At 66.4% G+C, this 53,463-nt stretch carries 55 protein-coding genes and 1 pseudogene (2 of these 56 only partly in view); 20 read left to right on the plus strand and 36 right to left on the minus strand.

Annotated features, from left to right (window positions below; translation table 11 throughout):
* From KB879_RS09230 to KB879_RS09270, 9 genes are all read right to left on the minus strand, one after another.
* Positions 1 to 247, minus strand: partial view of a TorF family putative porin gene (locus KB879_RS09230; RefSeq protein WP_211981052.1) — the 5' end (the start) only. 581 nt of this gene lie to the left of the window's left edge; 247 of the gene's 828 nt are visible here — the first part of the coding sequence; the start codon lies at positions 245 to 247; its stop codon lies beyond the left edge, outside the window.
* A gap of 132 nt (positions 248 to 379) precedes the next feature.
* Complete coding sequence (gene kdpE, locus KB879_RS09235; RefSeq protein ID WP_211981062.1) at positions 380 to 1,075, minus strand: two-component system response regulator KdpE; 696 nt, start codon at positions 1,073 to 1,075, stop codon at positions 380 to 382.
* The gene (locus KB879_RS09240; RefSeq protein ID WP_013952531.1) at positions 1,065 to 3,914 is read right to left on the minus strand and encodes a sensor histidine kinase KdpD; all 2,850 of its coding nucleotides are present in this window, start codon (positions 3,912 to 3,914) and stop codon (positions 1,065 to 1,067) included. Before KB879_RS09240 ends, kdpE begins: the two co-directional genes overlap by 11 nt.
* Before the next feature lie 69 nt (positions 3,915 to 3,983).
* The gene (kdpC, locus tag KB879_RS09245; protein WP_211981064.1) at positions 3,984 to 4,607 is read right to left on the minus strand and encodes a potassium-transporting ATPase subunit KdpC; all 624 of its coding nucleotides are present in this window, start codon (positions 4,605 to 4,607) and stop codon (positions 3,984 to 3,986) included.
* 25 nt (positions 4,608 to 4,632) lie between these two features.
* Entirely contained in the window at positions 4,633 to 6,858 is a 2,226-nt protein-coding gene (gene kdpB / locus KB879_RS09250) for a potassium-transporting ATPase subunit KdpB (protein ID WP_211981066.1), read from the minus strand.
* Positions 6,859 to 6,961: 103 nt separating this feature from the next.
* Positions 6,962 to 8,782, minus strand: a complete 1,821-nt coding sequence (gene kdpA, locus KB879_RS09255; protein WP_013952534.1) for a potassium-transporting ATPase subunit KdpA — start codon at positions 8,780 to 8,782, stop codon at positions 6,962 to 6,964.
* Positions 8,782 to 8,871, minus strand: coding sequence for a K(+)-transporting ATPase subunit F (gene kdpF / locus KB879_RS09260; protein WP_018309472.1), 90 nt, complete (start codon positions 8,869 to 8,871; stop codon positions 8,782 to 8,784). The genes kdpA and kdpF overlap by 1 nt, the downstream gene beginning before the upstream one ends.
* The gene (locus KB879_RS09265) at positions 8,871 to 9,149 is read right to left on the minus strand and encodes a hypothetical protein (protein WP_041228582.1); all 279 of its coding nucleotides are present in this window, start codon (positions 9,147 to 9,149) and stop codon (positions 8,871 to 8,873) included. Before KB879_RS09265 ends, kdpF begins: the two co-directional genes overlap by 1 nt.
* 129 nt (positions 9,150 to 9,278) lie before the next feature.
* The gene (locus tag KB879_RS09270) at positions 9,279 to 10,511 is read right to left on the minus strand and encodes an MFS transporter (protein ID WP_013952535.1); all 1,233 of its coding nucleotides are present in this window, start codon (positions 10,509 to 10,511) and stop codon (positions 9,279 to 9,281) included.
* Between the two features lie 287 nt (positions 10,512 to 10,798).
* Here KB879_RS09270 and KB879_RS09275 point away from each other — a divergent pair, with 287 nt between their 5' ends.
* Complete coding sequence (locus KB879_RS09275; RefSeq protein ID WP_211981068.1) at positions 10,799 to 11,452, plus strand: TetR/AcrR family transcriptional regulator; 654 nt, start codon at positions 10,799 to 10,801, stop codon at positions 11,450 to 11,452.
* Positions 11,453 to 11,471: 19 nt separating this feature from the next.
* On the opposite strand, the gene KB879_RS09280 is transcribed toward KB879_RS09275, so the two are convergent.
* Together KB879_RS09280 and KB879_RS09285 are read right to left on the minus strand one after the other, a co-directional pair.
* Positions 11,472 to 12,629, minus strand: a complete 1,158-nt coding sequence (locus KB879_RS09280) for a thiolase family protein (RefSeq protein WP_153955700.1) — start codon at positions 12,627 to 12,629, stop codon at positions 11,472 to 11,474.
* Between the two features lie 18 nt (positions 12,630 to 12,647).
* Entirely contained in the window at positions 12,648 to 13,097 is a 450-nt protein-coding gene (locus KB879_RS09285; protein WP_013952538.1) for a Zn-ribbon domain-containing OB-fold protein, read from the minus strand.
* 194 nt (positions 13,098 to 13,291) lie between these two features.
* On the opposite strand from KB879_RS09285, the gene KB879_RS09290 reads away from it, so the two are divergent.
* The 5 genes from KB879_RS09290 to KB879_RS09310 are packed head-to-tail and all read left to right on the plus strand — an operon-like array spanning position 13,292 to position 18,447.
* On the plus strand, positions 13,292 to 14,833 hold the full coding sequence (locus KB879_RS09290; RefSeq protein ID WP_211981070.1) for a class I adenylate-forming enzyme family protein: 1,542 nt from the start codon (positions 13,292 to 13,294) through the stop codon (positions 14,831 to 14,833).
* A complete protein-coding gene (locus KB879_RS09295) occupies positions 14,830 to 15,621 on the plus strand; it encodes an SDR family NAD(P)-dependent oxidoreductase (protein WP_013952540.1) in 792 nt (263 codons plus the stop codon). The genes KB879_RS09290 and KB879_RS09295 overlap by 4 nt, the downstream gene beginning before the upstream one ends.
* Positions 15,622 to 15,628: 7 nt before the next feature.
* On the plus strand, positions 15,629 to 16,402 hold the full coding sequence (locus tag KB879_RS09300) for a crotonase/enoyl-CoA hydratase family protein (protein ID WP_211981072.1): 774 nt from the start codon (positions 15,629 to 15,631) through the stop codon (positions 16,400 to 16,402).
* Entirely contained in the window at positions 16,399 to 17,403 is a 1,005-nt protein-coding gene (locus tag KB879_RS09305; protein ID WP_148271650.1) for a nitronate monooxygenase family protein, read from the plus strand. Before KB879_RS09300 ends, KB879_RS09305 begins: the two co-directional genes overlap by 4 nt.
* Before the next feature lie 51 nt (positions 17,404 to 17,454).
* Positions 17,455 to 18,447 (plus strand): tripartite tricarboxylate transporter substrate binding protein, encoded by a 993-nt coding sequence (locus KB879_RS09310; RefSeq protein ID WP_013952543.1) that lies wholly within the window; start codon positions 17,455 to 17,457, stop codon positions 18,445 to 18,447.
* A gap of 156 nt (positions 18,448 to 18,603) precedes the next feature.
* On the opposite strand, the gene KB879_RS09315 is transcribed toward KB879_RS09310, so the two are convergent.
* Positions 18,604 to 19,017 carry a MerR family DNA-binding protein gene (locus tag KB879_RS09315; RefSeq protein ID WP_013952544.1) on the minus strand — a complete coding sequence of 138 codons (414 nt, stop codon included), beginning with the start codon at positions 19,015 to 19,017 and terminating at the stop codon, positions 18,604 to 18,606.
* Between the two features lie 151 nt (positions 19,018 to 19,168).
* On the opposite strand from KB879_RS09315, the gene KB879_RS39270 reads away from it, so the two are divergent.
* The 4 genes and pseudogenes from KB879_RS39270 to KB879_RS09330 form a co-directional block, all read left to right on the plus strand.
* A complete protein-coding gene (locus KB879_RS39270; protein ID WP_080569613.1) occupies positions 19,169 to 19,384 on the plus strand; it encodes a GDCCVxC domain-containing (seleno)protein in 216 nt (71 codons plus the stop codon).
* 152 nt (positions 19,385 to 19,536) lie between these two features.
* On the plus strand, positions 19,537 to 19,761 hold the full coding sequence (locus KB879_RS09320) for a DUF2188 domain-containing protein (RefSeq protein ID WP_041228584.1): 225 nt from the start codon (positions 19,537 to 19,539) through the stop codon (positions 19,759 to 19,761).
* A 147-nt stretch (positions 19,762 to 19,908) separates the two neighbouring features.
* Positions 19,909 to 21,162, plus strand: a complete 1,254-nt coding sequence (locus tag KB879_RS09325; RefSeq protein WP_211982153.1) for an IS256 family transposase — start codon at positions 19,909 to 19,911, stop codon at positions 21,160 to 21,162.
* A 757-nt stretch (positions 21,163 to 21,919) separates the two neighbouring features.
* Positions 21,920 to 22,243, plus strand: a pseudogene (locus KB879_RS09330) (SDR family oxidoreductase); the annotation flags it as partial.
* A gap of 22 nt (positions 22,244 to 22,265) precedes the next feature.
* Here the strand turns inward: KB879_RS09330 and KB879_RS09335 are convergent.
* From KB879_RS09335 to KB879_RS09345, 3 genes are read right to left on the minus strand one after another with little or no spacing between them, the layout of a single operon-like run.
* Positions 22,266 to 23,198, minus strand: coding sequence for an NADP-dependent oxidoreductase (locus KB879_RS09335; RefSeq protein WP_211981074.1), 933 nt, complete (start codon positions 23,196 to 23,198; stop codon positions 22,266 to 22,268).
* The gene (locus KB879_RS09340; protein ID WP_013952550.1) at positions 23,198 to 23,626 is read right to left on the minus strand and encodes a nuclear transport factor 2 family protein; all 429 of its coding nucleotides are present in this window, start codon (positions 23,624 to 23,626) and stop codon (positions 23,198 to 23,200) included. Before KB879_RS09340 ends, KB879_RS09335 begins: the two co-directional genes overlap by 1 nt.
* 57 nt (positions 23,627 to 23,683) lie before the next feature.
* Positions 23,684 to 24,112, minus strand: coding sequence for a DoxX family protein (locus KB879_RS09345; RefSeq protein ID WP_013952551.1), 429 nt, complete (start codon positions 24,110 to 24,112; stop codon positions 23,684 to 23,686).
* Between the two features lie 123 nt (positions 24,113 to 24,235).
* On the opposite strand from KB879_RS09345, the gene KB879_RS09350 reads away from it, so the two are divergent.
* Positions 24,236 to 25,138, plus strand: a complete 903-nt coding sequence (locus tag KB879_RS09350) for a LysR family transcriptional regulator (RefSeq protein ID WP_013952552.1) — start codon at positions 24,236 to 24,238, stop codon at positions 25,136 to 25,138.
* A gap of 9 nt (positions 25,139 to 25,147) precedes the next feature.
* Here the strand turns inward: KB879_RS09350 and KB879_RS09355 are convergent, their stop codons facing one another.
* The 4 genes from KB879_RS09355 to KB879_RS09370 all read right to left on the minus strand — a co-directional run bounded on the left by KB879_RS09355 (position 25,148) and on the right by KB879_RS09370 (position 30,172).
* A complete protein-coding gene (locus KB879_RS09355) occupies positions 25,148 to 26,275 on the minus strand; it encodes a CaiB/BaiF CoA-transferase family protein (RefSeq protein ID WP_211981076.1) in 1,128 nt (375 codons plus the stop codon).
* Between the two features lie 79 nt (positions 26,276 to 26,354).
* Entirely contained in the window at positions 26,355 to 27,347 is a 993-nt protein-coding gene (locus KB879_RS09360) for a tripartite tricarboxylate transporter substrate binding protein (RefSeq protein ID WP_013952554.1), read from the minus strand.
* Between the two features lie 63 nt (positions 27,348 to 27,410).
* Positions 27,411 to 28,595, minus strand: coding sequence for an acyl-CoA dehydrogenase family protein (locus KB879_RS09365; RefSeq protein WP_211981078.1), 1,185 nt, complete (start codon positions 28,593 to 28,595; stop codon positions 27,411 to 27,413).
* 23 nt (positions 28,596 to 28,618) lie between these two features.
* On the minus strand, positions 28,619 to 30,172 hold the full coding sequence (locus KB879_RS09370) for an AMP-binding protein (RefSeq protein WP_153955692.1): 1,554 nt from the start codon (positions 30,170 to 30,172) through the stop codon (positions 28,619 to 28,621).
* A 133-nt stretch (positions 30,173 to 30,305) separates the two neighbouring features.
* Here KB879_RS09370 and KB879_RS09375 point away from each other — a divergent pair, with 133 nt between their 5' ends.
* On the plus strand, positions 30,306 to 31,199 hold the full coding sequence (locus KB879_RS09375) for a LysR family transcriptional regulator (RefSeq protein ID WP_013952557.1): 894 nt from the start codon (positions 30,306 to 30,308) through the stop codon (positions 31,197 to 31,199).
* 26 nt (positions 31,200 to 31,225) lie between these two features.
* Here the strand turns inward: KB879_RS09375 and KB879_RS09380 are convergent, their stop codons facing one another.
* From KB879_RS09380 to KB879_RS09395, 4 genes are all read right to left on the minus strand, one after another.
* Complete coding sequence (locus tag KB879_RS09380; RefSeq protein WP_013952558.1) at positions 31,226 to 32,230, minus strand: tripartite tricarboxylate transporter substrate binding protein; 1,005 nt, start codon at positions 32,228 to 32,230, stop codon at positions 31,226 to 31,228.
* 65 nt (positions 32,231 to 32,295) lie between these two features.
* Positions 32,296 to 33,462: an acyl-CoA dehydrogenase family protein gene (locus KB879_RS09385; RefSeq protein ID WP_013952559.1), complete on the minus strand. Its 1,167-nt coding sequence runs from the start codon at positions 33,460 to 33,462 to the stop codon at positions 32,296 to 32,298.
* Between the two features lie 20 nt (positions 33,463 to 33,482).
* Positions 33,483 to 34,673, minus strand: a complete 1,191-nt coding sequence (locus KB879_RS09390) for a CaiB/BaiF CoA-transferase family protein (protein ID WP_013952560.1) — start codon at positions 34,671 to 34,673, stop codon at positions 33,483 to 33,485.
* A 13-nt stretch (positions 34,674 to 34,686) separates the two neighbouring features.
* Positions 34,687 to 35,457, minus strand: coding sequence for an enoyl-CoA hydratase/isomerase family protein (locus tag KB879_RS09395; RefSeq protein WP_153955688.1), 771 nt, complete (start codon positions 35,455 to 35,457; stop codon positions 34,687 to 34,689).
* A 108-nt stretch (positions 35,458 to 35,565) separates the two neighbouring features.
* Here KB879_RS09395 and KB879_RS09400 point away from each other — a divergent pair, with 108 nt between their 5' ends.
* Positions 35,566 to 36,402, plus strand: a complete 837-nt coding sequence (locus KB879_RS09400) for an IclR family transcriptional regulator (RefSeq protein ID WP_013952562.1) — start codon at positions 35,566 to 35,568, stop codon at positions 36,400 to 36,402.
* Positions 36,403 to 36,408: 6 nt separating this feature from the next.
* Here KB879_RS09400 and KB879_RS09405 read toward each other — a convergent pair whose 3' ends face one another.
* The 3 genes from KB879_RS09405 to flhC form a co-directional block, all read right to left on the minus strand.
* On the minus strand, positions 36,409 to 37,287 hold the full coding sequence (locus tag KB879_RS09405; RefSeq protein WP_013952563.1) for a lipid A biosynthesis lauroyl acyltransferase: 879 nt from the start codon (positions 37,285 to 37,287) through the stop codon (positions 36,409 to 36,411).
* A gap of 372 nt (positions 37,288 to 37,659) precedes the next feature.
* Positions 37,660 to 38,040: a hypothetical protein gene (locus tag KB879_RS09410; RefSeq protein ID WP_211981080.1), complete on the minus strand. Its 381-nt coding sequence runs from the start codon at positions 38,038 to 38,040 to the stop codon at positions 37,660 to 37,662.
* 130 nt (positions 38,041 to 38,170) lie between these two features.
* Positions 38,171 to 38,782, minus strand: coding sequence for a flagellar transcriptional regulator FlhC (flhC, locus tag KB879_RS09415; RefSeq protein ID WP_211981088.1), 612 nt, complete (start codon positions 38,780 to 38,782; stop codon positions 38,171 to 38,173).
* A 362-nt stretch (positions 38,783 to 39,144) separates the two neighbouring features.
* Between flhC and KB879_RS09420 the strand changes: the two genes are divergently transcribed.
* A complete protein-coding gene (locus KB879_RS09420) occupies positions 39,145 to 39,354 on the plus strand; it encodes a transposase (RefSeq protein WP_041228585.1) in 210 nt (69 codons plus the stop codon).
* 45 nt (positions 39,355 to 39,399) lie between these two features.
* Here the strand turns inward: KB879_RS09420 and KB879_RS09425 are convergent, their stop codons facing one another.
* Positions 39,400 to 39,891, minus strand: coding sequence for a flavodoxin family protein (locus KB879_RS09425; protein ID WP_013952567.1), 492 nt, complete (start codon positions 39,889 to 39,891; stop codon positions 39,400 to 39,402).
* A gap of 117 nt (positions 39,892 to 40,008) precedes the next feature.
* Here KB879_RS09425 and KB879_RS09430 point away from each other — a divergent pair, with 117 nt between their 5' ends.
* From KB879_RS09430 to KB879_RS09440, 3 genes are all read left to right on the plus strand, one after another.
* On the plus strand, positions 40,009 to 40,614 hold the full coding sequence (locus tag KB879_RS09430; protein ID WP_013952568.1) for a TetR/AcrR family transcriptional regulator: 606 nt from the start codon (positions 40,009 to 40,011) through the stop codon (positions 40,612 to 40,614).
* A gap of 119 nt (positions 40,615 to 40,733) precedes the next feature.
* Entirely contained in the window at positions 40,734 to 41,702 is a 969-nt protein-coding gene (locus tag KB879_RS09435) for a tripartite tricarboxylate transporter substrate binding protein (RefSeq protein WP_211981089.1), read from the plus strand.
* Positions 41,703 to 41,713: 11 nt separating this feature from the next.
* A complete protein-coding gene (locus KB879_RS09440) occupies positions 41,714 to 42,904 on the plus strand; it encodes a Xaa-Pro peptidase family protein (RefSeq protein WP_013952570.1) in 1,191 nt (396 codons plus the stop codon).
* 16 nt (positions 42,905 to 42,920) lie between these two features.
* Here the strand turns inward: KB879_RS09440 and KB879_RS09445 are convergent, their stop codons facing one another.
* The 4 genes from KB879_RS09445 to KB879_RS09460 are packed head-to-tail and all read right to left on the minus strand — an operon-like array spanning position 42,921 to position 47,612.
* Positions 42,921 to 43,934 (minus strand): tripartite tricarboxylate transporter substrate binding protein, encoded by a 1,014-nt coding sequence (locus KB879_RS09445; RefSeq protein WP_211981091.1) that lies wholly within the window; start codon positions 43,932 to 43,934, stop codon positions 42,921 to 42,923.
* A 59-nt stretch (positions 43,935 to 43,993) separates the two neighbouring features.
* On the minus strand, positions 43,994 to 44,974 hold the full coding sequence (locus KB879_RS09450) for a tripartite tricarboxylate transporter substrate binding protein (protein ID WP_013952572.1): 981 nt from the start codon (positions 44,972 to 44,974) through the stop codon (positions 43,994 to 43,996).
* Positions 44,971 to 46,287 carry a DUF1254 domain-containing protein gene (locus tag KB879_RS09455; RefSeq protein ID WP_211981092.1) on the minus strand — a complete coding sequence of 439 codons (1,317 nt, stop codon included), beginning with the start codon at positions 46,285 to 46,287 and terminating at the stop codon, positions 44,971 to 44,973. The genes KB879_RS09450 and KB879_RS09455 overlap by 4 nt, the downstream gene beginning before the upstream one ends.
* Before the next feature lie 11 nt (positions 46,288 to 46,298).
* The gene (locus tag KB879_RS09460; RefSeq protein ID WP_013952574.1) at positions 46,299 to 47,612 is read right to left on the minus strand and encodes a DUF1254 domain-containing protein; all 1,314 of its coding nucleotides are present in this window, start codon (positions 47,610 to 47,612) and stop codon (positions 46,299 to 46,301) included.
* Between the two features lie 141 nt (positions 47,613 to 47,753).
* On the opposite strand from KB879_RS09460, the gene KB879_RS09465 reads away from it, so the two are divergent.
* Together KB879_RS09465 and KB879_RS09470 are read left to right on the plus strand one after the other, a co-directional pair.
* On the plus strand, positions 47,754 to 48,491 hold the full coding sequence (locus tag KB879_RS09465) for a GntR family transcriptional regulator (protein ID WP_041228832.1): 738 nt from the start codon (positions 47,754 to 47,756) through the stop codon (positions 48,489 to 48,491).
* 113 nt (positions 48,492 to 48,604) lie between these two features.
* Positions 48,605 to 48,964 carry a DUF2880 domain-containing protein gene (locus KB879_RS09470; protein ID WP_013952576.1) on the plus strand — a complete coding sequence of 120 codons (360 nt, stop codon included), beginning with the start codon at positions 48,605 to 48,607 and terminating at the stop codon, positions 48,962 to 48,964.
* Positions 48,965 to 48,969: 5 nt separating this feature from the next.
* On the opposite strand, the gene KB879_RS09475 is transcribed toward KB879_RS09470, so the two are convergent.
* Genes KB879_RS09475 through KB879_RS09485 form a run of 3 tightly spaced genes read right to left on the minus strand, consistent with a single transcriptional unit; the run spans position 48,970 to position 50,182 of the window.
* Positions 48,970 to 49,386, minus strand: a complete 417-nt coding sequence (locus KB879_RS09475; protein ID WP_211981094.1) for a GFA family protein — start codon at positions 49,384 to 49,386, stop codon at positions 48,970 to 48,972.
* 14 nt (positions 49,387 to 49,400) lie between these two features.
* Positions 49,401 to 49,865 (minus strand): SRPBCC family protein, encoded by a 465-nt coding sequence (locus KB879_RS09480; RefSeq protein ID WP_211981096.1) that lies wholly within the window; start codon positions 49,863 to 49,865, stop codon positions 49,401 to 49,403.
* A complete protein-coding gene (locus KB879_RS09485; protein WP_013952579.1) occupies positions 49,862 to 50,182 on the minus strand; it encodes a helix-turn-helix transcriptional regulator in 321 nt (106 codons plus the stop codon). The genes KB879_RS09480 and KB879_RS09485 overlap by 4 nt, the downstream gene beginning before the upstream one ends.
* A 182-nt stretch (positions 50,183 to 50,364) precedes the next feature.
* Between KB879_RS09485 and KB879_RS09490 the strand changes: the two genes are divergently transcribed.
* A complete protein-coding gene (locus KB879_RS09490; protein WP_211981098.1) occupies positions 50,365 to 50,847 on the plus strand; it encodes a DUF1579 domain-containing protein in 483 nt (160 codons plus the stop codon).
* Here the strand turns inward: KB879_RS09490 and KB879_RS09495 are convergent.
* The gene (locus tag KB879_RS09495; RefSeq protein ID WP_211981099.1) at positions 50,844 to 53,105 is read right to left on the minus strand and encodes a VTT domain-containing protein; all 2,262 of its coding nucleotides are present in this window, start codon (positions 53,103 to 53,105) and stop codon (positions 50,844 to 50,846) included. The genes KB879_RS09490 and KB879_RS09495 overlap by 4 nt on opposite strands.
* Before the next feature lie 206 nt (positions 53,106 to 53,311).
* Positions 53,312 to 53,463, minus strand: partial view of a hypothetical protein gene (locus KB879_RS09500; RefSeq protein ID WP_228772612.1) — the 3' end only. 187 nt of this gene lie beyond the right edge of the window; only the last 152 of its 339 coding nucleotides appear in the window; its start codon lies off the right edge, out of view; its stop codon occupies positions 53,312 to 53,314.

A 53,463-nucleotide genomic window follows, 5' to 3' on the forward strand; every position in this document is an offset into this window, starting at 1 on the left:
AGCCCCCCTGGATCGCGGGCCGCAGGTTGGTCTGGCTGATGCCGCGGTAACGGTAGTCCGAGACCAGCGACACGTTGGCAGTGAACGTATGCGGCGATGCCGGCCCGGCTGCGGCAGTGGCCGGAGCCGCTGCAGGCGCCTCGGCGTCAGGCTGGGATTGCGCCATGGCCGGCATGGCAGCGAAGATGAGGATGGAAGATGCGGAACAGGCGAGCAGCGCGGCCGCGGTATGGCGCAGGTCAGTCATTGTTGTTGTGACGAAAGTTGAAGGAATCCCCGTTGCAGGGAGCCTCGCCACGATATGGCCTGACGCGTAAAAACGGTATCAAAAGCCGCAGCGCCCGCGTACAAATCCAATCAATGCGCTTGGTTTTCAGCGTTATCCGGCAAAGCGGTAGCCCAGCCCGATTTCCGTCAGCAGGTAAGCGGGCCGCGCCGGGTCTGCTTCGAGCTTGTGCCGCAGATGTCCCATATAGACGCGCAGGTACTGGCTGCTTTCGGCCTGAGAGGGGCCCCACACCTCCCGCAGCAATTCCCGGTGCGTCATCACCTTGCCGCGGTGCGCGATCAGGACCGCCAGGAGACGATACTCGATCGGCGTCAGATGCACGGCCTGTCCCGAGCGGGTGACGACGCGGCTGGCCAGGTCAACCTGCACGTCGCCGAACAGGATCTGGTGGGAGCCCTGGGCGTTGGCCCTGGCATGCCGGCGCAGCAGCACGCGCAGGCGCGCGACCAGTTCGCCGACGCCAAAGGGCTTGGTCAGGTAGTCATCCGCGCCGGCATCCAGCGCACCGATCTTGTCGGCCTCTCCACTGCGTGCCGACAGGACCAGCACCGGTACGTCAGTCCACGTACGGATCTCGCTGATCAATTGCACCCCGTCTCCGTCCGGCAAGCCCAGGTCGAGAATGACGAGGTCCGGTTGCCGGGTGCCCGCCTCGATCAGTCCGCGCTTGAGCGATTCTGCCTCGTGCACCATGCAGCCTTCGGACTCCAGCGTCGAGCGGACAAAGCGCCGGATATGCGGCTCATCCTCAACCAGCAAGACTGTCGGGGAAAAATCAAATGGCATCAGTCTGCTCCGGCTCCACCGCTGGCGGATTTCCACGCGGCAACGCTACCAGGAAGCGCGCGCCTGCCTGGCCGCCGGGCCGGTCTGGCCGTTGCGCGGGTTCCACCCAGATGCGCCCCCCATGGGCTTGCACGATTGCCTCGCATACGGCGAGGCCCAGGCCGACGCCCGCGGTCGCGGATTCGCGCTCACCGCGCGTGAATTTCTCGAAGATCTGCCGTTCCTTGCCCTTGGGCACGCCCGGGCCATCATCCTCTACCGCAATTCTGATCTCGCCGTCGACAGCCGCGGCCGAAAGCCGGATCTCTGTGCCGGCAGGCGTGTATTTGGCGGCATTTTCCAGCAGGTTGCACAGCACGCGCTCGATCAGCACGGCGTCGCATTCGACCAGGGGTACCCTGGACAAGTCGGCGACAACCACGCGGTGGTGCTCGAGCGCCTCGCGCATGGCAGCCAGGCTGGCGCCAACGAGTTCCTCCACCGATTGCCATTCCTTGCTCATCCGGACTTCCCGGCCCTGAAGCTTGGCCATGTCCAGCAGATTCACCACCATGGTCCGCATGCGTTTGGCCTGTTCCAGCATGGCGGCCACGGTCTCGGCCAGTGACGGCGCCAGCCCGAGATCGCTACGCTGCATGGTTTCCGCCATGCCGATCAGGCTTGTCAGCGGGGTTCGCAGGTCATGGGAGACAGCGGCCAGCAATGAGCTGCGCAGGCGCTCTGACTCCATCGACAGCAAGGCCTGCTGCGCCACTTCGACGTAATGCAAGCGCTCGATGGCGATCGCGATCAGCGTGCAGAACACATCGACCTGGCGCCGTAGCGCAGGTTGCGCAAAGGCGCGCGACACCGCAGGCTCGACCGCCAGCACGCCACGGGTTTGCATCGGCGCCTTCAATGGCAGATACAGCACGGTGCTGCCTGGCAAGGTATGCGTGCCGGTGCCGGCCGGCTGGCCGTGATCGAATACCCACTCTGCCAGTACACGGTCGATCGAGTCGGTTCGCGCCCCGGTGTCATGCTGCTCGACATCAGACACGGGCGGCAGCAAGCGGCCCTCCGGGGAAACCAGGAAGAAGGCTGAATTGGCATCGAAGGCAGCACGCAGGAAACGGCTGGCGATCGAAATAATCTGGTCCGGCATCAGCGCCGCGGAGAGTTCCCGGGCCAGTTCGTACAGCGTGCGAGCATCGTTCTCGCGCTGCACCGCCACCTGCGCCTGTTCGCGCAAACCGGCCGTCAGTTGCCCGATGACCAGCCCCACGGATAGCAGCACCAGGAACGTGAGCAAATACTGCACATCGCTGACGGCGAACGACAGCCGCGGCGGTACGAAGAAGAAGTCGAAAGCGGCAACGGCCAACACCGAAGCCAGCGCCGCCGGTCCGCGGCCATGACGAAGCGCGACGCCGACCACCGCCGCCAGAAACAGCATGGCAATGTTGACGACGTCGAACCATGGAAACGCCAGGGCCGACAGCGCCGTGGCACCGGCACACCATACCACTGCCCACAAATGGTCTCTGCGCGTGGCCCCGTCGCCTGGCGCGGGGGCGTCTGGCTCCTCAGTGCCATGGCGCGGGCGAAGATCGACCCGCGTCGTGTCTGCCGCCACGCGGATGATGTCGATTTCCGGACACCCGATCGCCAGCGCATCGGCAAAACTGCGGCGGCCGAACAGCCACGCCGGCGAGTTCACAAATGGCGTCAAGGCCAGGCCGAGAAGGGCGCGGGCCCGTTCAGCAAGGGAGGCGCCCCCGCGGCGCCAGTCTGCCGGCGCCCGGCCGATGACTACCTTGGTCAGGTTGTGGCGGCGCACGTACCCCACGATTGCCTGGACCATGTCGTTGCCCGCCAGGGTCTCAGTGCGTGCGCCCAACTCCTCTGCGAGACGCATGGCCGTCTGCAGGCGCGTCTTTGCGAAATCGGATGGGGGTGCCAGCCTGGGTGTGGCGATGGTCACCACATGCCAGTCGCAGTCGAGCTGGCCGGCAAGCCGGCGCGCACTTCTGACGACCTGCTCGGCATCGTCACCACTGCCAATGCAAGCCAGCACGGCCTCCCGGGTCCGCCACACGCCTTGCACGGCTTCGGACTGACGCCATGCCCGGACATCGGAGTCCACACGGTCGGCGGTCCGGCGCAGCGCCAGCTCGCGCAGGGCGATCAGGTTGCCTTTCCGAAAAAAATTGCGAGCCGCATGTCGCGCCTGCTCCGGCAGATAGACCTTGCCTTCCTTCAACCGGCGCAGCAGCTCGTCGGCCGGCAGGTCCACCAGCACGACTTCGTCGGCGCTGTCGAAGACAACGTCCGGCACGGTTTCCCAGACGCGGATGCCGGTGATGCCGCCCACCGCCTCGTTCAGGCTGTCCAGATGCTGCACATTGACCGTGGTCCAGACGTCGATCCCGGCGGCCTGCAGTTCCTGGATATCCTGCCACCGCTTGGGATGGCGGCTGCCCGGTGCGTTGGAATGGGCCAGTTCGTCAACCAGGATCAGGGCCGGTCGCCGGACCAGCGCCGCGTCCAGGTCGAACTCCTGCAGAACCCGCTCGCGGTACGGCACGTCCTTCATTGGCAAGCGCTCGATACCGGCGATCAGCGCTTCGGTCTCCGCGCGGCCGTGGGTCTCCACGATGCCGATGACGACATCGGTGCCCTGCGCGGACGCCGCCCGCGCTGCGGTGAGCATGGCGAAGGTCTTGCCGACCCCGGCGGAAGCGCCAAAGTAGACCCTGAGCTTGCCGCGCGAGGCGCGAGCGCCTTCCTCCTGCACCATCTGGAGCAGGGCATCGGGGTCGGGGCGCGCGCCGGCTTCGCGTAGTTCGACATCAGGCATCGGTCGGCTCACCCTCTATCCTGGCATTGGCTAACCAGTTCTGCTTCGCATCCGCGTCCCGGCACTGGGTTACTTCCGTGCAATGGCATCCAATCCAAGGTTCAACTTCAGGACGTTGATTCCCGGGTCGCCCAGGACCGACATTAGCGGCGTTTCCGTATTCGCCGCAATCAATTGCTTCACCTGCTCGATCGGAAACCCCCTGACGCGCGCGACGCGCGCCGCCTGGTACGCTGCGGCCGCAGGGCTGATGTGCGGGTCGAGCCCGCTGCCGGATGCCGTGACCAGGTCCACCGGCACGGGGGCCTGGTTGTCCGGATCGGCGGCGTGCAGCGCGTCGATGCGCGCGCGTGCGGCGTCGGTCAGCGCCGGATTGGTGGGGCCCAGGTTGGATCCCACCGAAGCCGCGGCGTTATACGACATTGGCGCCGTGGCCGACAGGCGGCCCCAGAAGTACTTCGGGTCGGAGAACGGCTGGCCGATCAGTTCCGAGCCAACTGTCTTGCCATCCTTCTCAATGAGCGAGCCGCCGGCCTGATGCGGGAACACAGCTTTTGAGATTGCCGTGATCACGCCGGGATACAGCAGCCCGGTCACCAGCGAAAGACCAACGAACACCACCATCATTGGCCGCAACAAGCCACCTTGCACGGGGGCCGGCGACGGCTGGCGGGACTGCACTTGCGTATTCATGAATGCTCCGATTCGTAGGAGAAAATCAGACCCAGCCAAAGAGGGCCAGGATCATGTCGATCAGTTTGATGCCAACAAACGGGACCAGGATGCCGCCCAGACCGTAGACCAGCAGGTTGCGGCGCAGCAGCACCGCCGCGCCCAGCGGCCGGTAGACCACGCCCTTGAGTGCAAGCGGGATCAGCACGACGATGATGAGCGCGTTGAAGATCACTGCCGACATGATGGCCGACGCCGGCGTGGCGAGCCCCATCACATTGAGCAGGTTGAGCTGCGGATAGGTGGTGGCAAACGCCGCCGGGATGATCGCGAAGTACTTGGCGATGTCGTTGGCCACGCTGAAGGTCGTCAGCGAGCCGCGCGTCATCAGCATCTGCTTGCCGATCTCGACGATCTCGATCAGCTTGGTCGGGTTGCTGTCCAGGTCCACCATGTTGCCGGCTTCCTTGGCCGCCTGCGTGCCGCTGTTCATCGCCACGGCCACGTCGGCCTGGGCGAGTGCCGGGGCGTCGTTGGTGCCGTCGCCGGTCATCGCGACCAGCCGGCCATCGGCCTGGTACTGGCGGATCAGCTTGAGCTTGGCTTCCGGCGTGGCTTCGGCCAGGAAGTCGTCAACGCCGGCTTCCGCCGCAATCGAAGCCGCAGTCAGCCGGTTGTCGCCGGTGATCATCACGGTCTTGATGCCCATCTTGCGCAGTTCGCCGAAGCGATCGCGAATGCCGGTCTTGACAATGTCTTTCAGTTCGATCACGCCAAGAACGCGCACCGAATCGCCGTTGGCGTCGGCTACCACCAGCGGCGTGCTGCCGACGCGGGCGACCTCATCCACGGCTTGCAAGACCGCATCGGGGAACTTGCCGGCGCGTTCCGTGACGTAGCGGCGCACGGCATCGGCCGCACCCTTGCGCACGTGACGCTCGCCGCCGCCATCGCTCAGGTCAACACCGCTCATGCGGGTCTGGGCGCTGAACGGCACGAATTCCGGCTTCTGGCTTGCCATCACCGGCGCCGTCAGCCCCGGCAGATGGCGTGCCAGCGTGATAATGCTGCGGCCTTCCGGCGTCTCGTCGGCCAGCGACGACAGCCATGCCGCTTCCGCGAGTTGCAGCTGCGACACGCCCGGGGCCGGGATGAAGCGCGATGCCTGGCGGTTGCCGTGGGTAATGGTGCCGGTCTTGTCGAGCAGCAGCACGTCCACGTCACCGGCGGCTTCGACAGCACGGCCCGAGGTGGCAATCACGTTGGCTTCCATCATGCGGCTCATGCCCGCCACGCCAATGGCTGACAGCAGCCCGCCGATCGTGGTGGGAATCAGGCAAACCAGCAGGGCCACCAGTACCGTGATCGTGACCGGCACGCCAGCCTTCGTCACCAGGACGCTGTAGAGCGAGAACGGCTGCAGCGTGGCCGTGGCCAGCAACAGCACGATGGTCAGCCCGACCAGCAGGATCGTCAGGGCAAGTTCGTTCGGTGTCTTTTGCCGCTTGGCGCCTTCAACCATCGTGATCATGCGGTCGATGAAACTCTCGCCCGGGTTGGTTGTGATGCGGGCCACGATCCAGTCGGACAGCACGCGCGTACCGCCGGTCACCGACGAGAAGTCGCCGCCCGACTCGCGGATCACCGGCGCTGATTCGCCGGTGATGGCGCTTTCGTCGACCGAGGCCACGCCGTCGATCACTTCGCCGTCGCCGGGGATCATCTCGCCGGCCTGCACCAGCACCACGTCACCGCGGCGCAGCGCCGTCGCGGGGCGCGCTTCGGTGGCACCTCCACGCTTGCCGTCCTTCAGCACACGTGCGGTGACCGTGGTCTTCAGACCGCGCAGCGCCTCCGCCTGTTGCTTGCTCCGGCCTTCGGCAAGTGCCTCGGCGAAGTTCGCGAACAGCACCGTGAACCACAGCCACACCGACACCGCCAGAATGAAGCCCGCGGATTCTCCACCCGGGGTTGCTGCCGGCGCGGCCATTGCCTTCAGGAAAAGGATAGTGGTCAGGATGCTGCCCACGTAGACCACGAACATCACCGGGTTGCGCAGCTGGTCGCGCGGCGACAACTTCCTGAAGGCCGCGACCAGCGCGGGCTTCACCAGCTCCGGCGCGAACATGCTGCGCGCCGGCGGGCGATGATGGTGGGAACCGTGTTGCCGGTCGGACACCGGCGCGCTCTTCGCCTGAAGCGTGTTGGAGGATGACGCTTCAGCTGTGTTGGCGCCGCGCTTGGCCACTTGGGCCATCGAATCTTGTTGCATGGTTTCTCCGCAATCCGCTAGAGCCATCCGGCACCTGCATCTGTGAGGCAGTGCAGGGGCCGGACGTGTAGGAATGCCCGATATTTCGTCGTCAGTCGTCGCTTTACTTCGCCGCGGTTGCCGTCACCGCGCCCTGGAGCTGCTCGGCGACCGGCCCCAGCGCCAGCGCCGGGACATAGGTCAGCGCCCCGACCAGCAGCACCGTGCCCACTAACAGGACGACAAACAGCGGGCCATGCGTCGGCATCGTGCCGCCGGTCACCGGCACGCGTTTCTTGGCTGCCAGCGAGCCCGCCAGCGCAAGGACCGGGATGATGATCCAGAACCGGCCAAACCACATGGCCGCCGCCAGCAGCGTGTTGTAGAACGGCGTGTTGGCAGACAAGCCCGCAAAGGCGCTGCCATTGTTGTTGGCCGCCGACGAGAGCGCGTACAGGATCTCCGAGAAGCCGTGCGTGCCGGGATTGAACACCCCGGCGCGTCCCACCTCGGTCATCACCGCCACGGACGTGCCGAGCAGCACCAGCAGTGGCGTGACCAGGATCGCCACGGCCGTCATCTTCATTTCGTAGACTTCGATCTTCTTGCCGAGGTACTCCGGCGTGCGCCCAATCATCAGTCCGGCGATGAACACCGCGAGCACGGCGTAGACCAGCATGCCGTACAGCCCCGAGCCGACGCCGCCGAACACCACCTCGCCCAGCTGCATCAGCAGCATCGGCACCAGGCCACCGATGGCGGTGAAGGAGTCATGCATGGCATTGACCGCGCCGCACGACGCCGCGGTCGTGATGGTGGCGAACAGTGCCGAAGCGGCGATTCCGAAGCGCGTTTCCTTGCCTTCCATATTGCCGCCGGCCTGCAACAGCGACGCGGCGTGATCCACGGGCAATCCGGCCAGGGCCGGGCTGGCCATCTGCTCGGACATCGCCGCCACGCAGGCCAACGCGACAAAGATGACCGTCATGGAGGCCAGCACCGCGACACCCTGTCGCCTGTCCCCGACCATTTCGCCAAAGGTGAAGCACAGCGCCGCCGGTATCAGGAAGATCGCCAGCATCTCTAGGAGGTTGGCCAGGGCATTCGGGTTCTCGAACGGATGCGCCGAGTTGGCATTGAAGAAGCCGCCGCCGTTGGTGCCCAGCATTTTGATGGCTTCCTGCGAGGCAACCGGTCCCATCGCCAGCGTCTGCTTGTCGGTCTTCAGGTCTTCCGTCGCCGGCTTGCCTTGTGCATCGAGCACCGGTTGCCCGGCCGCATCGACCTTCGGCTGGCTGTACTCAACCGGCGTGACGAGGCTGACTTCCTTGTAGGCATCGAAGTTCTGGATCACACCCTGGCTGACCAGCGCCAGCGCGATCACGGTCGCGATCGGCGCCAGCACGTACAACGTGACCCGCGTCATGTCGACCCAGAAATTGCCAATGGTGGCGGCGCTCTGGCGCGCAAATCCGCGCATCAGCGCGAACACCACCGCGATGCCGGTCGCCGCGGACAGGAAGTTCTGCACGGTGAGCGCGAGCATCTGCGTCAGATAGCCCATGGTCGACTCGCCGGCATAGCCTTGCCAGTTGGTGTTGGCGACAAAGCTGATCGCCGTGTTGAAGGCTGAGTCCGGCGCAACCGCACCAAAGCCCTGCGGATTGAGCGGAAGCATGCCCTGCAGGCGCTGCAGCGCATAGACTGCCACCACGCCAAGCAGGTTGAACGCCAGCACCGCGACGGCGTACTGCTTCCATCCCATCCCGGTATCGGCACGCACGCCGCCCAGGCGATACAGCAGCCGTTCCAGCGGTCGGCCCCAGACGGTCAGCGAATAGTCGCCGTCTTCCACAGCGCGCCGGATATAGCGTCCGAGAAAAGGGGCGCACGCCAGGAGGATGGCGAGATAGAGGACCAGCAGGCCCAAGAATTGGGAGGACATCAGAATTTCTCCGGCCGGAACAACGCAATGAGGAGGTAAACAAAAATGGCAATGGCCAGCACGCCGCTCAACAGATCCGTCCAGCCCATCACAGCCTCCTGTCCGACGCGCTGTTCTTTGCCAGCATCTGGTCATGCGGGCTGCCGGGCTCGCTGCCTGCCGGAGATTTCGGCGCAAGCACGGCGCAAAGCCCCAGCAGGGCCGCGCTCAGCACGGCGAAGCCAATCAATACGATCAAAAAGATCCCGTCCATAACAAAGCACCCTTGAATGGTTTCGGCTTGCAGATTAGCGACGGGGTCGTAAAAACAGGGTAGAAAGGTGGCCGGTGCGTATAAAGAACGCATAAAGATTCCGGCGATCAGCATGCGCACGCGAACCAAGGAGCACTTTTTCTGGCCGCTGGCGATCGTGATGGGTGCTGCTGGTGGCTGAGGTGCTGCGCCGGCGCGACGCTTCTCTATCGAATCTTTACGCGATGGCGCCGGCTCAGCATGTTAATCGAGAGGCTTGACCCGCCTGAACGCACCAAGGAGTGCGAGGTCGTAGGCAATCTTGAGCACGCCGCAGGCGACCAGCGGCGTCCCGACCCAGCCCATGGCCAGCAGCGCGCCCGCCAGGGTCGGGCCGAATGCGGCAGCCAGGCTCCTGGGCACGGCGGTCAGGCTTGCCGCCGCCGGCCGCTCGGGCGGCGTCACCACGGCCATGACATAGGCGGTCCGGGTCGGTACATCCATCTGCGACAGCGCGCTGCGTACGAGCAACAGCGCCAGCGTCGCCGGCAGGGAGGGGGCGAACGCGGCCGCGATCAGGCAGAGGCTGGATGGGATATGGGTGAACACCATCGTATTCAGCAAACCGAACCTGCGAGCCAGCGGCGCAGCCACGAGTTGGGAGCCGGCGCTTAGCAGCCCGGCCCAGAAGAAGAATTGCCCGGCGGCACCAATGGAAAGGCTGAAGCGCTGCATCAACCAGAGCGCTAGCAGAGAGTTCACCACCAGGCCGCCGGCAAATGCGTCGACGCTGAAGAGCAGGGCAAGGCGGGTAACGATCCGGCGAGACGGTCCCAGCGGGACTCTCGTCGTTGCCAGGTGCGCTGGCGGCTCCGGCATGCGGGCATAGAGGATCCAGAGTGCGGCACCGGTCAGGGCATAGACAATGAACATGGCGCGCAGCGCGCTGAGGACAGGAACCCCAAGCTGCGCCGCGAGCCAGTCCGGCAGCGCCGCCGCCAGCGCGCCAATGGCGGCGCAGAGGGCCCCGGTCAGGCTGTAGCGGGCGAACAGCGCAGTGCGGGCATCGGGGGAGGCCGAATCGGCAAGACCGGCATGCTCAAGCGGCAGGAAGACGCTGACGTCGCCGGAACTGGGGTTGAGCGTGCCTACGAATGCGACCAGCAACAGCGGCCAGAGAGAGGACAGCCCGGCGAAGCCTATGCCCGTCGCGGCCATCAGCGCGGCCGCCGACACCAGCAGCCTGCGCTGCGGATAGCGATGGCCGATGACGCCCACCAGGACCGTCGCCAGTGCCGAGCCGATCAGGGTGGCGCTGCTGACCAGTCCCACTGCCAGTTGCGCGAAACCGAGGGCCAGCAGGTACGCCGGCAACAGCACGGCGATAAAGCCGTCACAGAACCCGCGCAGCGCGCGCCCGACGAGAAGCGGCAAAGCGCCGGGATGAACGCGTGCGGGCAGGACCAGGCGTGCAAGCCAGCCTCTGCTGACAGTCATGGCCGGGTCTTCACGTGTGCGCATCGCAATGGCGTCCGTATCCCGGTCTTCTCATTGAGCCAGGGGAAGTCCGTGACGACCACGCCGTAAAAAAACAGCATGCGCCGGACTCGAAGGCACCGGCTTTGGCAAGGCACACGGCAAGGGCAGGCATGGCGGCATGTTAGATGCCCGTACGCTGCGCTTCAATAGCGTAGAGATCGCTACAGGTGGGGGAGGAACCAGGGGCACGCCTGAAGTATCATCCTGGCTGACAAGCAAGTTTCAAACGATCGCCTATCAGTCACATGGACAGCCCCTCCGGAATCGAAGCGCCTCCCGCCAGGCAACGCCGCAAGCAAAGCGACCGCAGGGAAGAAGCGGAACGCCGCATTCTCCAGAGCGCCATGGAACTGGTGAGCGAGAAAGGCGTGACGGGGACGACCCTGGGCGAGGTCGGCGAACGGGCGGGTTACAGCCGGGGCCTGCCGGCCCACCACTATGGCAACAAGGAAGGCCTGTTGACGGCGCTGGTGGGACGGATCGGAAGGAATTTCCGTGCGGCGCGAAACGCCGCAGGTCCGTGGCGGCCGGGCCTCGATGCCATTCTCGGCGTGGTCGGGCTCTACATCGACCGGGCCGCGAGCCACGACTGCGCCACCCGCGCGCTGTACATCATGTTCACCGAAGCCTTTGTCTCGGGCGGGGCGCTCGCTGTCGCGCTGGATCAGTTCAACTGCGCGTCGCTGGCGTACTTCGAGGGGCATCTGCGCATCGGCATCCGCAAGCAGGAGATCCGGGCCGATGTCGACCCCGTGGCGGAGTCCATCGTCATACTTGGCGCGCTGCGCGGCATCTCGGCGCAGTTCCTGCTGGGATCGCCGCATGCCAATCCCGCCCAGGTGCGGGATGCCCTGGTGGGCACGATGGCGCGCGCGCTGCGTCCTGACCCGACGGCATGACGCAGCGCTGCAGCGTGCTTCAGGGGCGCGCCAGCACGTGCGCGTAGCAGACGGCGCCCAGGCCGACCATGTGGGCCAGCCCGTAACGGGCAGAAGCTTGCTGCCGGTCGCCGGCCTCGTGCCGCAGTTGCCGCACGATCTCGCCTACTTGCCCGATCCCGGTGGGCCCGATCGGGTGGCCCATGGCGATCAGCCCGCCGGACGGGCTCACGGCGCAACGGCCGCCAATGTCGAACGCACCTTCCTTGAGTAGCGGCATGGCATGGCCTTCATCGCACACGCCAATCGCTTCCAGGTACTCCAGTTCCTCTACCGTAAAAGCGTCGTGCAGTTCGACCACATCGAGCTGCCGTGGCGAAACGCCGGCATCGGCCAGGGCCCGGTGCACCGTTTCCTGCGTCAGCAGCGTGTCATAGCGCGCAGGATCGTCGTACACGCGCTGGCTTCCCGCGGCCGAGGCCAGCACCCGGATGGCCCGGCCCGGATCCACGCCGTAGCGTCTGAGTGCCGCTTCCGAAGCCACGATGACGGCGGCCGAACCTTCTCCGACCGGCGTGCACTGCAGCGCGGTAAAGCTGCCGGCAATGGGCTTGCCCGCCAGGATCTCATCCAGCGTGCGTGCTTTCTGCCGCTGTGCGAACGGATTGCTGGCGCCGTTGCGGTGATTCTTCACCGCCACCAGGGCAATGTCCTCGACCGCCACGCGGTTGCGGTGCGCGTAGGCATCGGCCAGCAGCGCAAAATGCGTGAATGGCACGATGGCGTCGTCGGCCAGGCTGGCAATGCCAGTCTGGTGTTCCGCGCGTTCGGGGCGCCCCTGCGTGCGCGGCTTGTCGACGCCAAGCGCGAGGGACATGTCAGTGAGACCCGTCGCCACTTCCAGGCAGGCCTGGCGAAATGCCGCCGAACCGGAGGCAGAGGCGTTCTCGATATGGACGATGGGGATGCCGGTGGCGCCGAGGTGCCGCAGCATGGGCCGGCCGGCGGCCATCGGCAGCAAGGCCGTGGCGACATAGGCGGACTGGACGCCTTCCCACGGTACGCCGGCATCGGCCAGCGCGGCGCGGGCGGCGGTGAGCCCGAGTTGAACGTAAGGTGTTTCGCTCAGCGGCTGGTAGCGATGAAAGCCGATGCCGATGACATAGACCGGGCGAAGGGTGGTGAGTGCAACGCTCATGGGATCCGTTCCTCCGGTTCAGGCGACGCGAACAAAGCGAAGATCCAGCGCGCGCGCTTGCGTGCTGCCTTCCTGCTGCCCGTCCAACACCTCGGCGAGCACTGCGACGACGGCATCGCCCGGCACCAGCCTCGTTCCCCCAGTCCCCTGGCCAGCTTCGCTCCCGAGCGCAAGCGTGCGCACCAGGGGGCCGTCTTCCAGCCTCACCGCGGTGACCGTGAAAGGCGCCTGCCGCGCTGGCGAGGCGTGGAGATGCACCACCGCGCTGGATTCCACCCGACCGCGTCCGCTCAGGGCCACGGGCGTCAGCGCGTCGCCGGTGGCGCCGCAGCGCTCGCAGCCATAGCTTTGCCACGGGTAAAAGACATGGCCGCAGCGGCATGTTCCGCCGAGCAGGGCGGGGTGTTCCGGCAGCGCCGGCGTGCCCTGCGCGCGGTAGAGCGCAGGTTTCAGTAAGGGCAGGGTCATGGCGAATGCGCCACTCGGGGTGGCGCGAGTAGTTGGATAACCCTGCCCAGTTTAGTGAGCGCCCTTCGCGGCGGAATCCGGGAATACACTTACTTGCTGATGAACAAGCAAATACATATTCTTGTCCGACAACAAGCAAGTTGTGGTTCGGGCAGCAGCAACAACCCCGCCCGACATCGCCGAGGTAAGGAGACATGGACCAAGCAATGCTGATTGGAATCGAACGATGGGCGGCGGAAAAACCCGACGATGTCGCCCTGGTCGAAGGAGAGCGCAGCCTGACCTGGGCGGCGTTTAACGAGGTAGCCAACCGCGTCGCGCATGGATTGCGGGAACGCGGGGTCGGTGCCGGCGACATCGTCGTGCTGCGCACCCAGGTGCGGCTCGAATGGGCCATCGTTGCCGGTGCGCTAGCCAAGCTGGGCAGCACGATGCTCGGGCTGAACTGGCGGCTGACACCGGAAGAATGCCGCCACGTGCTGGCTGACAGCAGGGCAACGGTGTTCCTTTGCGACGATGCCGATCCGTCCGCGTTGAAGCCCGTGCTGGATGCGTTGCCCATCAAGCTTGCCATCTCGATCGACGCGCCCGCCGACGGATTCCTGCCATACAGCGTCTTGCTCGAAAGTAGCGATGTACCACTCCATGCGCAGGCCGAGCCCCCGCTGATCATCTACACCTCAGGCACCACCGGGCTGCCCAAGGGGGTGACGATGCATCGCGGCACCGATCCCCAGACGATGCGCGAGTACCGCGAGTCCGTGGAGGCCTACCGCGGCGGCGCCGGCGAGAGCGTCAGCCTGATCAACATGCCGGCCCACCACGGTTCCGGCCCGTCCCAGTTCTGGGCGTGCGTGCGTCGTGGCGGCAAGACCGTACTGCAGCGGCGCTTCCTGCCGGAAGAGACGCTGCAACTGATTGCCCGCCACAAGGTCACTACCTGGACCGGCGTGCCCACCATGTACAAGCGCCTGGCGGCGCTGCCTGCCGAAGTGCTGGCCCGCTACGATGTCTCGTCGATCCGTGGCCTCAGCATCGGGGCCGCTCCCGTGCCCTACGGGCTGAAGGAATGGATTCTCGGCTACTTCGGCGCCGATACCCTGCAGGAAGGCTACGGCGCCAGCGAGGTCGGCATGATTTCCCGGCTGCCGCCAGAGATGCAGCGCATCAAGCCGGGTTCCAGCGGCAAGCCGCACCGGCATGTCATCGTGCAGGTCCGGGACGCGCAAGGACATTGCCTGCCGGCAGGCCAGCGCGGCGAACTGTGGATCCGCACGCCGGTGACCATCCGCAACTACCTGAATGCGCCGCCGCTCGGCCCCGACACGGTTGACGCCGAGGGCTTCTTCCGCGTCGGCGATGTCGGCTATCTCGATGAGGACGGGTACATCTTCATCACCGACCGCGCCAAGGACATGATCATTTCCGGCGGCGTGAACATCTATCCGGCCGAGATCGAGGCGGCGCTGCTGAGGCATCCCTCCATCCTGGACGCCGCGGTGATCGGGATCCCCGACGACGAGTTCGGCGAGCAGGTGCTTGCCTTCTGCGAACTCAAGCCCGGCCATCGCGTCGGCGAGCATGAGGTGCTGGCCCACTGCGCGGAGCATCTCGCTTCGTACAAGCGGCCGCGCCGTATCGAATTCATGCAGGAATTGCCGCGCAACACCATGGGCAAGCTCCTGAAGCGCGAACTGCGGGATCCCTATTGGAAAGGACAGGAGCGGCGCGTATGAACGACCTACTCAGTCTCGAAGGCAAGGTGGCGCTGGTGACAGGCGCCGGACAGGGTGTGGGCGAGCAGATCGCCCGGCACTTCGCCGGGCACGGCGCTGCCGCGGTGATCGTCAACGATTACTTTGCCGAACGCGCGCAAGCCGTCGCGCAATCGATCCGGGACGCCGGCGGCAACGCGTTTGCGGTGCAGGCGGATGTGTCCGATGCCGACAGTGTCAGGCGCATGGTTGCGCAGGCACGCGAACTTGCCGGCCCCATCGACGTGCTGGTCAACAATGCCGGCAACCATGGCGCGACGCCGTCGCCAGACGTGCGCAAGCCGTTCTGGGAGCATGGGCGAGAGGCCTGGAACAGCGCGATCGAGGTCAATTTCTACGGGGTGATCCACTGCGCCAGCGCCTGCATCCCCGACATGATCGAGCGCAAGCGCGGCCGCATTATCACCATCATCTCCGATGCCGGACGCGTGGGCGAACCGGGCCTTGAGATCTATTCCGGCGCCAAGGCAGGGGCTGCCGGCTTCATGCGCGCGATTGCCCGCACGCTCGGGCGCTATCAGGTCACGGCCAACACCGTGGCGATCGCGGCCACGGCGACTCCTGCGATCGAAAAGCGCCTGGCCGACGATCCTGACAGGCTGAAGAAGATGATGGAGAAGTACGTCATCCGCCGGCCGGGGCGCCCCGAGGACGTGGCGAACATGGTGCTCTTCCTGGCTTCGGATGCCAGTGCCTGGATCACCGGTCAGACCTATCCGGTCAACGGCGGCTTCTCCTTTGCCCAGTGAGGTGCGCATGAACGACGATACTCCCAAGGTGCTGACAGAGCGGCGCGGTCCGCTGCTCATCGTCACCATCAACCGCCCGCAGGTCAAGAATGCGTGCGATGCCGAAACCGCGGTGCAGATGAATGCCGCGATGGACCTGCTCGATGACGAAGAGAGCCTGTTCATCGGCATCCTCACTGGCAGCGATGGCAATTTTTCCACCGGCGCGGACCTGAAGGCCGTGGCACGCGGCGAGCGCGCCACCACCGACGACCGCGGCGGCTTCGGGCTGTTCCGCCGCCCGCCGCGCAAGCCGTTGATCGCGGCGGTGGAAGGCTATGCGGTGGGCGGCGGGCTGGAGCTTTGCCTGTCCTGCGACCTGATCGTGGCCGCGCGCAATGCCCTCATGGGCCTGCCGGAAGTGCGCCACAGCGTGGTGGCGGTAGGCGGCGGCCTGTTCCGGCTGCCGCGCCGCATTCCCTACCATATCGCGATGGAGTTGGCGCTGTCTGGCCAGATCCGCGACGCCGCCTTCTTCCATCAGCACGGACTCGCCAACCGTCTGGTGGAGCCGGGCACCGCGCTGCAGGAAGCCATCACGCTCGCCGAGGGCTTGCTGGTCAACGCGCCGCTCGCCATGGCCGCGAGCAAGGAAATCATGCGCCTCAGCGCCGACTGGACCGACGAGGAGGCCTGGCAGAAGCAGGCCCCGATCGCCGCGCGTGCCCTGGATTCCGAAGACCGGCGGGAAGGCCTGGCCGCTTTCGCGGAAAAGCGCAAGCCGCAATGGCGGGGCCGATGAGGTCCGCCATTGCAACCGGCGGGCTGGAGCTGCCGTGGCCGCGCTTGCGCCTGCCGCTGATCGCCGCGCCCATGCTGCGCATCAGCGGACCGGCGCTGGTGACCGCTGCCTGCCGCAACGGCGTGGTCGGTGCCTTCCCGACCGCCAACGCGCGCACGGTGGAGGAACTCGATCAGTGGCTGACGACCATCCGCGCCGACCTCGATGAGCGAGAAGCGGGCAAAGCCGAGCCGGCGCCGTTCTGCCCCAACCTGATCATCCGCCAGCCGCGGCTGCAGGACGATCTGGCCTGCCTGGTGCGCCATCGGGTGGAAATGGTCATCACCAGCGTGGGGTCTCCAGCCGCGGTGGTCGGGCCGTTGCACGACGTCGGGTGCATGGTGCTGGCAGACGTAGCCTCGGTCGCGCACGCCGAGAAGGCGCTGCAGGCCGGCGCCGACGGACTGGTGCTGCTCAGTGCCGGCGCGGGCGGCCAGACCGGATGGGCCAACGGGATGGCCTTCGCGCGTGCGGTCCGGGCTTTCTACGACGGGCCGCTGGTGCTGGCCGGTGGCATCTCGGACGGCCACGCGTTGTGGGCTGCCCGGGTGCTGGGCTGCGACCTTGGCTATATGGGCACCAAGTTCATCGCCACCGCGGAAAGCATGGCAGATGCACGCCACAAGGAGATGGTGGTGGCAAGTCGCCTCGACGACGTGCTGCGCACGCGCGCGTTCACAGGGCTCGATACCAACATGCTGCGACCTTCCATCGAGGCCGCGGGCCTCGACGCTGACGGGCTGGACGAGTCGGTCACGTTTGAAGAAGCCAAGGCCCGCTTCGGCGGGGGAAAGGCGCACGACAAGCCCAAACGCTGGAGCGATATCTGGAGCGCCGGACATACCGTTTCAGGGGTATCCGACGTTGGCAGCGTGGCTGCCTTGATCGCCACCACATGCAGGGAATACGAAGCCGCACGCTTGCGCACGCAAGCCCTGTTATCGGATCAGCCGCCGGCATAGCCCCGGTCAACCGCATAGCGAGCGCCGCCAGAGCGCCAACCAGGAGACAAAATGTTCAAGTCAAGCCATGCCGGCCGCCTCGTTGCGGGTCTGATCACGTTCGCCTGCACCGTGGTGCCTGCCATCGCAGCCGAATCCACATCGGGCTACCCGGCCAGGCCCATCAAGCTGATCGTGCCTTATCCGCCGGGCGGCGGCCCCGATGCGATCGCGCGCCCGCTCGCCCAGAAGCTGGGCGCCGCGCTTGGACAGTCCATCGTGGTCGAGAACCGGCCGGGGGCCTCGGGCATCATCGGCACGGACGCGGTGGCCAAGGCCGCGCCAGACGGCTACACGCTGCTCTACTCCATCTCCGGCCCGATCGTGCTCAATCCGCTGACCTACAAGAGCCTGCCGTACGATGCCAAGAAAGACGTGGTGGTGGTCTCTCAGGTGGTCAAGCGATCCCTGATCCTGCTGGTCAACGCGAAGGTGCCCGCGAAGACGCTGCAGGAGTTCGTGGCCTATGCAAAGCAGAACCCCGGGTCGCTCGCGTTTGCGTCCTTCGGTACCGGTTCCTCGGCGCATATCGCAGGCGAGTATCTGAACAAGAAGGCCGGTATCGACCTGGTCCACGTTCCCTACAAGGGCAGCTTCATGAACGATCTCGCCAGCGGGCAGGTGGTGGCCGGCTTCGGTGAACCCGGCTCCGCCAAGCCCCTGATCGATGCCGGCAAGATCCGCGGCCTGGCCATTGCCGGAAAGGACCGTTCCAGCCTGCTGCCTAAAGTCCCTACCTTCACCGAGCAGGGCATGCCGGCGCTGGAGTCGATGGTGGGTTGGCATGCAGTCTATGCCCCGGCGGGCACGCCCCCGGATATCCTGCAGCGCCTGAACGCGGAAATCGTCAAGATCGTGAAGACCCCGCAGATGGCTGCGCTGTTGCGGGAGCAGGGAGGGGAGCCTGCCGGCACGGGGCTGGCGGAAGCGGGCCGCGTGCTGGAAGAAGAGCGCACGCGCTGGCAGCAGGCGGTACAGGGGATTGGGGGTGTTACGGTGAACTGAAGACAGCCTGTGGGCGCCCGGCCTGACGAGGCTTCGTCCGGCTCGCCGCCCACAGGTGCGCCAGCCTCAACGCGGCTTGTCCGCGCCGGACCACTTGTCACGCTGTTTGCCGTTGGCCGGCCCACCTTTCCGTTGCATGTCGTATCAGGTCCGATCCTAAGCCTCTCTACCGATGTTGGCGGACAAAGAGTCAATCAAGGGACAAGAAGCCTCATTGCCATTGGCGTGGCATTGCCCAATGAGATTCTTCAGTTCCGCTCGCAATCGTCGCAAATCCTTCAATCTTTCCTCCACAAGACTGAGCTTTTGCTCGGCCAGTGCGCGGGCTGTGCTGCACGTCCCGCCATCGTTCTGTCGCAGCAGTACCCGGACTTCATCCAGGGTGAACCCGAGCGACTGGGCCTGGCGAATGAAATGAAGCCGCTGCAAGCTCTGTTGCGAATACTGTCGAATGGCGCCATAGGCACGCTCCGGCACCGGCAGCAGGCCGCACCGATGGTAGTAACGTACCGTCTCCACGCCAACACCAGCCGCCTTGGCCAGCTTCCCGATTGTTAGTGTGTGGTCCATCGCTTGACTCCGTACCTTGGTACGGACCTAGGCTACGCCTAAACGGCACATACGGGAAGGACGGATTGCGTTGCGATGGGCAACGCCGGAGATCGGGTTGCCAGGCACGGTGACCGTCTACTGCCCATCGGCCGTGAGGCAAAGAGAAATGATGAGCGCCGTCAAGCTGCAGTCAATCATCACCTGCCCCAAGTGCGCGCATGCAAAAGAAGAAACCATGCCCATTGATGCCTGCCAGTGGTGCTATGAGTGCGAGCGCTGCCACGCGGTGCTAAGGCCCAAGGCCGGTGATTGCTGCGTCTTCTGCTCGTATGGCACCGAAAGGTGCCCGCCCATGCAGCAGCAGTCTTGCTCGTGTGTTCGTTGACGCAGGTACAGCGATGCATGACGTACCCTCGATGCGGTTCCTCCCGGATGATCCCGGCTCTTACCCAGCCACGCATGTCCGCGGGAGCATGTTCTTGCTCGACAGTACGCGACGCCCGCTGTATGTCGCGGGAAACTTAGAGAGGGGTCATTATGCAATCGCGGATCATTCGCGTTCTACCCGCAGAAGATGGTTGGGCATTGGAATTCGGCGGCCTCAATATAAAAACCCAGAGATTTCCGACCATGGAAGCGGCAATCGCTGCGGGGTGGGAGGTGGCCATGCGAGAGAACGCCGAATTGCACATACATCGTCACGACGGGGATGTGCACTTGCGCAACGCGTGCGGCGACAAGCAACAGGAGCCGCAGCGGTGAGACCGTACTAGCGGTGAAGCGTGAAAGGGCTGTCAGCTGATCGAACTGGCTGCCTATCTGACGATCTAGCGAGCCTGTCAGATTTCTTGTGTGTTGAGGTCATGAGACGATATCGAAAGAAACGCCCTTATGACCGAAACAACAAGCATGACCAAGAAGAGCAAGAAATCGAGCGCACCGAAGCTGTTTCCGGATGAGTTGATCGATCAACTACTGGCTCAGGTACAGAACAAGGACGCCGAGTCGATTCTCGGTGAATCAGGCTTGGCCGGCCTGCTCAAGAAGCAGTTGGCCGAGCGTATGCTTGCCGCCGAACTGACGCACCATCTGGCCAGCGAGGCCAAGCAAGGCAAGAGCGGCAATCACCGCAACGGCAGCAGTGCAAAGACCGTCCTCACGCCCAACGGCGAGCTGGAACTGGACATTCCGCGCGACCGGCAAGCCACCTTCGAGCCGCAACTGGTCGCCAAGTACCAACGCCGGCTGTCCGGCTTCGACGACCACGTAATCAGCATGTATGCACGCGGGATGAGCGTGCGTGAGATTCAGGGCCATTTGCAGGAACTGTATGGCCTGCAGGTCTCGCCCGACCTGATTTCCACCATCACCGACGAAGTGCTGGCCGAGGTCGAACAATGGCAGCAGCGCCCGCTGGAGGCGATGTACCCCATTGTCTACTTCGACGCGCTGCGCCTGAAGATCCGCGACGAAGGCACCGTCAGGAACAAGGCGGTGTACCTCGCGCTGGGTATCCGCGCCGATGGGCGCAAGGAAGTCCTCGGCCTGTGGATCGAGCAGACCGAAGGCGCCAAGTTCTGGCTCAAGGTCTTCAACGAGCTGAAGAACCGCGGCCTGGAGGACATCCTGATCGCCGTGGTCGATGGCCTGCGCGGCTTCCCCCAGGCCATCGAGGCCGTCTACCCGGGCGCGCAAATCCAGACCTGTATCGTCCACCTGATCCGCAACTCGCTCAACCTGGCGAGCTGGAAGGATCGCAAGGGTCTGGCGGCCGCACTCAAGCCGATTTACCAGGCTGCCACGGCCGATGCCGCTGCCACTGCGCTGGATGCCTTTGCCGGCAGCGATTGGGGCCGCAAATTCCCGACGGTGGCCGACATGTGGCGGCGGCAATGGGAGCAGGTCATCCCGTTCTTCGCCTATCCGCCGGAAGTGCGCAGAATCATCTACACCACTAATGCCATCGAGAGCATGCACATGCAGTTGCGCAAGATCGTCAAGAACCGGGGCCACTTCCCCAGCGACGAAGCCGCCAGCAAGCTGCTGTACCTGGCCTTGCGCAACATCGAGAAAGATTGGAAGATGCCGCCCATCACCTGGAAACAAGCGGCCAACCAGTTCGCCATTCTCTTCGGTGACCGCTTCATCAACGCCCTACGCTGAGATCTATTTAACCGACCTCAGCACACAGAATTCCTGACACCTCCGATCTAGCTGACGTACGCCCACCCACAGCCTTGAGCGCCAGCAGCATCCGGTTGCCCTCCTCGGATGTAATGGCATGCTGCACCTCATCTACGATCAGGACAACGTTGGTCTTCGCCTTGTCGACCACTTCCGCCAGCGCCTGTGCCAGCGTGGCACAGGTCCACATAGATCAGGATCGCCCCGTCTGCCTCAAGAGCCGGGACGAGGTCATTGATCAAGAATGTCGTCTTGCCGGTGCGCCGCAGTCCGGACAGGAATAGGCCGGAGCGCAACCCTTCGTCCAAGACCCTAGGGCGCAGCAATTGCCGGGTCATCCGGTCGGCCAGAGCGGGGCGGCGATAGATGTTTGGCATAGTGCACTTATTTGGAATTATTGAATTTCAATAATTATTGCGATCCCATAATTCCCAATAAACCATGATCCCTGACCACGCCTATGGCCGCACTGGTAACGCAAAGGACATTGGATGGGGTGCTCGCTGTAAGTTCTTCGGGCTGTAGCAGGGCGCCCACGCCCCGCGTGCGTCTGCATCTATTCGACCGGAACTGGCCGGAGCGAATAGGCCGCATCACTCGTCGATAACGCGACCAGTATTTCCTGCCGACGTCATGCAGGCGATAAGAGACGTCGCATTCGGAAGAGGCGAGCGAAGCTTGCGGCAACTCAGGCGAGTGGGAAATCACTGAGTGAACATCGAAGCGATGCGAACGCCAGGCCCTCCCGACGATCGCCGCCTATGCCGCCTCGAAGGGAGCATTGGCCAAGCTGACGCGTGCGCTGTCCCTGGAAGCCATCGAGCATGGGATTCGCGTCAATGCAGTGGGCTCTGGCGATGTGGTGGCGAACATCACCAACCATATCCACGCCGACGGGCCTGCGTTCCTGGCCGAGCATGGAAAGAATGCGTAGATTCGCCGCGCCGCGCCGCCCGTGGAGATCGCGCAAGTGATCGCGTTCCTGGCATCGGACAAGGCCAGCTACATCATCGGCGCCGTGGTGATGGTCGATGGGGGCATGAGTGTCGCGCTGCCATGAGCGCGCCCCCCCCGGCTATCGGTTATCGCTGATCCGCCATCTGGATGATGATCTTGCCTTTTGCATGCCCGGTCACGCTTCTGCTCATCGCGTGCGATGCTTCGTCAAGCGGAAAGACCGAATCGACCTGCGTGCGCAGCTTGCCCGACGCATACAGGGCAGCGATCTCTGCGAGCTGCTGGCCGTCAGGACGGGTGGAGAAGCGTTTGCCCTCCGCGCCTGACGCACGGCAGCGCAGTATGTCTGGCTGACTGACGCTGGAGACGAGGACGCCGCCGGGCTTGAGGACCAACCACGATTGCTCCTGCGTGTAGCCACCGACCAGGTCGAGAACCATATCCGCCTGCGCGACCCGGCGGGCAAAATCCTCCGCGCCATAGTCGATCACGGCGGTTGCGCCCAGGCTACGCACGTAGTCGAGGTTGGCAGCGGAGGCGGTGCCGATCACCTCGGCGCCGGCCAGGGCGGCCAGCTGAACCGCTACGCTGCCGACACCGCCGGCCGCGGCATGGACGAGGATCTTCTGTCCTGTACGAAGGCCGCCATGTTCGAACAGCGCCTGCCATGCGGTCAGTGCGACGGTCGGGATTGCCCCGGCTTCAATCAGCGGCACATTCCCTGGCTTGCGCGCAAGCCGCTCCGCGCTGACGGCGGCGCGGGTCGCGTAGCCCCCGGCAATCCCGATGAACCCCATCACTTCGTCACCGGGTGCGAAGGTCGTGACATTGCGTCCCACCGCGATCACCGTGCCGGCAGCATCGGCGCCGGGCGTGAACGGTAGCGGTACCGGGATCACGCTGCGCATTGCTCCGGACACGATCTTCCAGTCGATGGGATTCACCGACGTCGACATGATGTCGACAAGCACCTCATTGTCGCCCGGGCGAGGATCCGCGACTTCGCGGAGTGCCAGATTCTGCGGGCCGCCGAATGCGTCGACTTGTATGGCTTTCATCAGATGCTCCTTGCATAGTCCACCGCGATGGGCGCGTCTAGCGCCACTGCGGCCTGAACCGGGTTGAAGTACTCGCGAAGGTGCGCGATCTTGCCGTTCCTGACGGTCAGGAAGACGACATATTCCTGTTCATAGGGCCGGCCGGTCGATCGGATCAGGCCTTTGGCACGCACCACGCCGACGGACATTCCTGGATCGGCCAGTGCCGAGACCTGCGCATCGTAGAAGCGGAAGCCGGATACCTCGCTGATGAACCACTGGGCATGCCTGATGACGGCTTCCCTGCCAGCCAGTTGACGCGGGTGGCCCAGGCTCGGCGCGTAGGGAAGATTCCACACGATGTCGTCGGCAATCAGTTCCTTCCACCGCTCGTGATTGTCCACAAGCGATTCGAAATGCTGGGTCAGTAGTGCTGCGGCGTTGTTCATGATGTTCCCCTGTGGAGCCTGCCAGCCCTTCGGCAGCGAAGGCCGTATCGACCGAGATCAGTTGGCGTGGGCCAGCCGTGTGGACGTCGTGTGGCGTTCGTCCAGGCTGAACGCGCCAGCGCCGTTGGCCACCAGTTGCAGGAGCCCGCCGGCCATGGCCAGGTTCTTCAGGAAGTGGAACATCTGGTTCTGGTCGCCGAGCGCGTGGTGGAAGATCAGCGCGGTTGCCACGGAGTAGACGGCAAGCATTGCCGCGACGGCGCGCGTGCGATAGCCGGCAATCAGGAGTGCGCCGCCTGCCAGTTCGAGCACCAGCGCGCCGGCGAAGCCCAGCGTCGGCGCAGGCAGGCCGAGCGATGTGATGTAGGCCAGGGTGGCACCCGGCGCTATCAGCTTGCCAACCCCACTGACAAGGAAGATGGCGGCGACAAGGATGCGGCCGATCAGTGGAAGGGATGAATGCGACAGGTTTTGCTTGGAGTTCATGATGGGTCCTCGATGGAGAGAGTGGAGAAGCGGCCTTGCAGATGGCATGAGGGGAGAGTAGGCGCTTGACATCCATCTTGGTAGCCTATATTTGTAGATGTTATCCATCTATGGAGTAGATACATGCTCGATGGCGTCTCGTTGGACCAGTTGCGCACCTTTATTGCCGCCGCCGACGAAGGAAGCTTCTCCGCGGCGGGCCGCAAGCTGCGGCGCGCGCAGTCGGTGGTGAGCCATACGCTGGCCAACCTGGAGGCGCAGATCGACGTGCGCCTGTTCGACCGGGGTGGCCGCTATCCGCGCCTCACGGAGCAGGGCACCGCCCTGCTGGCGCAAGCGCGCCTGGTGGTGAGCGGCATGGATGGGTTCAAGTCCAAGGCACGCGCCATGGCGGAGGGGCTGGAGCCCGAGTTGTCAGTGGTCGTGGACGTGATGTATCCGATGGCTTCGCTGACCGGGGCCGTGGGGGAGTTTCGCGAAGCCTTTCCCCATACGCCGCTGCGCCTGTACGTCGAGGCGCTGGGGGCAGTCCTGCGGCCGGTGCTCGAGAACGTTTGCCGGCTTGGCATCAGCGGCTCCATGCCGGTGGTTCCGCAGGCGCTGGAAGCCGAAAAGCTGCTCGATGTGCCAATGGTCACGGTCGTGGCGCCGCAGCATCCGCTGGCGGCAAGGAAGAGGCTGATCCGGGCAGCCGAACTGGAGGATCACGTCCAGTTGGTGCTCACGGACCGGACCACGCTAAGCGAGGGAAGGGCCTACGGCGTGTTCTCCCCTTTGACCTGGCGCCTGGCCGACCTTGGCGCGAAGCATGCATTCCTGCGCGCCGGCTTTGGCTGGGGACATATGCCCGTGGCAATGGTGCAGCCGGATCTCGACCAGGGCACGCTGGTGCCACTGAGACTGGAGAGCTTTCAGCCCCGGACCCCACCGATTGCCATGTTTGCCGTGTATCGCAAGGACGCGCCGCCGGGCCCCGCCGCCCGGTGGTTCCTCAAGCGGCTGAAAGGGACGTCGGCGCGCGACTGAACGGTCATGCTAGGTATTTGTGGGGTTAGAGGATTGGGGATCCGCATTGTGCTCCCCCACCTGAGCCACAAAATCCTCCCCCTCCGGCAACCCCAGCGAGAACCTCACCGGAAAATTCACAGCAATCCCGCCTTCCCCGGGCACCGGCCGAACCACGTCCCGCGCCTGTACATGCGGATCCTCAAACAGCGCCGTCGCCCCCAGCACCGGCGAGAACGGAATATCCAGCGGCCCGAAGAACGCCTCCCACTCGGCCAGGTTGCGCGTGCGGAACACCGCTGCCATCAGGTCATTGACCTCAACCTTGTGCCCGTACCGCACACCACGCGTGTCAAAGCGCGGATCGCGCAGGGCAGGGAACTCATCGCCCAGCGCCTCGCACAGGTTGACCCAGAATTTGTTCTCCAGGATGCCCATCGCCAGATGCCGGCCATCACGTGTTTCGAAGAGATCGTTCTCCGGCATCACGGTAGGGGATGCTTGGGGCGATGCCTCATGCCCGCGCGCGGCCCAGGCGCCATGGGCGGTCCACGACAGGATCGCGTCATGGATCGAGACGTCCAGATGTTGACCCTGTCCATTCTGGCGCGCACTCATGATCGCCACCGCAAGCGACAGCGCCGCGTAACCGGATGCGGCGTAATCCGACACCCGCACGCGCGGGCGCGAGACCGTATCGTGCACCTGCACCGGCGTCGCCCAATATCCAGCCAGCGCCAGGTAGTTCAGGTCATGCCCGGCGTGGCTGGCATACGGGCCAGTCTGGCCAAAGCCAGAGACCGAACACAGCACGATAGCCGGATTGACCGCCGCCAGCGCTTCATAGCTCAGCCCAAGCCGCGCCATCACGCCGGGGCGGAAGCCTTCCACTACGGCATCGGCATTGCGCACCAGGTCAAGGAAGGCCTCACGGCCTGCATCGGTCTTCAAGTCCAGCGCAATCGAGCGCTTGCCGCGGTTGAACTGCGCAAACACCGTTGGACCAAGCTGCCGCGCGGTGTCGCCGGTGCCGGGCTGCTCCACCTTGATCACATCCGCGCCTAGTTGTCGCAGCAGGCTGCATGCATGCGGACCGGGCAGCAACTGGCTGACGTCGATGATGGTGACGTCCTTGAGGCAGGACCATTCTGGCTTCATACAGGGCCTTGGGGGGAGAAGGGAAGAAGGGGTGCCGCACGCGCGGAAGGTAGCGTGCGGCGCGGGGCGGGCAGGACGCTCAGCCCAGGTCGCCAACCATGCCGATCGACTTCATCAGGTCGCCGTAACGCGCGTTGTCGCTGGCGACCAAGGTGGCGAACTGTGCTGGCGAGGCGCTGCGGCGCAGCTCGCCGGCATTGGCCTTGAGCTGGGCATCGAACACGCCGGCGCTTTGCAGGGCACCGATCGCGGCGTGCAGCTTCTGCGCCAGTTCGGCCGGGAAGTTGGCCGGTGCGAACAGGCCGCTCCAGTTGTCGATGACAAAGCCCGGGGGCAGGGCTTCGGCCATGGTCGGCACGTCCGGGAAAAACGGCGAGCGTGCGGCCGCAGTGACGGCAAGCACCCTGACCTGGTTATTGCGTACGTACTGTGTCGCGGTGCCGAGCACGGGCATGCCGAACTGGGTTTGTCCGGTCAGCATGGCGGTGATGATCTCCGGCGCACCCTTGTAAGGGATGTGCACGGCGTCGCAGCCGGTCTGGTGCAGCATGGTTTCCACCGCAAGATGGGCGATGCTGCCCTTGCCGCCGGAGCCGTAGTTGAACTTGCCCGGCGCCTTCTTCATGGCGGCGATCAGTTCGGCAGCGGTCTTGTAGGGCGACGAAACGGGCACCACCAGCGCGGACGGTCCGCCCGACAGGGCCGTGATCGGCGTGAAATCCTGCGCCGGGTCATACGGCATCTTGCGGTACATGTGCACGTTGATCACGTGCGTATTGGCCAGGATGCCCAGCGTATAGCCATCGGGCGCGGCACGGCGCAGCGCACTGGCGCCGATGATGCCGCCGGCGCCGGGCATGTTCTCGACCACCAGCGGCTGGCCGAGCTTCTTGCCCATCTCCGCCGACAGCGTGCGGGCGACGTTGTCGGGCGTACTGCCGGCGATAAACGGAACGATCAGCCGGATCGGGCGGTTGGGGTAGCTGGATGATGCATTGGCGGCGCGGGCCGGCAGCAGCAGGCTGCCCAGCGCGGCGGCGCCGGCGGTGGCAAGCCAGTTTCGGCGGTTCATGCTTGGTCTCCGTGGTCTTGTCGTATGGTCTTCTCGCCGGCGGCGACCGTGCCGCCGGCACGCTCAGGCCTTCTGCTGCTGCAGCGGTTCCAGGATAGCGCGCGCAATGGTGTTGCGCTGGATCTCGCTGGTGCCGGTGAAGATGCGGAACATGCGCAGTTTGCGGAAGGTCTGCTCCACCGGGTGGCCGCGCGTGACGCCGACATTGCCGTGGATCTGCACGGCCTTGTCCGCCACCTCGAAGCAGCGCTCCGAGACAAAGAGCTTGCACGCCGCGGCCTTCATGCGCAGGTCGGCGCCGGCATCGGCCAGCGCGGCGGTATGCGTGATCATGCTTTCGCAGGCCCACAGCGCGGCGGCCATGTCGGCCAGCATGTGCTGGATCGCCTGGAAGCGCGCGATCGGCCCGCCGAACTGGCGGCGCTGGCCGGCGTATGTCACCGACGACTCATATGCCTTGGTGGCCAGACCCAGCATGCTGGGGCAGTGCAGCAGGCGGTTCACGTTGATGCGCGACATGCCCAGCTTGAAGCCGTTGCCTTCGCCGCCAAAGATATTGGCGCGCGGCACGCGCACGTTCTCGAAGCGGATGTCGCCGTCGATATGCTGGCCCGACATCGGCACGTACTCGTTGCTCACCGTCACGCCCGGCAGGTCCAGGTCGACCAGCACCGCGGTGATGGCCGGCGGCGTGGTGGTGGCGTCGGTCACGCACATGACGATGGCAAAGTCGGCGAATGGCGCACCGCTGATGTAGTGCTTGCCGCCGTTGATGAGCAGCTCGTCACCATCGGCCACGGCCGAGGTCCTGATGCTTTGCGCGTCGGAGCCGGAATGCGTTTCCGTCAGTGCGAAGCAGGTCGACTTCTCGCCGCGGATCACGGGCTCGAAGTAGCGCTTGAGCTGGTCGGGCGTGGCGTACTTGAGCATATTGCCCACGCGCGGCGGGCCGCCCAGGTCGCCCAGCACGTGCGCCGCCAGGGTGGAGCCGCTGGCGGCCAGGTCGGCCTTGAGCGCGCATTGCTCCTGGATGTTCAGGCCCTTGCCGCCGAGCGATGTCGGCAGGCAGGCGGCGTAGAAGCCCAGCTCGCTGGAGCGGCGCCAGACCTTGCGCAGGGTCTCGCGCGGCCATGGGTCTTCAGAACCCAGGCCGAGTTCCTGTTCCAGCGGGCGCAGCTCTTCGTCGATAAAGCGGCGGATGCCGGCGCGGGTTTCCAGCAGTACGGGATTGGTCAGGTGATCGAACATGGCGGGCTCCTTCAGCTCAGTTCTCAATTCACGCGGCGCCCGACGCCTTGCCAGTAGCGTTCGCGCACGATCTTGCGGGCCAGCTTGCCGCTGGCGTTCTTGGGCAGCTCGGCGACAAAGTCCACCGAGCGCGGCGACTTGTAGTCGGCTATGCGCTCGCGGCAGTGCGCGATCAGCTGCTGGGCGGTGGCCTCGCGCCCGGGGCGCAGCGTGACCACGGCCTTGACGCTTTCACCCCAGGTGTCGTCCGGCACACTGATGACGCACGCTTCCAGCACGTCGGGGTGCTGGTACAGCGTGGCTTCCACCTCGGTCGGATAGACGTTGAAGCCGCCGGAGATGATCATGTCTTTCTTGCGGTCGACCAGGTACAGGTAACCGGCCTCGTCCACGCGCGCCATGTCGCCGGTGTGCAGCCAGCCGTCGATGACGGTCTCGCGCGTCAGCGCGGGCTCGTTGAAGTAGCCGTGGAACACGTCTTCGCCGCGGATCACCAGTTCGCCGATCTCGCCCACGGCAACCTCCTTGCCTTGCTCGTCGACCACGCGCACTTCGGTCTCGCCGAGGGCGCGGCCGCAGGAGGCCAGGCGCTCAGGGTGGTTGGCGATGGCGTCGGCATGGTCGGCGGTGGACAGGCGCGTCACGCCGGAGGTCGATTCGCTGGCGCCATAGCCCTGCGACAGGATCGGGCCGATGCGTTCCCAGGCCTCGCAAATGCGTGCCGGCGCCATCGGCGCGGCACCGTAGGCCAGGGTCTTCAGGCTGGACAGGTCGGCCTGCGCCAGCGTGGGCTCGGCCAGCAGCATGTTGATCATGGCCGGGACCATGAACACGTGGGTGATGCGCAGCCGCGCCACCTCCGCCAGGAAGTGCGCGGGCTCGAATTTCTCGAACAGCACCAGCGTGGCGCCCTGGTACAGGTAGGGCTGCATCAGCATGCCGGAGGCGTGCGTGACCGGCCCGATCAGCGCCAGCCGGTCGCCGGGGCGGGCCGGGCGGTCCATGCCGGACACCATCTTGCGCAGCGCCGCCATGCGGTTGCCGTAGCTCTGCATGGCAGCCTTGATCTTGCCGGTGGATCCGGACGAGAAATGCAGCACGGCCAGGTCGTCGGGGGCAGGGGTGATGTCCGGCGGCGTGGTGCCGGCGTTGGCCAGCAGCGCTTCATATTCGACATAGCCCGCCGGCGCATCGCCGATGGCGATAAAGGTCTCGATGCTGCCAAAGCCCGCCGTGGTGCGCGCATAGCCGGTGTAGCCGGGGCCGGCGATCAGCACGCGCGGGGTGCAGTTCTCTACCACGTCGCTGGCCTCGGCCGCGGTGAAGCGCGGGTTGAGCGCCGCCTTGACCAGTCCGGCCTTGTACAGCGCGCATTCCAGTTCGACCAGCTCGGGCCGGTTGCGCGACTGCACCGCCACGCGGTCGCCGGGCTGCAGGCCCAGTGCCAGCAGCGCATTGGCCAGGCGCGTGGAACGTTCGTCCAGCTGGCGATAGGTCACCTCCCGGTCCTGGTAGAGGATGGCGGGCTGGTCGCCCCAGTAGCGCGCGGCGCGGCGCAGGAAATACGCGAAACCCATGCTGTCTCCGTTGATGCTTGATGATCCTGGCGAGCGCTTTTACGTGTGCTCGTGCGCCGTAGTCTGTAAGATGGCAGGCATCACCACAATGACGCGTTGGCTATAAAGTCATAACCATCAGGAATGTGATGCAATGGAGACGCGAGACATCGACTACATCCTCGCCGTGGCGGCGCACGGCGGCATCGGCCGTGCCGCCGACGCGCTGGGGATCAGCCAGCCGGCGCTGACCAAGGCGGTGCAGCGGGTGGAGACGCAGGCGGGGCTGCCGCTGTTCGAGCGCACCGCCAACGGCATGACCGCCACCTACGCAGGCACGCGCTTCCTGGAGCGGGCGCGGCGCATCCAACTGGAATACGAGGACGGCATCAAGGAGATGCTGGGCATCCGCACCGGCGAGCAGGGCATCCTGCGCGTGGGCTATTCGCCGTCGATCCCGGGCAGCATGATCCTTGGCGCTTGCCGGCAACTGGTGCGCGAGCGTCCCGTGGCACGGCTGCGGCTGCGCCGCAGGCTGGCGCGCGACCTGCTGGACCTGCTGGCGGCGGGGGAACTGGATGTGGCGGTGGCGCCGGCGCCTTCGGCAGCCTCATCGACCGGCCTGGCGGTGCAGCCACTCTTTGACGACCGGCTGGTGGTGGTAGCTGACGAAGGCCATGTCTTGCTGCAGCGGCGCAAGCTGCGGCTGGCGGACCTGGCGGACCAGGAATGGCTGCTGCCCGAAGGGCATATCACACTGCGCCAACAGGTCGACGCGGCGTTCCGCCAGCGCGGCCTGCCGGAGCCGCAGCCGCGCATCGAGATCGACTTTGGCAGCAGTTCGCTGTTTGCGCTGATGCAGGGTACGCAGATGCTGAGCATCGCCAATGAAGGCGGCGATGCCATGCAGCACGGCCTGCGCGTACTGCCGCTGGGCGTGGAGGAGCTGGACCTGCGCCGTAACATCGGCGTGATCTCGCGCGAGGGCGCCTACCTGTCGCCGCTGGCGCAGCGCCTGACGGTGCTGCTGCGCGAGCACAGCCGCTGAGCCGTCAGGCCCCGGGGGGGAAGCGACTACTGCAGCGGGATCTTCGCCACCGCCGCCAGCCGCTTCCAGCGCTGGATCTCGTCCTTCTGGTACTGCAGCATCTCGGCCGGCGACGACAGGATCAGCTTGGTCGACTGGCGCGTGTAGTACTCGCGCACGTCGGGCGCGTTGCCGGCCTGCGCAAACAGGTCCAGCAACCGCTTCACCACCGCCGGCGGGGTCTTTGCCGAGACCGCCGCGGCCACCCAGTTGTAGGCCAGGAAGTCCGGCAGGCCGGCTTCGACGATGGAGGGCACGTCCGGCAGCAGCGGCGAGCGCTGCGGCGCGGTGTAGGCCAGCGCGCGGACCTTACCGCCACGGACCAGTTCGATGGCGCCGGTGGCATCCACCACGGCGAAGTCGACATTGGCCGCCATCACGCCGTTGATGGCATCGCCCGCGCCCTTGTACGGCACGGCAGTGGTCTTGATGCGGGCCAGTTCGTTGAGCCACTCGGAGTAGAGCGTGTAGGAGATCGAGCCCGTGCCGTAGTTGAGCGCGCCGGGGCGCTTGCGGGCATCTTCCAGCAGCTCCGTCAGCGTGCGGTAGGGCGAGCTTGCCGGCACGATGATCACGCATGGCCCGCGCGACAGCAGCGTGATCGGCACGAAATCCGTCAACGGGTCATACGGCAGCTTGCGGAAGGTGGCGGCATTGGTCGACAGCGTGGAATTGCTGCCGATAAAGACGGTGTAGCCGTCGGCCGGCGCGTTCAGCGCGGTCTGCACGCCGATAAAGCCGTTGCCGCCGGGCTTGTTCTCCACCACCACGCCCTGGCCGGTCAGCTCGCCGATCTTCTTGGCGAACATGCGCGCGGTGGTGTCGGTGCCGCTGCCGGAAGGGAAGGGCACGATAAAGCGGATCGGGCGGGCAGGAAAGGCGTCGGCGGACTCTGCGGCGGGCGCCGCCAGCGGCGTAGCGGTGCCGATGGCCGCCAGCGCGGCGGCAGCCAGTCCGAGGAAGCGGCGGCGGGAACGGAAAGCCTGTTGCATGGTGTCTCCTGAGCGTGGAAAGCCCGGCGTGTTCCCGCCGGTGCAAGGGGATAAACGGGGGGGCTTTAGCGGCGCAGCCCGAGCAGGTCGCGGGCGATGACCCAGCGGTGCACCTCGCTGGGCCCTTCGTAGATGCGCATCAAACGGGTCTCGTTGGCCATCTGCTGCAGCGGCAGCTCCTTGGTCATGCCCATCGCACCGAAGGTCTGCATGGCGTGGTCGATCACGTCCCAGGCCATCTCGGTGGCGAATACCTTGATCATCGATACCTGCGTGCGCGCCTCGTCGCCGGCGTCGATGCGGCTGGCGGCTTCGTAGGTCATCAGGCGGCAGGCGTGGATGCGCGTGGCGGCGTCGGCCACCCACCACTGGATCGCCTGGCGCTGCGCCAGCGGCGCGCCGAAGGTCTGGCGCTGCGGCGCGTACTCGCAGATCATGTCCAGTGCCCGCTGCGCCCGGCCGATGCACCACGCGGCCATCTGCACGCGGCGCGTGGACAGCCGCGCCTGCATCGGCGCAAAGCCCTGGCCCTCGGTGCCCAGCAGCTGCGCGGCGGGGATGCGGCAGTCTTCCAACACCACCTCGTAAGTCGATGCGCCGCCGATCATCGGGATGCGGCGCTCCACCTTGAAGCCCGGCGTGCCGCGCTCGACGATAAAGGCCGAGATGCCGCCGCGCGCACCCCTGGCCTTGTCGGTTACGGCCATGACGATGGTCCAGTCGGCGCGTGCTGCGCGGCTGATCCAGATCTTGCGGCCGTTCAGCACCCATTGGTCGCCGTCGCGTTCGGCGCGCGTGGTCATCATGGCGGGGTCGCCGCCGGCGCCGGGTTCGGAAATGGCGATGGCCGACACGGTCTCGCCGCGCGCGTAAGGGGCCAGGTAGCGCTCACGCTGGGCCTCGCTGGCGCTCAGCATCAGCATGCGCAGGTTGGGCGAGTCCGGCGGCAGTTCGTAGGGCGTGATGGTCTTGCCAAGTTCTTCGTTGACGCCCACCATCGCCACCGTGGGCAGGTCGGCGCCGCCCATCTCCGTGGGCGCATCCAGGCCCCACAGGCCCAGTTCGCGCGACATCGCATCAAGCCGCGCGTGCTCTTCCGGCAGCAGCGTCATCTGCCCGCCGGCGGCTTCGCGCGCCAGCACCGCGGGTTCCAGCGGGATCAGCTGGTCGCGCACAAAGCGCGCGACCAGGTCCTTGAGCATCCCGTGTTCTTCGTCCAGTTCAAAGTTCATGCCTGTCTCCTGCTGATTCGTTATCGTTGGCTGACGCCGTGCGCGAGGCCCAGCTCCTGCAGGACTTCGGCGGTGTGTTCGCCCAGCCCCGGCGCATGACGGCGCAGCGACAGCGGCGTGGCCGAGAAGCGCGCGGCGGGGCGCACTTCGCGCAGCGGGCCTTCGGTGGGGTGCTGCGTTTCCTGGAACAGGCCGACGGCGCGCAGGTGCGGATGCTCGACCAGTGCGTCCAGGCCATAGATCGGCGTGGCGGGGATGTCGAGCGACTCGAACAACGCCATCCATTCGTCGGTAGTGCGCGCCGGCGTCAGCTCGGCCAGGTGACCGTACAGCGCGCGGATATTGGCGTTGCGCTGCGCGCGGTCGGCCACTTCGTAGCGCTCGGCCAGGTCGTCGCGGCCCACCGCGCGGAAGAAGGCTTGCCAGTGGCGCTCGGTGTAGGGCAGGGCGCAGATCCAGCCGTCTCGGGTCGGCGCGGGGCGGCGCCCGCCTTGCAGCAGGCGGGCGTAGCCGGCACCGGCCGGCGCGGGCTCGAAGGTCAGGCCGCCCAGGTGCTCGGCCATCACGAACGCGGTCATGGTCTCCAGCATCGGCACCTCCACCGACTGGCCGACGCCATGGCGCTCGCGGTACAGCAGGGCTGCCAGCACGGCGTTGGCCAGGGCCAGCCCGGTGGTCTTGTCGGCGATCAGGCTGGGCACGTACTCGGGGCGATCGCCGGTGGTGGAACCCAGCGCGACCAGCCCGCAGCCGGCCTGGATGATGTCGTCGAAGGCCGGCTTGTCGCAGTGCGGGCCGTCCTGGCCGAAGCCGGTGGCCACGCAGTAGACGATGCGCGGGTTGATGCGCGCCACCTCGGCATAGCCGAAGCCCAGCCGCTCGATCGCGGCTACGCGCATGTTGTGCACCAGCACGTCGGCGCTGGCGATCAGCCCGCGCAGCGCCTCGGCGCCCTCGGGGGTCTTCAGGTCGAGCACGACCGAGCGCTTGTTGCGGTTCAGCGCCAGGTAGATCGAGCTCATGCCGGCATGCTGCGAGACGCCGTTGGCGCGCATCAGGTCGCCTTCAGGCCCTTCGATCTTGATCACGTCGGCGCCAAAGTCGGCCAGCACCTGCGTGGCCAGCGGCCCGAGCACGACCGCAGTGAGGTCCAGCACGCGGATGCCGTCCAGCGGGCCGGCCGGCGTGGTGCGGGTGTCTTGTTCGTTCATCGGGCCCACTCCTTCAACGGCGCTTGAAAGCAGGGGCGCGGCGCGCGGCCATGGCGGCGACACCCTCGCGGAAGTCCTCGCTGCGGAACTGTCCGTGCTGGATTGCCAGTTCGCGCTGGTTGATCTCGGCGATGCGGTCGGCAAGCCCTTCGCGCAGCGTGGCGCGCGTGGTTTCCACGGCCAGCGGGGCGGAGGCGGCGATCTCTTGCGCCAGGGCCATGGCGCGGGCATTGACCTGCGCCTTTTCCACCAGTTCGTCGGCCAGGCCGATCTTGACGGCGTCGGTGCCGGTGATGCGCCGGCCGGTGTAGAAGAGCAGCGCGGCCTGCTGCTCGCCCACCAGGCGCGGCAGCGTCAGGCTCATGCCGAAACCGGGGTGGAAGCCCAGCCGGTTGAAGTTGGCGCTGAAGCGCGCCTCGGCGCAGGTCACGCGGAAGTCCGCCACCAGCGCCAGCCCCATGCCGGCGCCGATGGCGGCGCCTTCCACCGCGGCCACGATCGGCTTGCGGTTGCGGTAGAGCCTCATCGCATGCGCGTAGAAGCCGCCCGGGTCGTTGGCGACCGCGCCCTGGTCGGCGCCGCTGAAGTCGGCGCCGGCGCAGAACGCGCTGACGCCGGACGCCAGCACGATGGCGCGGCAGTTCTCGTCGTCGTCCAGCGCCTGCAGGGTGTCGGCCAGGCGCCGCATGATGTCGGCATCGACAAAATTGTGCGGCGGGCGGGACAGGACGATGCGGGCTACGTGGCCTTCATGGGTGACCTGGATATCGGCGTCGGTTGACATGCGGGGCGCTCCTCTGTGGTGGATCGGCTCGGGGCCGGGATGCACACAGTATTCGCGCCGCGCGGCCGTACCGCTATACTCGAATTTCACTAACTGAAATTACTGACAATGCCGGACGTCGTGCTGCCAGAGCCCTCCACCCGCCGCGTCACGCACCAGACCGGCCGCTTTACCCGCGACACCGCGGGCAGCCAGTCGCTGGAGCGCGGGCTGGTGCTGCTGCGGGCCTTCCGTGTTGGCACCACCAGCCTGACCAATGCTGAGCTGGCGGTACGCACCGGACTGCCGCGCCCCACCGTCAGCCGGCTGACGCGCTCGCTGGTGGATGCCGGCTTCCTGCGCTATGACGTGAACGAACGCGCCTACCGGCTGGCGCCGGTGGTGCTGAGCCTGGCCGATGCCTTCCACCAGTCCAGCCGCGCGCCGGACATTGCATTGCCGCTGATGCGCAAGGTGGCCGAGGCCGGCAAGGTCAACGTGGGGCTGGCCGTGGGCGACCAGCTGGAGATGGTGTACCTGGCGTCGATCCGGCACAGCCGCGACAGCGTGTCGCGCACGCGGCGCGTGGTGCCGGGAACGCGCGTGCCGATGGAGATGACGGCGATCGGGCTGTCATGGCTGGCGGCGCAGCCTGAGGGGGTGAGGGAGGATCTGCTGGCCGGCATCGCCGCGCGCCAGGGCGAGGCCTGGACCGGCATGCGGGCGCAGGTGCTGCGCGGCATTGCGCAGGCGCAGCGGCACGGCTATTGCACGGCGGCCTACCAGCCCGGGCACCTGCTGGCCGTGGGGGCCGCATTCTCCGGGCCGGACCAGCAGCTGTACGGGCTCAATATCAGCTTCCCGTTCAACGAGAGCGAGCGCAGCCGCGACAATGCCCGCTATGCGGCCCAACTGGCGCGGCTGGTGGCGGACATCCAGGAGGCCTGGCGCCGCGCGGCAGGATAATCGGGCTCAGTACACCGACGGCATGCCTGCGGGCCGGTTCTTGAAGCGCCGGTGGATCCAGTAATACTGCTCCGGCATGGTGGCGATCTGGGTTTCGAGGAAGGCGTTCATGCGGCGCGAATCTTCCTCGACGCTGCCCGAGGGGAACCCTTCCAGCGGGTCGAATATGCGCAGCCGGTAGCCGCGGTAGTCGGGCAGCACTTCGGTGGTGAAGGGCACCACGCGCGCGCCGGTCATGCTGGCCAGGCGCGAGGCCGAGGTCAGCGTGCAGGCCGGCACGCCAAAGAACGGCACGAACACCGAATCGTTGATGCCGAAATCCATGTCCGACGCCAGCATCACCGGGCAGCCGGCGCGCAGCGTGCGCACCACCTGCTTGCCGCTGCCGCTGCGCGGGATCATCTCGGCGCCAAAGCGCCCGCGCTGCGTGCGCGAGATTTGTTCCAGCATCGGGCTGGACATCCTGGTGTACAGCGAGGCCACCGGGTGGCGCATCGAATAGAACATGCAGCCGGCCTCGATGCCGACGAAATGGAAGCCCATGAAGATGGTCGGATGCTCCGCGCACGAGGCCAGGTCGATGCGCGAGTCCAGTTCCACCAGCTTGCCCAGGCGTTCGGCGCTGCCGAACCACTGCACGCCGCGCTCCAGGTAGCTGCGCAGGACGTGGCCGAAGTGGTTCCGTGCCAGCTTGTCCCGCGTGTCTGCATCCATGTCTGGGAAGCACAGGGACAGGTTGGTATGGACAATGCGCCGGCGGCGGCTGGGGATGCGATACAGCAGCTTGCCGATCGCATCGCCCAGGCGTGCGGTGACACCGTACGGCAGGGCGGCGACGAGCTTGAAGACTGCGATGGTGAGCGCGGCCTGGAGCCGGTTTTTCATGAAGATCCTAGGGAGCGGCAGCGGCGGCTGGGGCAATGGCCCTGGGCAGGCGGCTGCGCGGCAATAATTCGGGCGGTGTGCCGGCCGGAAAGGGGCGGCGTGAGTGCGCTGTGGGTCGCTGCGCAAGCGGTCTCCGAAGGGCGCACTGTAGCACGATGGCCGCTGCCCGGCGATGACGGTTACTACCAGTAGCAAACAGAGCGAGATTATTGCAGCGCCTGGGAGATTCCGCGGAAATGCCCTGGCAGGGGCAGAACATTTCCGACTGTGCCGGGTGCGATCCGGAGAAAGGAAAATGACACTGAATAATACGCGCAGGCGGCATCGCCACGCCTGCAATAATGGCCGGCGGGATTATCAGCCAGGCATTGCTCAGGGCTTTTTCAACTCGCCCAGATAGTAATTGACCTCGGCAAGCAGGACGCGGTGGAATTCCGCCGGCAGGACATGGTCGTCGGTCAGCGACATCAACTGGTTGATGCGCTGGCGGAAGCGCTGCTCGGCGCTGGCGCGCGCCGCCGGCGGCAGGCCCGTGGTCAGCGAGCACAGCAGCTCGCGCATCACCAGCAGGCGCGCGCCGTACTGGATCATGGCATCGCCTTGTGTCTTGAGGTTTTGCGCCAACTGTTCCGGCATCGTCTTGCCCGGCTCGCCAGGCGCGGCCGGCGCGGGAGCTTCGATGGCGTTGTGTTGGTCATTCTTGTCGGGCGCGGCCGCGCCGGTCTTTTTTCCAAGCATAGTGATCCTGAACATGGGCGAGGCTCCCTGATACAAGCGGGGCCGGCCTGAAACGCCGGCGGCCTGGATGGCAGAAGCACTCATCATGGAAGCCTGCCGTGCACCGGACTGTGCGGCGGCAGACACTGGGACGCCGTGCGCGGCGTCAGCCGGCCAACGCAGCCGGCGCGGTTTTGCGGCACTTGCCTGCGCGCGCCGGCGGCAGGCATAGCCCGCAGACGTACCGGTGGCGCGCATCGTCGGCCTGCACGACATACTCACCCCGGCAGTCCCTGCAACGCGCCAGCCGCAGCATGCCGCGCTCATAGAAGTGCACCAGCGTCCAGGCGCGGGTAAAGCTCAGCTGCGAGGCCTCGCCGGTGGCGCACAGCTGTTCGCGGTACATGCGGTAGCTGGACAAGACCGCGCGGATCCCGTCCAGGCTGCCGCGGCTGGTCATGAAGCGGTAGGCGCCAAGCAGCATCGAGGCATGGGCATTCGGGCGCCAGGAGACAAACCAGTCCGTGGAGAACGGCAGCATGCCCTTGGGCGGCGACACCCCGCACAGCTCCTTGTACAGCCGGATCAGCCGCACGCGTGGCAGCGACACTTCGGATTCCAGCACCTGCAGGCGGGCGCCCAGGCCGATCATCTCGATTGCCAGGCGAATCTGCTCCACATCCTGCAGCGTGCTCTTGCCGGGACGAGGGGGCCTGGCGCGCGGAACCGGGGATGGTGAGCCGGCCACAGCCGTGCCGGCGATATCGTGTGCATCCATGAGTCTCCTCCTGGAGATGTATCGGAATGGGCGCGGGCAAAGTGCCGGTTGCTGATCCGGCTTGCCCGGGCCTGTCACCGATAATCATGACCCGGCGTGTCATCGTGCGCGGCACGGTTTCTCGCGGGTCCGGGGCTCAGGTTTCTCGTAGTCGAGGAGGATTTTTGGATCGATCGGGGAGTTATAACCATAACATGCATCAACAATCATATTTCCGCGATTATTGTGTGTCATGTACGGCGCCTGGATTTGACCGTCCCCACCCTGGTGTAGGAGAAGTGCCCGCACGCTATCGGACTGACGCCGATTTCAATGGCAGGCCGATGGACTACGCTGCAAGAACACCAACGACGGAGCGACCCATGGCTGCGAACTTCCTGATCAGGCAGACGGCGCAAGGCTGGGAACTGACGGTCGAAAGTGCCCGCAAGGGCCTGGTGCACTGCGAGGATCGCGAAATCGCCGTCAACATCGGCATGGCTGCGGCCAGGCGGCGTGGCGTCGCGCTGATCGTGCAGGAGGAAGAGGGCGGCAACGACACCTCGCGCGGCATCTCACCACTGGCTGCCTGAACGGGCCCGCCCCGCCCCATAGCGCGGTACGGCCCCGGCATGCCATCAGAACACCCCAAGCCCCAATCCCGCTGCCAGGCCCTCACCCAACTCCGCGCAACGCGCCAGGTCCCCGGCTTCGATTTGCTTGGGCGCAAGGATGCGCTCAGGCGTCTGCGCATGCGTACAGACGATCAGCCCCGGCGCAATGCAGTTGAGCCGCCAGCCGGTGGCGATGCGGTCGATCTGGCGCAGCGCATTCTCGCCATCGCTGCCGGCGCAGATCATGGTGGCGTAGGGGCGGCCGTTGATGCGGTCCAGCGCGGCGTAATAGCAGCGGTCGAAGAAGTCCTTCATCATCCCTGCCATGGCGGCCAGGTTCTCTGGCGTGGCGAAGAGATAGCCGTCGGCGGCAAGGACATCGTCCGGGCCGGCCTCGGCAGCCGTCTTCAGCACGACCGTGACGCCGGGCTGCTGACGGGCCGCGTCAGCGGCGGCCTCGGCCATCTGCCGGGTGCCTCCGGTCATGGTGTGATAGACGATCAGCAGCGTTTTCATGCTTGCGTGGGGGCGGTGTGCCGTACGCTAAAGACTGTATCACGCAGGCCGGCGACGACAGTTATCGTAGAATCCGGGGCAGCCATCCTGCGCGCCCGGCGCACGTGCCACCCCTCCATGCCGAAAGCCAAAGCCCCCGCCCTTGACCGCTCCGCCAGCGAGCAGGCCATCCAGTTGCTGGATGCCGCCACCGATCATGTTCTTGCCAATGGCCTGGGCGATCTCTCCTTGCGCAGTGTGGCGGACGCGCTCGGCACAAGCCACCGCATGCTGATCTACTACTTCGGCTCCGGGGATGGCTTCTGGCAGGCACTGTTGCATCGCATCCGCCATGCGGAGCAGGCCGCCCGCCAGCGCGTGATGGTGGAAGGCATGGCTCCCGAAGCCGCGATGGAGGCGGCATGGGAGCGCTATTCCGCTCCAGCCTACCTGCCGATCATGCAGCTGATGTTCGAGATCTACGGCAAGGCCATCCGCGACCGCGAGCGCTTCAGCGGCTTTCTGGAAGACGTCGTCGGCAGCTGGACAACCACGCTGGCGGCGCGCCTGCAGCGCGACCTCGGCCTTGGCGCTGCCGAGGCCGGGCTGCGCGCGCGGGTGGAACTTGCCACCATGCGTGGGCTGCTGCTGGACCTGGTCACCACGGGTGACCGCAAGGGCACGACGGCCGCGCTGAAGTACTTCGCCGCCAGGATGGCGGTGCCTCCCCAAACCGGCAAGTAACGGTTTCTTCCGCGGAAATCCGCGTAAACTCCGATTTTTCCCATTCGTGTACCACATGGTACATTGCATCCCACGCCTTCGCGAACGAGGCGAATCGTGACAAACCAACAGGGTGCAATATGGATCGGCGACAACTACTGGCCTGGGTGGCCGGGACTGCGGTGGCGATGGCGCTGCCAGGGATCGGGCAGGCGCAAACCTTCCCTTCGAAGCCCGTGCGGCTGGTGGTGCCGCAGGCCGGCGGCACCGGCAATGATGTGCTGGCGCGCGCGCTCGCGGAAAAGCTCAGCCGTGCCTGGAACCAGCCGGTGGTGGTGGAGAACAAGCCCGGGGCAAACGGGATGCTGGCGATCAGCTATGTGATCGGGCAGCCCGCCGACGGCTACACGCTGTTCTTCGCCGGCGTTTCCAACCTGAGCTTCAATCCCTTCCTGTATCCGAAGCTGCCCTACAACCCGGGCCGGGACCTGACCGGCGTGGCGATGCTCGCCAACTCGCCCTTTGTCTTTGTCGCGGCACCGTCGCTCAAGGCCGATACGTTCCAGGATTTCGTGCGGATGGCCAAGGCTCGCCCCGGCGAGATCAGCTTCGCGTCGGGCGGCATCGGCAACTCCACCCACCTGGCGATGGAACTGGTCGCACAACGCACCGAAGTCCGGCTGCAGCACGTGCCGTTCAACGGCGGCGGTGGCTCGACCAGCCTGATGAACGGGCAGACCCCGGTGATGATGAATGTGCTCGCGGGCGTGCAGCCTTACATCGCCGGCAAGAAGCTGGTACCGCTGGCGGTCACCGGCAACAAGCGGCAGCCGGCCTTGCCCGCGGTGCCCACCTTCAAGGAGCTTGGCTATGACGTGCAGGTACCCGGGTGGTACGCGATCGTGGCCCGCTCAGGCACGCCTGCAGGCGTTATCCGCAAGGTCAATGCCGACATCAACCAGATCCTGGACGACCCGCAATTCCAGGAGAAGCTTGCCTTCCAGTTCCTGGATGCAATCAAGGGGCCGCCGTCCGAGGTGGAGCGCCATATGAAGCGCGACGCCGATACCTGGGGCCCGATCATCCGCAACCTTGACATTTCTCTCTGAGGACCGCTGCCATGGCACATCTCACCAAGGCCGTACACGACTATCGCCTGGCGGCGATGCACAGGCTGATGGACAAGCTGCGCGTCGATGCGCTGGTGTTCGGCACGCCAGACTTCTTCCAGTACGCCACCAACTTCCAGCTCGATGTCTGGCCGTGGGAGCGCCCGGTGTTCGTGGTGGTGCCGCGCAATGGCGACACCTTCGCGGTCATGAACGAGCTGTCGACCAACCATATGCGCTTTGCGACCGAGAAGGGCACGGTCTGGCTTGCCGATATCACCTACTATTCCGAGCATCCCCGTGTCTCGAACCGCCTGCCGCTGCCCGCGCAGCTGCCGGAAGTGGTTGCTGCGCTGCTGGGGGCCAGGGGGCTCGGCATGTCGCGGATTGCGGTCGACGTCCAGCATCCGATCCTGGCCGGTGCGCAGCGCTACCTGCCTGAACTCACGCTGCGGCCCGCCATGGCGGAGATGCGCAGCCTGCGCTGGGTCAAGCATGCGGAGGAGCTGCAGGTCATGCGCGAGCTCGGTGCGCTGACGGACTGGGTGCAGGATCGCTACCGCGAGAACTTCCGGCCAGGGCGGCTGGTGCAGGAGCTCGACCACGCCATGGCGGCGCTGATGTCAGAGGAGGCGGCGCGGCGCTTTCCGGGCGAGGATTTCGATATCCTCAAATGCTGGACGCTGACCGGGCCGGCTTCGGCATCGCCGCATGGCGATGGCGCCGGATGCGGCGCACGGATCTGCGCCGGCGACACCATCGTCAACCTGGTGCTGCCGCGCCTGAACGGGCTTTATGTCGAGAACGAGCGCACCTGGTTTTGCGGGCGCCCTGGCGGCGAGCAGGCGCGGCTCTACCAGGTTGCGGCAAAGGCCACCGACGCTGCCGTTGCGGCGGCGGTGGTGGGCAAGCGCGTCTGCGACATGGATGCGGCCGCGCAGGCTGTGATCGAGCAGGCCGGCTGCGGGGACTACGTGTTCCATCGCACTGGCCACGCGGTCGGGCTGATGCTGCACGAATACCCGGAGGACATGGCGTTCAATACCCGTCCGCTGCTTGCGGGAGAGGTGTATTCGGCGGAGCCGGGTCTCTATGTCTATGGTCTCGGCGGCTTCCGGCTGGACGATACCGTGGTGGTTGGCGACCAGCCGGAAGTCATCATCAAGACGCCGAAGACGCTGGAATTCGCCACCGTGGACTAGGCGCCAGCCGCGTAGCTCAGTCGAGCGTCACTCCCGTATCCGCCGTCAGTTTCAGAACCACTGGCAAGTAGGCCTTGTATGCGGCCTCCGCCTGCGCCGGCGTATTGCCGAGCGGTTCCGCGCCCATGTCCACGATGCGCCGCTGCATGTCGGCGCTGGCGACCAGGCTGGCGGTCTCGCGGCCCAGGCGGTCGATGATGTCCTGCGGCGTCTTCGCGGGCGCCATCAGCGTGATCGGGCCGGTCAGTCGGAACGGGTCGTCGGCGTAGCCGGCCTCGGCGAAGGTCGGCACGTCTGGCAGGCCCTGTGCGCGGCGCGTGCCGGTGACCGCGAGGGGCCGCAGCTTGCCGGTGGCGAAGTGCTGCTTGAGTGCGGTCACGGAGCCCACCGTCACGTTGACCTGGCCGGCCAGCAGGTCGGTCACCATCGGCCCTTCGCCGCGGTAGGGCACGTGCAGCATGTCCGCCTGGTATTGCCTGGCGAGGTAAGTCTGGATGGTATGTGGCTGCGTGCCCGGGCCCCACGACCCCATGCGCAGCTTGCCGGGCGACGCCTTGGCATAGGCCAGCAGTTCGGCAACGGTCTTGGCCGGCACGCTGCTGTTGACCGCCAGCACGGTGCGCGCGGTGGCGATGTCGGAGATCGGGCGCAGTTCAGTGCGCGGATCGTAGGGCAGCTTCTTGTACAGCGCCAGGTTGGACGTGATCGGGCCGGGAATGGTCATCAGCAGCGTATAGCCGTCAGGCGCCGACTTGGCGACATAGTCGGTGCCAATGATGCCGCCGGCGCCGCCCTTGTTCTCCACCACCACCGTCTTGCCGAGCTGGCGCGACAGGCCATCGCCGATGGTGCGCGCCAGCGTGTCGGTCAGCCCGCCCGGCGGGTAGGCAACGATCAGGTGGATGGACTTGGCCGGGTAGGCGCCCTGTGCGCCGGCCGGCGTGGGCGTGGCGGCCAGGGCCAGCAAGGTGAGCAGGGGCAGGGCGGCTTGCAGCAGCGGGCCGCGCAGCAGGGGGGCAGCGGTCATCATGATGGCGTTGTTTCCTTGGGATGGATGGTCACGTGTTGCCCTACGTCGAAGGGGATGTCTCACTCCAGCTTGATGCCGCGCGCCTTGATCAGCTTGCCCCATTTGCCGATTTCCTGGTCGATGAAGGCGGAAAACGCGCTGCCCGGCTCTGGCTGCGGCTCAAGCCCCAGCCCCAGCAGCTTCTTGCGGATCTCGGCATCGGCCAGCACGGCCGATGCCTCGCGGTTCAAGCGCTCGGAGACGGCGGGCGGCGTGCCGGCCGGCGCGACCAGGCCGAACCAGCCGTAGCCGACCATGCCCGGGTAACCCTGCTCGGCAAAGGTGGGCGCATCCGGATAGACCGGCGAACGCTGTTCCGAGGCCACTGCCAGCACACGCAGCTTGCCGGCCTTGATAAAGGGCAGCGCCGAGGTGATGGCGGTCAGGGTGGCGTCCGCGCGGCCGGCCAGCAGTTCGGTATAGGCGGTGGCGTCGCCGCGGTAGTGGACATTCAGCAGCTTGAACTTGCCGACCTGCCCGAACAGTTCGGCGGTCAGGTGCGGGCCCGAACCTGCGCCCGGGGAGGCCAGCGTCACGCCATCCGGCTTGTCCCGGGCCATGCGCACGAAGTCGGACACGGTGCGAGCCGGCGAGCTGGCATTGACGATCAGGAAGACCGGCCCCAGCACGCGCGGCCCCACTGGCACGAAGTCCTTGTGGACGTCGTAGCGCTGAGCGATGCCTGCCGCGGTATTGATGGCGAAGGGCGCGGCGGCCCACAGCAGCGTGTAGCCGTCCGGCGCGGCATGGGCCACCTGCTCGGTGGCCAGGCGCGTGCCGGCGCCAGGCTTGTTCTCCACCACCACCTGTTGGCCAAGCTTGTGGCCAAGTGCCTCGGCAAGAATGCGGGCAGAGATGTCATTGGAGCCGCCAGCGCCATATGGCGACACCAGCTTGACCGGCCGCGACGGATACGTTTGCGCCTGCGCGGGGCTGGCCAGGCACAGCATCGCCAGGCCGGCCGTCAGCACGGCCCGGGCGAAGATTGAGGTCCGATTCATGATGCTTCCTTCATGCGGCGGATGGGTGGATAGCGGAAGGTGCGTTCCAGGTGCGTGATACCGGGCACGTAGAGACGCAACGCTACATAGAACGGCTCCGCGGGTGCCGGCAGCCAGTTACCGGCCAGGGCGTTCTCCGAAGGGGGCTGCGCGCCCAGCACGATGCGCAGGCTGCCATCGGGCGCCGAGCGCAGGGCCGGCGAGCGGTCGCCCAGCGAGTAGCGCTGCAGGGGGTTCTCGACCAGCATGCAGTCCGATTTGCGGTACATGGTCAGCGACCAGAATGCGCCCGCCTGGGGTAGTCCTTGCGGGGGAAACACCAGTTCATACTGGTGCGTGCCGTCCAGCGGCAAGCCGTCGCCATCGCAATCGGCCATCAGGTACATGGCTTCCTCAACGCCTAGCGCACCAATGTAGTTGCGCGCCACTTCGGCGCGCAGAGCGTAGTGGGTGCCGAACGAGGTGCGGATTTCCACCGGCAGGAACCAGCCGCCGCCCAGCGCGGAGGCCCTGGGCGCGGCCAGTTCCGCGTCGACCTGCGTCAGCGCGGTGGCCAGTGCCGCGCGCTGTGCCCCGGTCAGCGGCGCATTGCTGCCGATGCCGGCCGGGGCAAAGGCGCGGACCAGTTCGGCTTCGGCGGCGGGTGGCGGGTTCTCGCGCAGCATGCGGGTGACGACGGCGGCGTAGCGGTCGGGATCGGCTGGCCGCTCGCCGGCTTGCATGCCAGCATCGAATACGGTTGCTGCGCTGGTGCCGTCTGGCCGGCGCAGGCGGATGCCGTCCTGCAGGGCATGTGCACCCGGCAAATTGGCTTCGCCATCGGCCAGGACGCGGCCGATGATCCAGACCGCGTCGGTGGGACAGGGCAGCGGCGTTGCGCCGGCCGGCACCTCGCCGCGCCAGGCTGGCCCATGCAGCAGCCACGTGCCGCCTTGAGTGCCGGTGGTGCGGGTGCCGATATAGCCGAACGGGTTGGTATAGGCGTCTAGCAGGCCGAGCACGTAGTAGCGGCCGTGGCAGTCGGGCACATCGAGCAGCAGCGGACCGCCGGACAGGTCGAGCCACGCATTGGTGTAGAGCGTGTCGTTGTTCGGCGTGACGACCTGCCGGTGCTGCGGGCCGAGCAGCGCGCGCACATGCGTGACGGTGTTGATCCAGCGCAGTGTGGAATCGGGCCCGTCGCCGGCAAAGACCCCGGCGCCATCGCGGCGCGGGCAGGTGGCGGCGCGCATGCGCGCCATCTCGTACAGCGGCAGCGTGTAGCGCACCGCGTCGCACGCCAGTGTGCCGAGCTGGTTGTCGTGGGGCTCCATGGCGCGCTCCATCAGGCAACGCGCCGCAAGGGCGGGATCACGTAGTCGCCGGCCATGAAGCCATCGGTCGGTTGGTAGAGCCGCAGGATCAGGTAGAACGGGCCGTCCGGTGCCGGCAGCCAGTTGTCCTGCGCCTGCGTGGGGCGCTGGTGCGAGATGGTCAGGGTGAGGCCACCGTCGGCATCGTATTGCAGCCCGGGGCTGCGGTCGCCCAGTGCGTAGCGCCCGATGGCGTTGTCGGTGAAGAAGCGGTCGGCGCCGTAGAGCGAGACCGACCAGAACGCCTGCGCCGGCGGCAGGTGTCCCGCGGGGAAGTGCAGGGCGTAGGCGTGGCGGCCGTGCAGCAGTTCGCCGTCGGCGTCGTAGTCGGCAGCGGCATAGACGGCCTCGTCGGCGCGCAGTGCGCCCAGGCCCTTCATCGCGGTAACCGCGCGCTGCATCCAGTCGTCGCCATAGCGGCCCAGCAGCAGGCTGTAGGTCCAGCTCTTGCGCGCATGGCTGCGGGTGTTGGCCTCGATCAGGGCCATGCCTTCGTGCCAGGCGCGGACCAGGCCCTGTTGCACCGCAGGCCGCAGCGCGCCCACATCGACGGCGTCGCCGGCGCGGATGCCGCATTTGCGCAGCAACGACAGCAGGCCCGCGGCAGAAGGCTCGGCAGGATACTCGCGCAGGGCGTTGAAGATGTTGGCGAAGAAGTCCAGCGCAGGCTCGCCGCCATCCTGCCAGTCGCGCACGCAGGCGGGCTGCATCCTGGTGCCGCCGGACAGGCGGAAGCCGTTCTGGAAGGCGCTCGCCGCCGGCAGGTCGTCGGCACCGGTCACCAGCACGCGGCCCAGCAGCCAGACCAGTGAGGTGGGGCAGCGCACCACGTGGTCGCCTTCGGCGTGCTGCCCGGGGCCGGCCAGAACGATGTCGGCGCCGGCCGCGGGCACATTGCGCGGGCCCAGGTTCTCGAAGTTGTTGGTCCAGGCGTCCAGCAGCTCCACCACGTAATAGCGGCTGGCGTCCGCCAGTGCGGGCACGTGCAGCGTGACCGGGCCGTCGGCCAGGTTGACCCAGGCGCAGAAGTAGAGCAGGTCGTTGGCCGGGGTGACGATGTCGCGGTCCTTGTGCGTCCACTGGTGCGTGCTGGCCGACAGCACGTTGACGGGGGCACGGCCGTAGCCCGTGGCCTGGGCTACGTAGGTCTGCAGCCGGCAGGTGCGCAGGCTTTCAAACAGCGGATAGGTGGCAAGCACCAGCGGCAGCGCCGCCGCGGCGGTGAGGGCTTCCTGGGGCGTGTCGATGGGTGCGCCGGCAAGGAAGGGCGCAGCGGGTTGGTTCATGGCGTTGTCTCCGTATGCGTGCGCCATGACTTTTTGGGCGGCGCCGCGAATCTTGTCATTGACGTGTCGGAGCATGTTGTCATGACATGTTATGATGAGTCAATGTTGTTATGATAAGTGGATGCCCGCATCGGACATGACGTGAACACCACCAATCTCGTGACAACAAGCTCCCTGCCTCGCTTCAAGCAGATCGAAGGCGCGCTGCGCCAGCGCATCGTCAACAATGAATGGACTCCGGGCATCAAGCTGCCGTCCGAGGCTGAGCTGATGGCTGAATTCGGCGTCAGCCGCATCACCGTGCGCCAGTCGCTGGCATCGCTGCTTGCCGAAGGGCTGATCGAGACGGTGCACGGCAAGGGCAGCTTTGTCAGCCGTCCGGCGGGGCAGGCGGACCTGGGGCCGTTGACTGGCTTTTTCGATTACATGCGTGCGCGCGGGCACGAAGCGCACGGCAAGCTGCTGTCGACGCGGCTGATTGCGGCGCCGGCCATCGCCACCGATGCGCTGCGCCTGCCACCGGGAACAAAGCTGCTGTGCGTGACCATGCTCAAGTCAGTGGCAGGCACCCCGGTGGCGGTGGGCATGACGATGGCGCCCGAACCCCTGATGCGCGCGATCCTGGAGCACGACCTTGAACGTCACGATGCACTGATGATCGTGGAAGCCCGCCTGGGTTATCGCCTCAAGTACCTGCACACGGAGAGCGCGGCAATCCCTGCCAATGCCGAAACCGCGCGCCGCCTCAAGGTGGCGCCCGGCGAGCCGCTGCTGCGCATCCGGTTCACGCCGCACGACATCGACGACAAGCCGCTGGCTTTCTCCGAGTTCATGTTTCGTGGCGACAAGTTCACCTACAAGGCTTGCGTGCGGCGCTAGCGCTGCCTGGCAGTGGCGCCAGGGGAACTTTTGTGCCGATGCCGTGGCCTGAACGGCATCGGCGCCGGCGTTAGAATGTGGCGTCCAGTTCTGCCACAGCCCAGGAGTTCAAGATGCTTTCGCCGCTTTTTCCGCGTTCCCTGTCCACCGCGCTGGTGATGGCGTTGTCGGTCACGTGCGCGTCGGCGGCGCTGGCTGCGGGGCAGGACGGCGCACCAAAGCCGCGCGGCAAGGACGAGGCCCCGGAGGCCCCGGTTGCCTGCATGAAGGCGGTCAAGGCAGCGCTGCCCAATCCCGCCAGCTTCAAGTGGATCGGCGGCAAGACCCGCAAGGTGGCCGAAGACGCCTACAGCGTGGTGGCCGACGTCGAATACCTGGCGCAGGACGGCGCCGTGCGCAAGGCCAAGGTCCAGTGCGACGTGCTGCGCGCCCCGGGCAACCAGTTCGTGGTGCCCAAGGTCAGGCTGCCGTAATAGGGCTAGCCGGCCGGCATCCGCTCGAATGCCTGCAGTGAAGGATCGATGGCGTCCCACGCCGGCGCGCGGGCGCTGTAGGTGAGGACCTGCGGCACGAAGCGGTCCGGGTCGTCCAGGCTGCCCGCGTGGACCGCGATCAGCTCCGGCATCGCGGCAAAGCGCAGGAAGACCGGCGTGCCGCAGACCGGGCAAAAGGCGTGGACCTTCACGTTGCCGCTGTCGCCCGCGACCTCCCAGTGCGTGGCTTCACCAGCGATGGTCATCTCGGCGCGCGCGGGAAAGGTCAGGTAGGAGCCGTGCCCGGTGCCGCTGCGCCGCTGGCAGTCGCGGCACTGGCAGTGGTTCTGGAAGACGGGCGCGTGCCTGGTTGCGTAGCGGATCGCGCCGCACGCGCATCCGCCGGTGTAGGGCTGGGTCATGAGCAACTCCCGGTTCAGGCTGCCTTCGGCTTGGCGAAGACGTCGATGGCCTGCCCTGTTTCCAGCAGGGACTTCAGGCTGGAAAGAACGATCGGCCAGCCCTGCCTGATGGCCTTGTCCATCCCGCTGTCGGCCTCGAGTTCGTCATGGGTGACGGTCAGCCGCACCATCTCCTCGTACGCCTCGATGTCGAAGCTCACGCGGCTGTAGCTGGCCGGATCGGCGGCCTGCGAGGGGCTCGCCCACGTGATGACCAGGCGCGTCGGCGGCGCGGCCTCGACTACCTTGCCGACCACCTGAACCGTGCGCTGCTCGTTGGCGCGCACGTGCTCCCAGGCCGATCCGGGCTTCCAGTCGGAGACGTTCTCGTGGCCCCAGTAGCGTCGCGCGATCTCCGGTTTCGTGATGGCCTCGAACACTTTATCCGGCGTCGAGCGGATGTAGGTCACATAAACGAAGCTGGTCTTCTCCTGGCTCATTGCTGATCTCCTTCGAGTTCGTTCTTCAGGTCGTGCAGCAGGCTGAGCCGCTGACGTTCGAATTTCCGCACCCAGCGCTCGTAGACCTCGTGCAGCGGCACCGGGTTGATGAAATGCAGCTTCTCCCGGCCACGCCGGACCGTGCTCACCAGGTTGGCCGCCTCGAGGATCCCGAGGTGCTGGGTGGCTGATTGCCGCGCCATGTTCAGGTGCTCGCAGAGTTCGCCCAGCGTCTGCCCGTTCCGCTCGTACAGCAGGTCGAGCAGCTTTCTGCGTGTCGGGTCGCCCAGCGCCTTGAAAACCTTGTCAGCGTCCATCCCATCCGTTGTGTTTGTGCATGAGGGGAGTATATGCAGGTAAATACCTGCATGTCAATCAGCGCGTCAGGCCAACGCAGCACAGCCAATTGCAGGCAAAAGTGGACACTGTCCATTTCATTTGCTAGGCTATGTGTACGGCATCCACAAGCATCTGTGGCTGCAACCCAAGGGGACCGCGAATGAAGACCGAAGCGCAGAAGGAGCACCGCTGGCTGCAACGGCTGGTGGGCAACTGGATCGCCGAAGGCGACGCATCGATGGGACCGGACCAGCCGGTGCAGAAGTGGGAGATCCCCGAGCGCGTGAGCAGCGTCGGCGACGTCTGGGTCCAGTGCGTGACGCAGGGTGACATGCCCGGCTGCGGCCCGTCCACCACGGGCATGACGCTCGGCTACGACCCCGCCCGCAAGCATTTCGTGGGGACCTTCATCGGCTCGATGATGACCCACCTGTGGTTCTATGAAGGCGAGCTCGACGGCGGCGGCCAGCAACTGACGCTGCGTGCCGAGGGGCCGGATTGTTCCGGCAATGGCCGCATCGCCCAGTACCGCGACGTGATCACCTTCACCGACGACGACCACCGCACGCTGACGTCCTACATGCTGGGCGAGAACGGCGAGTGGGCCCAGTTCATGAACGCCAGCTATCGCCGCCAGCGTTAGGCCTGGCGGCGCAGTGCCGCCAGCCGTGCCAGCCGCCCGCGGGGGCCGGGCGGATCGTCTTGCGGGCGCGCGGCGCCGCCCTCGGCACGGCGCCGGCGCCGGCGGCGCAGCACCAGCAGCAGCGACGCCGGCACCAGCAGCACCAGCGCCAGCAAGGCGAAGGTGAACAGGCCCGGATCGCGCGCCGCGGCGGCGACGCGGTTCACCAGGCAGGCAGCCACCACAATGCTGGGCAGCATGCCCAGCGCGGTGCCGAGCAGGCAGTCGCGCAGGCTGATGCGCGATGCACCGATCACCAGGTTGACCAGCGCGAACGGTGCAATCGGCACCAGCCGCAGCACCACCATCGCCACCACCCCGTGCTTGCCCAGCTGGTGGCTGACCCGGTTCAGCCGCCTGCCGCCAAAGCGGCGCACGGCATTGCGCCCCAGCAAGCGGCCGGCCAGGTAGCCCGCGCCGGTGCTCAGAACGGTGCCGCACAGCGCCAGCGCGGCGCCATAGAGCGGGCCGAATATGACCACGGTCACCAGGATCAGCAGCGTCACCGGCAGCATCGTCACCGCGCCGGCCAGGTAGACGCCAATCATCGCCAGCGGTGCCAGCGGCATCTCGTCCAGTTGCTCGACCACACTGAGCAGCGCGCGGAAGTCCGCCCATTCGCGCAGCGGCGTATGGCGCCACGCAAACGCCAGCCCCGCCAGCAGCAGCGCCAGCGCCACCATCATCCCGACGCGCCCGAGCACGCGCGGGCGTGCCTCATGGCTGACGAACTCGGCCAGGACCTGGTCGCTGTCGATCGGCTCGATCGGGTCCAGCAGGCTGGCCGCCGGCGAGGCGGCATCGACATCGTCCGGCAACGGCGGCTCGTAGGCTTCCAGCGAGCGCCCGTCCGCGCGCTGCAGGTTGCGGATGGCCGCAAGCACGCTGCGGGTGGCGGCGACCTCGGCCTGGAAGGCTTCGGGTGCCACATCCAGGTGCTCGCCCAGCAGCCGTGCGCGCATGGCGGCAATGGCCGCCTGCACGCGCGGGTCGCCGCCCGACATCACCACGATATTGCACTCGGTATCCAGCCCCAGCGAGCGGTTGCTGAGGTTGGATGAGCCGATGGTGATGAGGTCGTCGTCGATCACCGTGACCTTGCTATGCACGTTGACGCATTCGGGCATCAGGCCCGGAATCGACGGGCAGTACAGGCAGAAGCGTTCCTGCGTGTCGGCTGCGCGCAGGCGGCGGTACAGGCGCGCGCGCAGCACGCCCATGCTGTGCGCTTCTAGCCAGCCGCTCTCGTTGCGTCTCGACACCAGCACGATATCAGGGCCGTCCTCGTGCCCCAGCCGTGCCTCCAGCGCCTTGGCGATCTCGTGCGAACTGAAGTACTGGTTCTCCATGTAGATGCTGTGCCGGGCGGAGGCGATAGCATCGCGCAGCAGCATGCGGATCTCGCTGACACCGGGCTCGTCCTCGCACATGGGCATGGTGCGGGCGATGGCGACGCGCACGTCGGTCAGCTCCGGCGCCAGGCCTGGCGGCCACGGGTCTGACGAGGTGGCCGCAACCGGGCGCGGCTGGCTGCCGCTGGCGCGCAGCCAGCGCGCCGCGCACAGGGTGCCCAGCGCCGCCGCGGCGGGGCCGTCGAGCGCGCACTGCACGTCATGGAAGGGCGGGTAGGGCTTGCCTTCGGCCACGCGCAGCGGCGCGCCGGGGGCATGGCAGCTGTCGTCCCAGCGGCGTAGCGTCAGGTCCAGCCCGCCGACAAAGGCGAGCTTGTTGTCGATGACGACCACCTTCTGGTGGTGCGAGGCGCCGGGGGGATGGTTGCCGTCAAGCCGGAACGACAGGTGCCGGTGCGCCTGCCAGTGCGCGCTGGCGGACGGCAGCCACTCGCGCTCCATCGCCATCACCATGGCGTAGTCCCAGCTCAGGATGTAGATGCGCAGTTCGGGGCGCTGGTCCGCCAGCGCGCACAGGAAGTCTCGCAGGCCCGCCGGCAGGCCGTCCTGCGCGCCCTGCGGCACCAATTCCATGCGGCTGTCGATATCCCAGCCCAGGATGAAGATGGTGTGCTCGGCTCGCGGCAGCGCTTCGCGCAGCGCGCGGAAGTAGGCGTCGGCGTCGACCAGCATGGCAAAGCGCTGGCAGGACTCGACGCGCCAGCAATTGCGCCCCGGCTCCGGCGTAAAGCCGAGCGGGGCCTGGCAATCATGCGGAGCGCCAGTGGCGGGGGGCGCGGTGGTGCCGGGCGGGTTGTGTTGCCTCATGTCGCACGCTTCGGGGAGGTTTAGCCAGAAGCGTCGCGCAAGTTCCGTACCGGCGCGGCACGTGGGCTGCCCCAGGCGTGCAGGCGGCGCCCCAGGGGGTAAAGGCAAGCCTTGGCCGGTTCAGGCGCGTGTGCGCTTTACCTGCCTTTGTAAGAACGGCATGCCGACGAGGGCGAGTCGGAAGACCCCGCTATGCGGCGAAGACGCTACGACGGATGGCTGCGCCGCAGCGTGGTAGGGCGGGCAATGCCCCAGACATCCAGCAGCGGCTCGAAATGCGGCTTGCTTTCGCGCGGTGCCGGCGCCACGCGCCGCGGCGGCGGCAAGGGCCGGCCGGTCAGCACTAGCGGGGTATCTG

The sequence above is a fragment of the Cupriavidus sp. KK10 genome (assembly GCF_018223725.1).
Classification (GTDB): Bacteria; Pseudomonadota; Gammaproteobacteria; order Burkholderiales; family Burkholderiaceae; genus Cupriavidus; species Cupriavidus necator.

Excerpts from the sequence above, each read along its gene's own strand:
- KB879_RS09350 (WP_013952552.1), top strand. The coding sequence starts at position 24,236 with ATGCTCGATGGCGTCTCGTTGGACCAGTTGCGCACCTTTATTGCCGCC.
- KB879_RS09315 (WP_013952544.1), bottom strand. The coding sequence starts at position 19,017 with ATGGACCACACACTAACAATCGGGAAGCTGGCCAAGGCGGCTGGTGTT.
- KB879_RS09305 (WP_148271650.1), top strand. The coding sequence starts at position 16,399 with ATGAGGTCCGCCATTGCAACCGGCGGGCTGGAGCTGCCGTGGCCGCGC.
- KB879_RS09480 (WP_211981096.1), bottom strand. The coding sequence starts at position 49,865 with ATGAGCCAGGAGAAGACCAGCTTCGTTTATGTGACCTACATCCGCTCG.
- KB879_RS09475 (WP_211981094.1), bottom strand. The coding sequence starts at position 49,386 with ATGACCCAGCCCTACACCGGCGGATGCGCGTGCGGCGCGATCCGCTAC.
- KB879_RS09405 (WP_013952563.1), bottom strand. The coding sequence starts at position 37,287 with ATGAAAAACCGGCTCCAGGCCGCGCTCACCATCGCAGTCTTCAAGCTC.
- KB879_RS09325 (WP_211982153.1), top strand. The coding sequence starts at position 19,909 with ATGACCAAGAAGAGCAAGAAATCGAGCGCACCGAAGCTGTTTCCGGAT.
- KB879_RS09295 (WP_013952540.1), top strand. The coding sequence starts at position 14,830 with ATGAACGACCTACTCAGTCTCGAAGGCAAGGTGGCGCTGGTGACAGGC.
- kdpF (WP_018309472.1), bottom strand. The coding sequence starts at position 8,871 with ATGGGCTGGACGGATCTGTTGAGCGGCGTGCTGGCCATTGCCATTTTT.
- KB879_RS09290 (WP_211981070.1), top strand. The coding sequence starts at position 13,292 with ATGGACCAAGCAATGCTGATTGGAATCGAACGATGGGCGGCGGAAAAA.
- KB879_RS09450 (WP_013952572.1), bottom strand. The coding sequence starts at position 44,974 with ATGAATCGGACCTCAATCTTCGCCCGGGCCGTGCTGACGGCCGGCCTG.
- KB879_RS09310 (WP_013952543.1), top strand. The coding sequence starts at position 17,455 with ATGTTCAAGTCAAGCCATGCCGGCCGCCTCGTTGCGGGTCTGATCACG.
- KB879_RS09365 (WP_211981078.1), bottom strand. The coding sequence starts at position 28,595 with ATGTTCGATCACCTGACCAATCCCGTACTGCTGGAAACCCGCGCCGGC.
- KB879_RS09395 (WP_153955688.1), bottom strand. The coding sequence starts at position 35,457 with ATGTCAACCGACGCCGATATCCAGGTCACCCATGAAGGCCACGTAGCC.
- KB879_RS09300 (WP_211981072.1), top strand. The coding sequence starts at position 15,629 with ATGAACGACGATACTCCCAAGGTGCTGACAGAGCGGCGCGGTCCGCTG.
- KB879_RS09370 (WP_153955692.1), bottom strand. The coding sequence starts at position 30,172 with ATGGGTTTCGCGTATTTCCTGCGCCGCGCCGCGCGCTACTGGGGCGAC.
- KB879_RS09360 (WP_013952554.1), bottom strand. The coding sequence starts at position 27,347 with ATGAACCGCCGAAACTGGCTTGCCACCGCCGGCGCCGCCGCGCTGGGC.
- KB879_RS09400 (WP_013952562.1), top strand. The coding sequence starts at position 35,566 with ATGCCGGACGTCGTGCTGCCAGAGCCCTCCACCCGCCGCGTCACGCAC.
- kdpC (WP_211981064.1), bottom strand. The coding sequence starts at position 4,607 with ATGAATACGCAAGTGCAGTCCCGCCAGCCGTCGCCGGCCCCCGTGCAA.
- KB879_RS09275 (WP_211981068.1), top strand. The coding sequence starts at position 10,799 with ATGGACAGCCCCTCCGGAATCGAAGCGCCTCCCGCCAGGCAACGCCGC.
- KB879_RS09380 (WP_013952558.1), bottom strand. The coding sequence starts at position 32,230 with ATGCAACAGGCTTTCCGTTCCCGCCGCCGCTTCCTCGGACTGGCTGCC.
- KB879_RS09410 (WP_211981080.1), bottom strand. The coding sequence starts at position 38,040 with ATGTTCAGGATCACTATGCTTGGAAAAAAGACCGGCGCGGCCGCGCCC.
- kdpB (WP_211981066.1), bottom strand. The coding sequence starts at position 6,858 with ATGCAACAAGATTCGATGGCCCAAGTGGCCAAGCGCGGCGCCAACACA.
- KB879_RS09270 (WP_013952535.1), bottom strand. The coding sequence starts at position 10,511 with ATGACTGTCAGCAGAGGCTGGCTTGCACGCCTGGTCCTGCCCGCACGC.
- KB879_RS39270 (WP_080569613.1), top strand. The coding sequence starts at position 19,169 with ATGAGCGCCGTCAAGCTGCAGTCAATCATCACCTGCCCCAAGTGCGCG.
- KB879_RS09445 (WP_211981091.1), bottom strand. The coding sequence starts at position 43,934 with ATGATGACCGCTGCCCCCCTGCTGCGCGGCCCGCTGCTGCAAGCCGCC.
- KB879_RS09495 (WP_211981099.1), bottom strand. The coding sequence starts at position 53,105 with ATGAGGCAACACAACCCGCCCGGCACCACCGCGCCCCCCGCCACTGGC.
- KB879_RS09320 (WP_041228584.1), top strand. The coding sequence starts at position 19,537 with ATGCAATCGCGGATCATTCGCGTTCTACCCGCAGAAGATGGTTGGGCA.
- KB879_RS09430 (WP_013952568.1), top strand. The coding sequence starts at position 40,009 with ATGCCGAAAGCCAAAGCCCCCGCCCTTGACCGCTCCGCCAGCGAGCAG.
- KB879_RS09355 (WP_211981076.1), bottom strand. The coding sequence starts at position 26,275 with ATGAAGCCAGAATGGTCCTGCCTCAAGGACGTCACCATCATCGACGTC.
- KB879_RS09285 (WP_013952538.1), bottom strand. The coding sequence starts at position 13,097 with ATGACCCTGCCCTTACTGAAACCTGCGCTCTACCGCGCGCAGGGCACG.
- KB879_RS09340 (WP_013952550.1), bottom strand. The coding sequence starts at position 23,626 with ATGAACAACGCCGCAGCACTACTGACCCAGCATTTCGAATCGCTTGTG.
- KB879_RS09390 (WP_013952560.1), bottom strand. The coding sequence starts at position 34,673 with ATGAACGAACAAGACACCCGCACCACGCCGGCCGGCCCGCTGGACGGC.
- KB879_RS09240 (WP_013952531.1), bottom strand. The coding sequence starts at position 3,914 with ATGCCTGATGTCGAACTACGCGAAGCCGGCGCGCGCCCCGACCCCGAT.
- KB879_RS09425 (WP_013952567.1), bottom strand. The coding sequence starts at position 39,891 with ATGAAAACGCTGCTGATCGTCTATCACACCATGACCGGAGGCACCCGG.
- KB879_RS09375 (WP_013952557.1), top strand. The coding sequence starts at position 30,306 with ATGGAGACGCGAGACATCGACTACATCCTCGCCGTGGCGGCGCACGGC.
- KB879_RS09435 (WP_211981089.1), top strand. The coding sequence starts at position 40,734 with ATGGATCGGCGACAACTACTGGCCTGGGTGGCCGGGACTGCGGTGGCG.
- KB879_RS09485 (WP_013952579.1), bottom strand. The coding sequence starts at position 50,182 with ATGGACGCTGACAAGGTTTTCAAGGCGCTGGGCGACCCGACACGCAGA.
- KB879_RS09420 (WP_041228585.1), top strand. The coding sequence starts at position 39,145 with ATGGCTGCGAACTTCCTGATCAGGCAGACGGCGCAAGGCTGGGAACTG.
- KB879_RS09385 (WP_013952559.1), bottom strand. The coding sequence starts at position 33,462 with ATGAACTTTGAACTGGACGAAGAACACGGGATGCTCAAGGACCTGGTC.
- KB879_RS09470 (WP_013952576.1), top strand. The coding sequence starts at position 48,605 with ATGCTTTCGCCGCTTTTTCCGCGTTCCCTGTCCACCGCGCTGGTGATG.
- KB879_RS09335 (WP_211981074.1), bottom strand. The coding sequence starts at position 23,198 with ATGAAAGCCATACAAGTCGACGCATTCGGCGGCCCGCAGAATCTGGCA.
- kdpE (WP_211981062.1), bottom strand. The coding sequence starts at position 1,075 with ATGCCATTTGATTTTTCCCCGACAGTCTTGCTGGTTGAGGATGAGCCG.
- flhC (WP_211981088.1), bottom strand. The coding sequence starts at position 38,782 with ATGGATGCACACGATATCGCCGGCACGGCTGTGGCCGGCTCACCATCC.
- KB879_RS09460 (WP_013952574.1), bottom strand. The coding sequence starts at position 47,612 with ATGAACCAACCCGCTGCGCCCTTCCTTGCCGGCGCACCCATCGACACG.
- KB879_RS09345 (WP_013952551.1), bottom strand. The coding sequence starts at position 24,112 with ATGAACTCCAAGCAAAACCTGTCGCATTCATCCCTTCCACTGATCGGC.
- kdpA (WP_013952534.1), bottom strand. The coding sequence starts at position 8,782 with ATGTCCTCCCAATTCTTGGGCCTGCTGGTCCTCTATCTCGCCATCCTC.
- KB879_RS09265 (WP_041228582.1), bottom strand. The coding sequence starts at position 9,149 with ATGCTGATCGCCGGAATCTTTATGCGTTCTTTATACGCACCGGCCACC.
- KB879_RS09490 (WP_211981098.1), top strand. The coding sequence starts at position 50,365 with ATGAAGACCGAAGCGCAGAAGGAGCACCGCTGGCTGCAACGGCTGGTG.
- KB879_RS09440 (WP_013952570.1), top strand. The coding sequence starts at position 41,714 with ATGGCACATCTCACCAAGGCCGTACACGACTATCGCCTGGCGGCGATG.
- KB879_RS09280 (WP_153955700.1), bottom strand. The coding sequence starts at position 12,629 with ATGAGCGTTGCACTCACCACCCTTCGCCCGGTCTATGTCATCGGCATC.
- KB879_RS09455 (WP_211981092.1), bottom strand. The coding sequence starts at position 46,287 with ATGGAGCCCCACGACAACCAGCTCGGCACACTGGCGTGCGACGCGGTG.